The following is a 54,744-nucleotide window of genomic DNA, read 5'->3' on the forward strand; positions in this document are numbered from 1 at the left end:
ACCAGCCGGTGAGCACCGTCTACGTCGGCCCTGGGGACGGGGAGTACGCCGCGTTCCAACCCGGCGCGGCCAACGCGATGGGCTACGACGACCTCAAGGTCATCGAGGCCTGCCACTTCCTGCGCTCGATCGCCTCGGGGACGTCTCATGGCGCGACGCTGGAGGATGCCGTCCGTACCGCGGAGGTCCTGGACTCGATGGCCCGCTCCGCCCGCACCGGGACCTGGGTCACACTCTGACCTGTCCACGCGTACCGTCGGATTTCATGTCCGGCTCCGTCGACGCGCACCTGGACTGGTCGCCCGGCGGCGGGCGGTACGAGCTGGCGAAGGCCATCCGGGCCGCGATCAGGGACGGCCGCTGGCGCCCCGGCGACGTGGTGCCGTCCACCCGGGCGCTGGCGCGGGACCTCGGCCTCGCCCGCGGCACCGTCACCAAGGTCTACACCGACCTGGCGGCGGAGGGATACCTGCGGACCGGCCAGGGCGCGCCGACCCGGGTGGCCACCGCGGGCGCCGAAGCGCTGGCCGCGCCCCGCCCCGGCGGCCGCGCCGAGCCCGCGCATCGTTGGACCCTGATGCCCGGCCGCCCCGACCCGTCGCTGTTCCCCCGGGAGCAGTGGCTGGCCGCGACCCGGCGCGTCCTGCAACACACACCGACCGAGAGCTTCGGGTACGGCGATCCGCGCGGCTCGTTGGTACTGCGTACGACGTTGTCGGCGTACCTGGGCCGTAGTCGTGGCGTGCTGGCGGATCCGGCGCGGATGGTGATCTGCGCGGGGTTCAGCCACGCCCTGACCGTGCTCGGCCGCGCGCTGGGCGACATCGGGATCACCGAGACGGCCTTCGAGGACCCGTCGGTGGTCAGGTTCCGCTCGCTCGCGGCGGCGGCCGGGCAGCGGGTGGTGGGGGTGCCGGTGGACGGGCTCGGGCTGCGGGTCTCCTCGCTGGCCAGTCCCGCCGTGGTCGTGACGCCCGCGCACCAGTCCCCGCTCGGGGTCACCATGGCGCCGGCTCGGCGGACGGCGTTGGCCCGGAGTGGGGCTGTCGTTGTAGAGGACGACTATGACGGCGAGTTCCGCTTCGACCGCCAGCAGGTCGGCGCGCTGCAGGCGCTGAACCCGGAGAAGGTGATCTACGCCGGGTCGGCCAGCAAGACGCTCAGTCCGTCGCTGCGGCTGGGCTGGCTGGTGCTTCCTCGCTCGCTGGTCGACCCTGTGGTGGCCGCGCTGTCTCTCAGTGGCGCGCGGCCGCCCACGCTCGACCAGCTCACGCTCGCGGATCTGATCAGCTCGGGCGGGTATGACCGCCATGTCCGGAGGGCCAGGCTGGAGTATCGGGGGCGTCGCGACAGGCTTGTCGCCGCTCTCCCCTCCGGGCTGACGCCTCGGGGGATCTCGGCGGGGTTGCACCTCGTCATACCGTTGTCCGCCGCGGTCGAGGCCGCCGTCCCCGTCGCCGCTCGCCGCCATTCACTTGAGATCGCCACCGTTGGTTCGCAGCGGATCGGGGTCGGAGATGGGGTGGGTGGGGTGATCGTTGGCTATGGTGCGCCGCCGAAGCACGCGTTCGCTCCCGCGGTGGAGGTGTTGCTTGCGATGCTGAGGGGGCTTTGAGGTGGGGTTCGTTTTCGTGCGTGTCGTTGTTTGTTTCGTTCAACCATTCTGCCCAGCGTGCTGACCTGCTGGTTTACCCCCCAATTGTACCCTGACCTGCGCAAACATGGCAGACGGGCGCATTTTGTCCGCCATCCGCTGCCACCTGTCACACACCGATTCGTGCCGGTTTCCCACGTCGTTCCCACGCGAGCCGGCGAATGACCTTTCCAGTCAGGGGGATCGGGTTCGACGGCCGGGCTCTCATCCTCGACCAGCCGAGCACACGGACACGGAAGGGATCGGTTCATCGGCTGCTGAAGGAACAGGGCGCCCCAACAAATCCGCAGCACGGTTGCGGAGCAGACCGACGAGCCCGAGATCGTCGCCGTGGGTGGCGCCGTGGAGGAGTTCGGCGATGACGACCAGTTCCGCGAATCGGCCGGCAGTTGTGTCGAGCAGGTCGGCGAACTCGCTGCGGACACAGGCGGCGGCTGCGGGTACGTGCAGGCTGTAGCTGTGGAGGGTGGCGGCGTCGTAGCCGGTCGGGGCGAGGCCCCAGCCTTCCCAGTCGAGTATGTGCAGGGTGGGTGCGCAGAGGTTGGCGTAGTGGAGGTCGCCGTGGGCTGTCGTCCAGGAGGAGGCAGCGATGTCGACAGGTTGGCCGAGGAACCGGGGCATGACCCAGTCGAGGTAGTTCTGATCGGTGGTGAAACGGTCTGTAGCGACCGCAGCGACCTGATCGAGCGCGGTGCGTAGTGCTTTCCACCATGCTCGGGGAAGGTCAGCAGCGGTTGTAAGGGCTGGGGACGTTGCGATGGGGCGGACTGCTATTCGGTCGTAGAGTTCGGCGCGGTATTCCCATGGTTCGTCGCTCCAGTCGTGGCTGCGTTGGAGTCGTGGGCGTGGGACCGTTGGGGGGATCGTTCCCTCGGCGTCAATGTTGCCGTCCCAGAAGGTGGGGGCGATCTGCCCGGTGGGTGAGCACGCGAGGCGCAGCCAGGCTGGGCCGTGGGATGTGGATACGGGCTGGCTCAGTGTCCTGCCGCGCCAGCCCCATGCTTCGTACAGCGTGCGGTCGGCCTGTACACCCAGGATGTGGCGGGCATGGTGGTGGGCGGCACGCATCCGTTCGACGACCTGGTGGTCGCGCGGTTGGGCATGCATCTCAGAAGCCCCCCGGGTTCATCAGGGTCTCCCTCGCGGCCCGCGCGAGGATCGCCTGTGTTCGGGTGGGCAGGCCGAGGCGGTTCCAGTGGAAGATCACGTGGTTGGCAAGAACGTCGCGGATGCCGCGTTCCAAGGCTCCGTCGCGCGCGGCGTCTGCCAGTTGGTGGCCTGCCGTGGCGAACGCGCTGATCCAGGGCGCGAGGAAGCTCGCCGCCCCGTTCGGGCCGAACAGCGCGCCGGTGGGCGTTGTGTCGACGGTCATCAGTCGTTGGAGATCGGGGATCATGCCGCGTAGCCGTCCGGTGGGTACGTCGGGTCCGAGCGGGCGAAGTTGCTCGACGCGGTGCCAGACGTCGCCTTGTTCGAGTCCGTCCTGCCTGGCGTTGCGGAGCAGGGTTGTGCAGAGCAGGAGTGTCAGCTCCCGGCGGCCGACCAGGTTCGGGGCCGGGATGTCGTGGTGGCGTGGGTAGTCGAGGAGGATGCCTTTGCTGTCGGCGTGGAACAGGGTGTGGGCGATCTGCATGCCCTGTGGGCCACCGAAGGCCAGGGATTCGGGCTCGTAGATCGTCTCCCACCATCGGTTGGCGGCGCCGGTCGTGAGGAGGTTGTCCAGGATCGGAGCGAGCGCGAGCTTCATCGCGGTCACGGTGGTGTCGGGTCCAGGACGGCAGCGGAGTCGCCAGCAGGGATGCTTGCGGATGAACCACCAGTCGGCCAGCACCCTGGCCTGTTGTGCCTCGTGCAAGCGGGGTCCAAGGTCGACGGTGGCGACCTGCTCGGCGGCGTTCCAGTCGGCGAACTGGATACGGACCTGATACCAGTCCGCCTCGTGGCGGCGCATTGCGAGCGCAGCGCGTCCGGCGGCCCGGTAGGTCTCGACCGCGTCGGCGAGGTCGCTGGGTTCCATGGGAACCTGGGCGGCGGCTTGTGCGACTGGGGTGCCGCTCAGGACGGCCAGCACGATGCTCTCCGTGCTCTCCCGGCTGGAACTCGTCATCGTGGTGGCACCCTTCGTGTTGAGCTTCACCCGACCAGAAGGCAGGCGTCCCATCCGGAGGCCGTGGTTCCGCCGGAGTCGTCGGCCAGCAATGCGAGCGAGGGGCCGGTCGTTCCCTCGAGGAGCCCTGACTCCCGCGCCGGCTGTTGGTCCAGGAGGAGCGCGCGCAGGCGCGGAAGGTGCTCGGTGAAGGCGCCGGCCGGTGCGTCGTGGGCGACTCGGTGGACGGTGTGGAGTAGGCCGGCGGCGCCGTGGCAGAGGCCGGCGTCGCAGATCTGTGCGAGTTGATTGAGGTCGGCCAGGCACCGGCGTAGGGCGTGTTCTGCCATGTGCTGCCTCGTGGTGTCGCCGAGGGCGAGGGCGCCGAGTTGCTGGGCGCGGGCGAGGCCGGGGGTGCCGTAGCACCACGAGGGCCGGAGCGGTCCGGAGTGGGAGATCGTGCCGCTGCGGTGTTCGACGAGGTTGATCCAGTTTGGCCACCACGGTCCGGTTTCCTCCTCCTGGCGGAGCGTGTCGAGCCAGGAGACGATCCGCTCGATCGTCGCGGTGTGGTCGTCAACCGTGACGCCGTGCAGCTTCGCGACGGAGAGCAGGGCTAGGGGGCCGCTGATGCCGTGCGCCATGCCGAGGTTGCCGTGGCCGCCCGCGAACGTGTCGGAGCTACCGCCCGAGGGATCGAGATCGGTCCACCAGCCGGGGAGTTGTTCGTCGTCGTCCGCCAGCGGGAGGGTCAACCGCGCCAGATAGGACAAGATGCCGCTCAGTGCTTCGCTCTGTGGGTCTCGGCGTAGCAGGTAGGAGCCCAGTCCGGTCAGGCCGTAGAAGAGGTCGAACTCGCCGACCCGAGGGCGTTCTCCGCGATCGATGCGTTGGTGGGCCTGATCGAGGCGTCGTCTGATCAGTGCGGTTACCTGGGCGTCAAGGCTGCGCAACGCACCCTCGTATCGGCCGGTGCCGTGGGCTGCGGTGTGGATGGCGAACGCCACGGCGGGGGCGCCGAAGTACAGCGATGCGTTCTGGTCGGCGATGAGTGGGTAGCGGGTACATGCGGCAAGGGCGGCATGTACCTCTTCCCAGGAGCCCGCGCCGTTTCTGGCGCGTTCGACGCTGAGCAGCGCGGTGCCGGCGGCGCCCATGGCCAAGGACTGCGCTCGTGCGGCAAGTTCGGGTGCGCGGGCGGTCTGGAGGCTCATGGCGTGACCCTGCGCTCGCGGGCGGCGGCCCAGGCGAGGGCGGCGGAACGAACGAGTCGGTAGCACATCTGTTCGTTGTGCTCGTCCCTCCCGGCCGAGCGCAGGTAATGGGCGCGCATCAGGGACGGCAGCACGGTCGACGGCTGGATCTGGCTCTGCGCGGTGAGGGCGGCGTGGTAGGAGTTCAGCGCCTCGCGTCGTGCCGCCCATGCCGTGGTGACGCGGTCCCCGCCCGGGTGTTCTCGAAGCGCAGCGAAGTCGTTGCGCGGGTTGGCCAGGCGCATGGCTTCCCGGTAGAGCGGGCGATGCGGGTGCTGGGCGGAGACTGCGGTGAAGTTGTCGATCAGCCAGCGCATGCCGCTCTCGACCTCGCCGGTGAATGAGATCGCCAGATCGAGCAGACTCGCGGCGGTGACGGCCAGTGGATGCGGACGGCTGCCAGCGGGCAGCGCGAGCTGTGCGATGGCCGCGAGGGAATCTTCGGCGAATACCGCTTCGGCCGCATCCATGGCCGCCCCGGCGCCGTAGCGGCCGGTCTCGGGGTAGTAGGTATCCCACTGGATACGGCTCAACAGGCCGGCGCGCCGCAGACCGGCAGCCCACGCTCCGAGTCGGGTAGCGAGCTGACCGAACGTATCCCGACCCGACACCCGGAAGCAGAGCCCGAGGTGAGGCCGCTGCTCGTCGTGCCGCACGAACCACCACACAGGCGGCCGGTCGAACCTGGCCATCAGCGCCGGCAGGTGGACGGTGAGGATCTCCTCGTGCCGGTCTGGATGCCCATACAGCCTGACGAATGCCGGTGCCGCCTCACCAGGCAGACGGCCGTGGTCAGGGCCGACAACTACCAGAGGCGCTGTGCGTTCCGCTCGCTGTGGACCGGTGCGGGTGGAGGCGAGCGCCAGGGTGATCTCGTGAGCGCGCCCGCCGAACCATCCGTACCCGCTCGCCTCGGGTGCTTCACGGACAGTGATGTGGTCGCGGTGGTCGAGTTCGGTGCGGAGCAATAGTGCGTCGGCGCTCTGGTCCAGCTCCAGGCGCAGGCGCCGGTCGTCGTCTCCGACCTCGACGGCTGTGGGAACCCCGAGGCGTTCTCGCCATGCCGTCAGGCTGTCCATCCATCGCTGGAGTGCGGCGTCACCCGTTGCCAGGTCTGTGGTCTTGATTTTCCAAGTGGCGGGGGCGAGCACGATGCGGCCGTGACGGACGCGCGGCAGGAACGGGAGCGTTCGTGCGGCGCCCCAGGAGAACGGTCCGATGGTCGCTGCGCGGGCACGTGGCAGCTCGTAGAGCAGTCGAGCGAGCGGGTGGGTGAAGTTCGCCAGGCTCACCGCGCTGGTCGCTGTGGGCTCGACCCGCTGCTCTGTCGGTAGGAACACCAGATAGAACCCGCTCTGGTCCGCACCGACAGCCAGCTCGTTCAGCGGCAGCGTCGGCTCGCGGCGGTGTTCGCCCAGCGAGATGACGTGCGGAAACAGGGCGGGCACTCGGTTGACGTTCTCCGTTCGCACATGCAGCGGAGGAGAGGAGACTTGGGCTCGCAGTGCGTTGCTGTCCGCCGTGGGCAAGCTGGCATATGCCGCTGACATGCGCTCGCGGTCGGCGGCGGCCAGCAAGGGAAGGAACCGCCCCGCGGTGGCTCCCGCCGCTGGGGCGAGTCCGGCCACGACGAGGGTGAACTCGCCGCGCTCCAGCTCACCGGGAGTCGATGCCTGGAGATGGAAGCACAGGTCGACATGGGGGACCCATGGGTCGCCGTCTTGTGCTAGACCGGCCATGAGCGCGTCGGTGAGGACGATTTCGTGGGCGTTCTCGCAGGCGGCGCACTGGGCGAGGTCGAGTAGCCGCTCATCTCGATCAGTCAGAGCTGGACGGGGCCGACGAAGAAGCGAGCCTCGATAGCCGGCCGGGTAATCCAGCCCCAGGTCGGGTTCGACGAGCTCGACGACGCGGACGAGCGCGTTGGGACCGTACCGATCGAGGAACCGTGCGTGGTAGTCCTCCCACGCGGGCGAGCCGGTCGGTGACGGTGCCAGGCGGGCCAGCAGATCCGCTGCCTTCTCCGCTTCGTGTGCCACGCGGCGGGGCACGATCAACGAGCAGTCAAGCCGGAGATCCACCGCCACGAGCTGTTCCACGCCAGATTGCACCCTAATCCGGTGCGTAGCCGACCCTCGCGTCTTCCTTTCGCCATCGGTTGCACTGGTACTTCCGGCCAGCTCTGCCCGGATCTCCGACAGCTCGTACATCGTGGGCACCACTGCGGGGATCTCGTCGGCACCCACGGCGGCCAACTCGTCGATCACGTGCGCCAGGGCGTCAACGGCCGTCATCGGTGGGTGCAGGCTGGTGAGCAGCACTCGGCGAGCCACGAGTTCGGCAAGCAATGTTTCCGACGCCGCTGGCGGCATGTCGGGGTAGTCGGTGGTCAGCTTCTTCAGCAGGTCGTTGACCGCTATCGGGCCTGATGCGGCAGAAACCACAGTTCGCACTGCGGGGGTGTACCGGACGCTCAGCTCGCCGGGTCCTCGGCGACCGTCGTGGGGCTGTGGCTGGCAGGGCACAACCAGCCGTTCGCCACGCACGACGCAGGTCGGGTCCGCCATGACCAGGAGCCGACGCAGCAGCTCACGCTGCCCCTCCAGGCGTGCGATGACCTCGGCAAGCCACACCGCGTCGACGTGGGTCCTCCGGCGATGTCTGTCCGCCCATCGTGCAACTAGAGCGGGTCCGAAGGAGGTCGGCGCGACGCCGGCAAATAGCCCGAATGGTGTCGCGCGGTGTCGGAAGCGTAGAAAGTAGCGTGCAAGCGAGATCCCGATGCTGCGCAACTCTTTGGAGCGGATCGCGTTGGCGGCGCACACCGCCTGGATACGGCGGGCAAGAACTGGACTGGCAACTTCTACGGCGTCGGCGAACGCAGGCTGCGCCCATACCTGTCGTATCCATCCTCGCCATTGTTCCGAGTCCGTCTCGGCGTCCCCTGATAGCTGCGGTCGCGGAGGAATTTCCGTCCCGCTCGGGTAGGCCGGCGCCCGCACCAAGGCGGCATCGAGATGTCGGTATAGCCGCATTTGTGGCCATTTCCTGAGACTGTAGCGCTTGGGAATGCCCGCCGCCGAGACCAGTACTTCGCTACAGGGCCTCGACGGCGGGCCGAACCTAGAGTCGATTAGTCACCGATGCAGGTAACACAGGCGCTCTGGTTGGTTGAACCACACTGATCACTCGTCTTGTTCAGCAGTTCGGCGATAGCCGTTCCCTTTTCTACGAACGACACATCCAGATCGTAGTCCGAACTGCCCGGGCTCTGCTGTAAAGCAGCTTCCATCTCTATCTCCTCCAGTTATAATCGGTGGTGGACATACACTTGCGGCTGGCATTTCGCTCAGCCCGTTATCGAAGGCCATGTGATGGTGATTCGGCTCGCTCCGTCGAGAATCCACCCGACGGATAGCCGATCGTTCGGCGTGGAGGCCGGGTGCGCGCGGAACTCGGCCCGCTTTCCCCGGTAGTGGCGGTCCCAGTCCTGGACCTTCGCGCATAGTCGATCCGCTGTCTTCTGGGCATCCGGGCCGTGGCCCATCGCTCCGAACTCGAACAAGGTCCGCTCAGCGTTGGCGGGCCGGATGGCCAGGTAGGCGAACGAGGCACCGGCATCGTCGATGAGCGTCGAAACGCCCATTGGCGAGGAAGCGGCCACCAACCCGCGCTCGCGCGCCGGCCGGGTCGCCGCCAGCAGCGCGTAGCCCGGAAGGCTGGTCGCCAGCCACAGATCGAGGTCGTCGTAGGGCATGCCGATCCCCATAGCCATCCCCGACCACGCCTCTGCCCGAAGCCCACGCAATGCGGCTCGCAGCCGAGGGACATCTACCTGTCGCTCGTCGTCCAGCCGAAGGCCCACTTCTTCGCCTTCGCCCTCGTGCAGCTCCACAAGACGCTCGGGCTTTGCTCCGATGCCCTGCATCGGAACGAAACCACACACCTTGTAGTCCCGACCTACCAAGTGCTCACCCTCGCGCTGGAACCCGACTGAACGGTTCAGCCCACGCACCCTCAGCGGCACCACGATCCGCCCGTCCTCGGCGAGCTGGTCAACCCATGCGGTGGCCAGATCGACTGCCTCGACCGTCACGATGATGCGGTCGTACGGGGCGTGCTCGGGCTCGCCGTTCGCTCCATCAACCAGAGCGACGTTCACTCGCCCATATCCAGCGACTGCCAGCAGACGGCGAGCCCGGTCAACGACAGCGGGATCGATGTCGATGGACGTGACTTCCCCGTCCTCACCGACCAACTCCGTGATCAGCGCCGCGTTGTAACCACCCGACCCGATCTCCAGCACCCGCATCCCCGGGCGAATCTCGGCCTGCTCAAGCATGAACGCCTGGATACGCGCGGCGCTGACCGAACTCAGCGTGACACCACGCTCGTCCCGCCTGGTGACCACGTGCTGCTCCGCAGCGTACGCCTTGTGCAACGGCACCTCGGGGACGAAGACATGCCTGGGAACCGTGCGAAAAGCCCGCTCGACCTCCGGGGTCAGAATTGCACCGAGTTCACGCAGCTCGTCGATCATCTGTTCCCGCAGACCGTCGATCTCCGACATCGCGGGCATGGCGCTGTCGCCATCTTCTCGTAGCGTGCTCACCTGGTCACTCTTCCCGTGCTCGGTTCGATGGATGAGTTGCTGGCCGGAGTCAGAGTTGCGGCCGGGCCAGAAGGAGCGCGCAGCCTACCCACGACCGACCACCATCCCAGGCTGTGCCACCGCTTCGACGGCGTTTCGGGGTTTAGTCACCGGTTCAGACGAGCGTGAGCAGGCGGTATCGCTTGGAACCGGAAGGAGCGACCGGCACTTCTGGCAGCGCCGACTGCCCAGTCGATACGGCGGTGTTGCCTCGACCCGCTCCTCGCACGCCGCGTAGTACACCCCTGTCTTCCTGAGGAAGTCCTCCATCCGCACCGCATGGCTGTCGCCGCCCTCTACGCCGGCCAGCCAGGCAACCGCCCAGACTCGGTCGAGGACCGGCACGCTCCCGCTCAGCTCGCCCGCATTCCAGGCGTCGGCGTCGAACACCGGGTGCGAGATCCCGTCCGCGCACAGCCCGACCAGCGCCCATGGCACGACGAGCCTGGCGCCTGTTCGCGCGCCGAAGGGGACCCAGCCACCTGTGGCGGCGCGCACGTACCAGCACCGCCACGGTGCCACGCCGTACGGGACAACTACCGTCACCCGTGGACCAGGCTCAGGGAAGCTGGCGACACCAGGCCGCCAGCACCGCAGTCCGGCAGGCGCCTCACGCGGTAAGCCACAGCCACAGATAGCGGTCGCGGCCTCTGCACGGTCGACCGGGGCGGCCTGTACGGGCCGGGGGTTGTGCGGCATGGCCGCCGTCGGTATCAGGTCCGGACACGGCGGCGCTAAGGGATCCGGGTTCACAAGCGTTCCTGTCGTTTCATGGCGAGTAATGCCAGACGTCTCGACTTGCACAACGACTGATGCTCTCGCCTGTTTGGCTCAACCCCCGACACCTTTTGGGTCGGGGGTTGAGTTCCCGAGCCGACCAGGACGCAGCCACCGGTCGACGCAGGAAGTGAGCGGCACAGTCAGTTAGCGACGTTTGATCAGCAACCATGTCATCTCGCACGCGCCAAGCAACCACTGCCCGAACGCCAACAGCCGAACTCTGGTCGGGCTCATCGGCTTCCTCATCCGACTGATCGCCGCTTACGTTCGTGACGAGCGGCCCGCTCGGCCGGCCAGCGGAACATGAGCAAGATCACCGTGAGGCCAATGATCGAGCCCCCGAGCAGAATCGCCAATACGACTATCGGGTATCCCCACCACTCCACAACTGCGTTTCCCTTCAAGCTGTCGTCGCCGTTACCGTCCGGCGGCCGGCGACGTGGTTTGCCCGAAATTAGGCCCACGCATTGCCCCAGTGACCACTCAACCAAAGGCAGATTAATTTCAGACCAGGACTCATGGCGTGGATCGATCGAAATTCGCTCGTTGGCACATGCCCGACACCGGCGCACCCGAACGCTCTTTCGGCTAACCATTCGGCGAATGGCACGACACAAGAGAATCAGCACGCGGTCCGGTTCCCGCTGGACAACGTGGTGACGGCAGAACGCCAGCGACGTGTCCGTCTGCCCTATGAGCGCGGCCACGTACTCCTCAAGCGGAACCTCGTGGTGAACGCCGCACGGGCACCCGCACTCCAGAACCTTGTAGTAGTCCTCCACCGGCCTGGGTGACGGCGTCATGCCCGCACCCGGACATCGACAGCCCGGTCCCACAGGTCACCGGACTTATCAATGACGACTCTCGCGCTTGGCCCGATGCCGGGGCGCGTCAGCGCTCTGTCCCTGATCATCTATCCTCCCGTCGTCAGCCGAAGCGATACATGTGCAACGTTGCGATACAGGAAGTTCGTGTGCGCCAAGCTACACTTGCAACGTTGCCCATGGTTAGACCTGGATGGGTGACGGCAGCAACTACGTTGCGTGACCAGGGATAATGTGCGTGCACGTGCTGCCGACCTGCCCGCCAGCCAACATCGGAAGGTCTCTTGAGAGATGTCCGCGACGACGCCCACTGTCTGCAAGGTCCAGCTCGGCAAGCTGCTCGCGCGGCTCCGAGACCAAGCCGGTATGACCCAGGATGAAGCGGGCCGGCTGATCGGTCGCAAGGACCGGAACAAGATCGTCCTGGTGGAGAGGGCGCAGCGGAGCATCACGCCAGGCGAGCTACATCTGCTGCTCGCAGGCTACGGCGTGAGTAGAGATGACGAGATGTGGGAGCTGGTGAACCGACTCCGCGACGGCAGCTCCCAGCGAGGCCGGTGGACCGGGTACCGCGCGGTACACGACGAGGCCTTCCGTCGGTACATCGACTTCGAGGAGGACGCGGACCTCATACGGATCGCCGAGGTCGAGGTCATCCCCGGGCTGCTTCAGACGGAGGCATATCTCCGAGCACTGTTGGCAGGCTCAGGCGAGCAGACTGGACCATCCACGGACGAGCTGGTTCAGGCTCGTCTTGCCCGGCAGGCGATCCTCACCGCCGAGAATCCTCCCGAGTTGCGTTTCGTGCTGTCCGAGTCGTGCCTACGCCGGAAGTGGGGCGACAACACGGTGATGCGCGAGCAGCTTGAGCACCTGATCATGTGCTCGGAGATGCCCAACGTGATCATCCACGTGCTTCCGTTCGAGATGCGGGAGAGCGAGGCGCAGATCGAGATCACTTACCGCTTCACGGTGTTACGGATCCCCGCGCCAGGACTGGCCGGCCCGCTTGACGTGGTGTACACCGAGTTGGTGACCGACCTACGATTCGACGACGACAAGAACATGGTTGCCGCGCACGATGCGTTGTGGACCAGGCTGGCTGACTCGGCGCTCAACGCTACTGAGAGCCGGACGTTCCTCCGCAGCATCGTGGAGACCTACCGCTGAGCTGCGTCGTCTTGGCCCTGCTCACCGCCCAGAACGGAAAGATGATCTGATGACTCAGTTCGGCCCGCATGACTTCCGGTCTCCCAGTCGCAGCAGCTCCGACCCCAACCGGACCTGCGTCGACCTGGCATGCGGTAGCGGCATCGTGGAGCTGCGAGACAGCAAGGTCGAGTTCGGCTCGGCAGCGGATCATCGGCTTCGCTTCACCGACGACGAGTTCCACGTCTTCCAGCAGGGCTTGCGCCAGGGGCGAACCGACGGCCTGCCTCTCGTGATCACTGAGCGCGGGGATGGCTGGTATGACTTCCGCCGTTCCACATCGGAAGTCGACGCACCTGCCCTCAGGTTCAACCAGGCCGAGGTCGATGCCTTCTACCATGATGTCCACGCTGGGCTCTACGAGGAGCGGATTCTGGCTGGCCGCTCGTGATCGTCTAGTACATGCCCGACCCCCTTCGTGGGAGCTTGGCCGCCAGTCGTGCGGCTGTCGCGGTCAGGATGCGTGCGGCGGCTGAGTGGTCGTAGCCGCCGAAGTGTTCGGGCCGGCGAGCTGCCAGGTCGACGATCTGGTGCAGGGCTTCGCGTTCGTTCTTGGACAGCACCATCGACGTGGACAGCTTGCCGAGCATTCGGAACGCGGCCAGCTTGACGTTGCCGCTCAGGTGCTCGCGGGACTCGGAGGTCACGGTGAGCATGTGGTGCAGCAGGTTGCGTTCCGACCAGGACAGCGCCAGTCGGCATTCACCGGGACGCAGCCCTGCCGGGCCGCTGGCGCTGCTTGCCTGATCGCGTGCAAGCTGACGATCTTGCTGGCGTGGCGTCGTGTCGTCTGCGTTCTGGCGTACTCGCTGGTTCACTCGTTCCTTCGCTGGGAGAGGGCGGGTCGTCGTCGTGGGACTCGTCGTCGCTTGCGTCGGTCGTGCGTATCTCGGCGAGGTCGTCCGGTGTGAGTCGTTGGCCGATGAGGGTCTCTAGCGCTGTGCGGGGGATGCGGAGGGAACGGCCCACGCGGACGCCTCCGATGTCGCCGTGGTCGACCATCCGGTAGATGGTCATCTTGGACACCCGGAGGAAGGCGGCAACCTCGGTTGGGGTGAACATCAGCAGGTGGTGGCTCATGATCGGGCCTCGCCTCGGTGGGGTGCGGTGGGAGCTGGGGCGAGGTCGTGGCCGGGGCTGCCGGACTGGGCGGTGGCGATCTTGCGAGCGGTCATAAGGGCTGGTCCTCGTCTTACGCCTGGGTGTTTGAATGGGGAGTCCTGGCGTGTGGTGGTTGACCTACGTCATGGGGACACCTCCTCGGTGAGTGGTGGGATGGGCACGGGGTTGCCGGCGATGGCGTTGGTGAGCCGGCCAAGGGAGTTGACGAACAGCCCGACGCTCTCGAAGTCGCTCTCGGGTCGGGTGACCACTGCCTGGACGGGTTCGCGTCGGACCCGGATCACGGTCCAGAGCAGGCCGTCGCGGGCGACGAGTTGCACGAGGCGCGCTTCCACGCGGCGCGGGTGCAGGCGTAGCGAGCCTGGTTGGAGCGCGCGCAGGGAGTCGGTGTCCATGTCGTCGGGGGTTGTCCATACCTCAGTGCGCAGGGCCAGGCCGTAGAAGTTCTGGCCGGCGTTGATCCCGTGGTAGGTGTCGGAGGTAGTGGGGAGTCCGAGGGTCGTGAGGATCCCGCGGCCGAGCTCGGCCTTGTCGGCGAGGAGGGCCAGGGCCTCGCCGACCTCCCCTCCGGTGTACCGGCGGGCTTGGGTGAGTTCGTGGTTGAGCCGGTGCGCGCGGCGGGCGGTGACGTAGTGCTTGGTGGGGTGCGCGGCGACGTGGAATATCGTCGGATGAGATTCCGGTTTCGCGCCCCATCCGGCGCGGTGGGCTCGTTGTTCGATGCGTAGCAGGGTCATGCGGGTTCGAGCGGCAATTTGTTCGTGCAAGCAGATTTTGTTAGTTGCGTCTACTATTTCGTCTGGAAATTTCACAGGTGTAACCGTCCTCTCCCCGTGATGGTGCGTCGGGCGTGTTCATCGGGGGTGTGACCTGTTCCCGTGTGCTGGTTCGTCGCCCGCCGCCGCGGTTCGGTGGGGTCGCGGTCCGGGGTCGTACGACCTCGTGAGGGTCCCGGCGCCCCGAGGCGGATCGCGTCGTGGAGCCTCGGGGATGGCGACGAGACGCGGGCGCTCGCGCTAGCCCAGGTTCTGGCTGAAGCTCGGCAGGAGCTGCGGCTCGGAGTGACCATTGGTGGTGTTGGTGTCGGTGTCGTTGCTGGTGGTGGCGGTGCTGGTGGTAGCGCTGGCGTGGTAGGCGTCGAGCACGTGGCCAGGGATGCGCCCTTTGGGGTTGATCTTCACGCCGCGGCGGGCGGCCCATGCGCGGATCGCTTGGTTCTGCTCCCGGTCGGTCACGGCCGGGCTCCGCTGGCCGGTCGGGGTGTTGAGTACGCGACGGGCGGCAGCGCGCCGGCGCCCTGTCTGAGGTCGGGCGGCTTGGATGTACTTCCTCATGATCGCGTCGAGTTCGGCGCGGTTGCTTTCGCTGAGGTCGATCTCGTAGTGGCGATGGTCAAGGCTGAACCGAGTGGTGCTCGTCGCTTCCACTTCTCGGCCGTGCTGCCGCTCGCGGTCGTCAATGAGGGTAATTGTCACGCGCTTAGCCATTTTTGCCGCTTTCTTTATCGTGTGGGGCGTGACCGCTCGACGGGAGTCGGGCGGGAATCCAAAATGGGGTTTCGTTCCCGGACTTGAATAAGCACTGTCTGCGTGTTCACGGAGAGGACCATGCCGTCCTCGATGGGGTCCCCGGCGGGACGCCAGGCGACGAAGCGCTCACGCCGGTCGGCGGCGCCGAACTCGCCGATGCTGTATTTCACGGCGTGGGTTCGTCCATCCGAATATCGGACGGTGCCGTGTGAGTTCTGCACCTGCGTGGGCGTCTCTGATGGGCGTTGCCGCTGGTCATTGGCGGTGTCCGGCCTAGTGGGGATGCGACGGTTGAACAGCGATGTACGTCGGGGTGCGCGGTGACGGGCCATGGTTACCCGCATACCTCCTGAGCCGTTTCGGTCGCGTCAGAGAGTCCTCTGGCGCATCGCCCCGGCCGACGTTTGCGGTCGGGTCATCACACCCTGCGCGCGATGAGATGCACCGCATCGTTCTCGGCTATCTCACACGGTGTCCAAGCAACACGCATAGTCCCACGGTGCAATTTAACCAAATGGGTGACCCCGCCATTTGCTGAAACGCCAACGGATAGAGGATACCGATTGGGAATAGAAGTAGTTCGTTGTCGAATCATGTGCCGCTTGTTTTTACTGTTCCAACTGTTGCCGCAACGCGCCGACTGTGGCGTATGTGATCAGCGCGGGGTATCGCCGGGCGTTCGCTGGTTGGCCCGAGAGGCTAACGCAGGGTTGGATCCTCTGGCGGGTTGCCCAGATCAACCCAGCAGGTGAACACACGAAAGACCGCCCCCCGACCGTGCCTCGATGTGGAGGCAGGCGGTCGGGGGGCGGTATGAGGTGGGGGGTTGGCGCTGGTCGTGAAGGTCCAGGTCGGCAGGCAAGTTGAGGTAGTTGATGTGCGCGGTACGGGCTTGGTTGGCGGCGTTGGCGGGCCGGTGGGCCACGGGGTGGTTCTGGCGGTCCACTGGACGGTCGCCGGCTGTGGCTGCGGGCCGATTGCGGCCCTGGGGACGGTCCCGGTGTGCGCCAGCGGGGTGTGCTAGCTGAAGAAGGCGGCCCAGGGGTTGGTCGTGCCCGTGCCGGAGGGCCAGGGCTCGGCGGTGTAGTAGCTCGATGCTGGGCTGGGGGTGAAGGTGGGTGCGGTGTAGGTGCTGGGGTTGAGGTTGCCGTAGTTGGCCAGCCAGCCACCGCCGACCTGGTCCTTGGTGCCGGAGAAGTCGCTGTAGACATGCATGCCGTCGGGTGCGTCGCTTTGGGAGCCGACGCCGGAGAGGTTCAGGCTGGTGGCGCTGCCGGCCTTGAGGTAGACGTTGCGCCCGTAGACCACGCCGCCGATCGCGGCGGTGTCGTAGCACTTGAACCCGTAGCCGGGAGCGCTGTAGATGGTGCAGCCCTCGAAGTAGACGTAGTCGCCGCGCGTGTAGCAGCCGGTGTCGCCGAACTGGTTGCCGTAGGCGGGGGCATTGCCGAGCCGGTGGTCGACCTCGCAGCCGACCAGGTGGACGTAGCGGGAGCCTTCCTTGATGTCCCAGCCGTCGCCGTAGGTGCGCCACGCCTTGCAGTTGGTGAACTTGATGTACTGGGTGGCGTCGGGGCTGGCGGGGTCGGGCCAGTTCGAGCTGGCGTCGCCGACGTAGTAGCCCTCGCCGAACACGCCGTCGGTGGCCGCGATGCCGGTGTCGTGTACGGCGCAGTTGCTCAGGTACAGGTGGTGGGAGTTCGAGCGGAACTTCCAGCCCTCGTCCTTGGTGGTGTGGACCTCGACGAGCTTGAACGCGGTGTGGGTGGTGGTGTCGGCGACGATGCCTTTGGCGGCGTCGTGGACGGTGAAGTCTCGGAATCCCCAGTAGGAGCAGCGGTCGAGCCACAGGCCGTACTCGGTGTTGCCGGCGGCGGCGCCTCCTTCGGAGTGGATACGGCCGGTGCCGTTGGAGTACAGCTCGCAGAACGCGGTGTCGGTGCCGGAGTTGGTGATGCGTTGGGCGGGGTGCTCGCCGGTGAAGAACACCTTGTCCCCCGGCGCGGCGGCCGCGATGGCGCCGGCGAGGTTGTCCAGCGGGCCGACGACCAGGGTGGTCACTGCTGGGCCTTCATTGCTGGGCGGTGGCGACGGTGATGGTCCAGCCGTCGGCGGCCTCGTAGATCATGCCGATGTCCGCGCGCTTGCCGGTGGCGGGAGCGATGGAGGTTCCGACTCCGGTGGACTTCTTGAACCCGGCGCCGAAGCTGACGGTGCGGGCGGCGCCAGAGGCGATGGCACGGAACCAGACGCGCTGGCCTTCGGTGGCGTTGGTCGGCGGGTTCAGGGTGAGGTTGCCGGTCAGGGTGCACACGAAGTAGTTCCCACTGCTCGCGTTGGGCGCCACCGTGGCGGCGTAGGCGAGGGTGACCGGTGGGTTCGGCACGAGCGGCGCGGGGTGGGTGTGGCCGGCCGGGGCGGCTCCGATGGCGGCCGGGGTGATCGTGCGCGGGCCGTACCGGCCGCCGGAGGCCACCCACAGGATCGCTTGCCCGTCGCTGGGTGCGGTGGTGTCGTCGTAGTCCTGGGCGCCGCGGATGCGCGCGAGGCCGAGGGTGCCCACCTGCTCCCACGAGCTGGCCGAAGGCGTCGACATGGCGGCGTCAGGCGATGGCGCGCAGGAGCTTGCCGTCGCCGCCGATGGCGATGGTGCCCACGCGGTAGCCGGAGGCGGCCGGGACCGATCCGGCGGGGTAGGCGATCACGTCGGTGCCGCGCTCGCCGGGTGCGCCGTCGGCGCCGTTGGTGCCGGGCGCGCCGTCTGCGCCCTTGACCACACCCACGTCGGCCGGGCCGGTGTCGGACCAGGTGAGCACGAGGTGGCCGGCGGCGTCGACCGTCGCGGCGGTGACCCCTCGGCCCGGAGCGCCCTGCGGGCCGGTGTCACCGGTCGCGCCGCGGATGGCGCCGACATCGGTCCACCCGTCCACACCCGCGCCGCCGCCGTCAGCCTCGAACACGTAGAGGTGTCCGTTGGCCTGCACGTAGCGGGCTTCGCCGTAGGGGGCGGTGGCGGGCAGGTCGGCCACGGTGGGCACGGAGGACTCGAAGTCGATACCGCCGCCGCGTTCGCCCTTGGCGCGGCCGGCGTTGATCTGCTCCCCGGTGGACAGGGTGACGATCAGGTCGCCGCTGGTGTTGATCGCCGCCCCGGTGATCGAGGTACCTGGTGCGCCCTGCGCGCCGGCCGGCCCAGTGAGGTCGCCGATCTCCTGCCAGGCGGTCGCCTGCGGCGTGGTCATACGAGGCTCGTCCTCTCGTTGCGGTAGATCCGGCCGTTGGTGACATCGACGTGCACCGCCCCATCCGGGGCGGCGTCAGCGGGGGCGCCGGCCGCGTAGCGCACCTGGTCGCCCCACCGCCGCTCGACGGGCAGGGTCTCCAGGCGCCAGATGCCGTCCGGCTGGCGACGCAGCACCGTGGGCGCGTTGTCGGGGGCGCCGGTGGTGTCGACATCGGCGAGGTCGTTGAGGTAGGTCGGGCGCGACGCCCCGGTGATCGGCACCGCGACCGGGCCGGCCGAGCTGGTGATGCGGATGATGCGCACCGGGGTGGTCACCGGGTGACCTCCGGAGCTACCCGCACGGCGCTTTCCTCCACCACCGCCCACACCATGTCGGGGTTCACGGTGTCGGTGACCTCCAGGTCGTAGACCCCGACGCGCCAGCTCCACGCGGCGGACTCGCGCGGGGTGACCGTGAGCGCGATGGCGGCGGTGCGCACCACCAGCTCGGCGCCGTCGGCGAGGGTGACGGTGACCGGCGTGTCCTCGCGGATGTCGATGTTGCCGCGTTCGGAGCTCCACTCGTGGAGCACCTGGGCATCCTGGGCGGTCGGGCGTATCTGGGCTCGGGCGGTCTTGCCGGCCAGGCTGACCGGGGTGTTGCCCTCGCCGATCAGTGCCCAGGTCGGGCCGACCCAGCTCTTGCCCTGCGGGATCACCAGGTCTTCGCGCACCGCCATCAGGGTCGTCCTGTCCTCACTGCTGGCCTCCGGGGCCGGACTTGGGGGTCAACAGCACCGCGACCGGCACCCGCGCGTCCGTGCCGGTGTCGGTGCTGGGCAGGTGCGCGTTCGGGGTGACCCGCGACCGGGTGATGGCGGTGATCGCGGTGCTGACCAGGAAGGCGAGCACGGTGCCCAGCGCGGCGAGCACGGTGTCATCGAGCTTCAGCCAGCCCACGGTGACCAGCGCGGCCAGCACCGTGCGGATGGCGTCGGCAGTGACCACCGGTTCGGCGCCGCGAGCCGGGCGGGAGCTGTGCTCGGGCATCAGCATCGGGGCAGCGGGGGCAGTGGGTTGTCGCCGCGCTGCCGGTCGGCCTGGGCCAGCACGTCGAGATACGCCCGGTAGGCGGCGTTGACCGAGGCTTTGGTGCGCTCGGGAGCGAAGCTGGCCGCGAGGAGCTTGCGCTGACCCTCCCGTTCCAGGGCGGCGGCCTTGTGGAGTTCGTCCTGGGCCTCGACCACGGCGGTGTTGTAGGCGTTCTGGCAGGTGACGGCCGCCTGCTGCCGGTCGAGGAGGTGCTGCTGCCCGGAGATGTGCACGGCGGTGACGGTGACCGACGCGATCGCCAGGACGACCAGCGCGACACCCGCTATCGAGTCATGGCGGCGCTGCCGGGTGCGGGCGCCCCGGGTGGTCGGGGTGTCGTGGGGTTGGGTGGTGGTGTCAGGCACGGGTGTCTCCGGGAGAGGGATGCGGCCGGCGCGGCCGAGGACGTAGCCGACGATCAGGCCGGCGATCGACCACAGGCACGAGAGCAGGACGTGGCTGGTCACCGCTGTTCCTCCTCGTCCGGGGAGGCCGGCGGGGGTGGTCGTCGCAGGGCGGCCAGGAGCCGGGCCAGCAGCCCAGGCCCGGCCTCGTCGTCGCGTTGCTTGAGGGCGAGCGCGCCGCCGACGACGGTCATGAAGACGAACGACAGGGTCGTGTCGGAGTGGTAGCTGGGCAGGAACACGCTGGCGACGAAGTTGCCGGCCCACACCAGGCTGACCAGCACGACGATGGAGTAGGCCAGCGGCGCGGGGAGCTTCATGGTCACGCGAGGTGCAGCGCGGCGAGGGTGGCCGGGCCGGCGACGCCGTCCTCGGCGAGACCGGCGCGGCGCTGGAACTCCCGCACGACCGCCTCGGTGGCTGCACCGAACGCGCCGTCGACCGTGAGCGTGGAGTACGCGGGATAGTCGCGGTTGAGCCGTGCCTGCATCGCGGCCACGACCGGCCCGCTGCTGCCCCGCGCCAGCGCCCCGCCAGCCGGGGGTGATGGTTGGGCGCCGCCGGGGGCGGCGAGGTGGGTCAGCGCGAGGCGGGACTTCTCGACGGCGTCGGCCGGGGTGCCCATGAACTCGAAGTGCATCCAGTCCTTGCGGGCGCCCTTGTAGTCGCCGCCCCAGGCGAAGCCGTAGTGCTTCCACACCGCCGCCACCTGGGTGGGGATGGTGTGCCGGCCGGTGCTTGTGTACGGGTTGTCGTTCCAGTTCAGATCGACCGCGACCGCCCAGGAGTGGTTGCTCGGGGTTCGGGTCCCGGCGATGGGTCGGCAGTTGTAGCCGCCGCACTGGCCCGGCTTGAGCAGGTAGTTGCCGCCGTCGGGTCGTTCGGTCCAGTCCAGCAGGGTGTCCACCAGCACCGAGAGGCCCTTGCGCACCGAGACGCGGGTGCCGGAGCGGTCGGCGGTGACCGTCGCCAGGTCCGAGCCGCCCGAGCAGCGTGGCCAACCGCTGCCCCATCCTCGATCGGCGGCGGTGTGGGCGTAGTCGTAGAGGTTGATCGCCACTACTGCCGCCCCTCTCTCTGCTCCGGCACGACCATCGCGGCCTGGTCGCGTTCGGTGGGTTCAGCTGACCAGTCGGCCGGCCAGGCGGGGTCGTGGTCGGGGTCGTAGGCGCCCACGCGCGGGAAGTGGGGGTCCTCGATCGGGTCGCGCTCGGGGTCGTAGTGGTTGAAGGGCGGATGGTGGTGGTGCACGCTGCCTCCCTCGGGTTGGGCATCTGCGCGGGCGTGGCTGCTCGCCCCGAACCCCGTCCGGGCGGGTAGCTCGGGGGAATCCGTGGGGTCGCCGGCACCTACGAGATGGGGTGGGTGTGTAGAACCGCGCGGGTGCTACACCCAGATCAGCCAGTTGATCGCGATGTAGGGCTGTCGCACGTCGAAGGGCACATTGCCGCCGACGGTGGAGGTCCAGAACCCGTGGTAGTGCAGGCCGTCGTGCAAGGTGACGAATCCGTGGGTGTGGGCGCCGCCGCCGGCCTGGCCGTACGGGATCTGGGTGCCGCCGGCCGCCGTGCCGGTGAAGTTGTGGCCCGGGTGGTCACCCGAGACACCGGTGGTGCCGCCGTGCACGTGGTCGCCGTCTTGGCTGGTGGTTCCGGTGTGCTGGTGGGCGGGCATCTGCGCCTCGGTGATCACCCGGGTGGGCAGGCCGCCGAGCGCGCCGAGCGGGTAGGTCTCGGTGTCGAGGGTGCCGGCGGTGATGGGCACGCGGCCTCGGAAGTCGGGCAGGCCGAAGGTGGTGGTCCCGTCTCCGGTGGTGAACAGCCCGGTGATCACCAGGCCGGTGTCCTGTGCCCAGGTCCAGAGCCCGGCGTAGGTGTCGCGGGAGACGAGCTGGCCGTCGAGCAGCAGGGTCTTGTCCTTGGGCGTGGACCGGATGGTGGGCTCGACATCGCCGGTCGGGCGTCGGGTGATCCGAGCGAGCACGGTCGACCGGAGGTCGTCCAGCTCGGTCTGCAACCTGCCGACCGCGTCGGTGGGGTCTTCCACGGGCCGGTCGTCTGCCACCGGGCGGCCTCCCTACACGAACTCGAGCGTCACCGACTCCTGGCCGGTGGAGGACACGGAGACCCGTTGGTGGCGGATGCGGAAGGCGCCGGTGATCCCGAGCTGGGCTTGCAGGTCGTAGGCGATGGTGTCACCGATGCTGTAGTTCGCCAGGTCGGCGTCGGGTGTGACCCGCACGTCGGGGCCGGGCACGATGAGCGCTTCGGAGCGTGCGTCCAGGAGCGCCTGGGTGTGCGCGTCCAGGGTGGTCTGCTCGGACACGTCCGACCAGGTGCCGGTGACCGCGCAGCGCCCGTAGCGGGCACGCAGCTCGGGGTTCTCCCGGGCGGAGAACAGGGTGCCCGACGCGCCGGAGCTGGTGCCGGTGCCGAACGCCTCGGAGGCGAGGTCACCGGCCGCCACCGAGCACAGGGTGTCGCCGCTGGTGATGTTGCGGGCGTCGACCACGATGGCGTCCTCACCGCTGGACCGGTCGACGCCCTTGAGCGGGTACCACAACTGGAGCTTGCGGGTCGCCGGGTCGACCTCGGCGTCGAACCCGTTGATCCGCTGCCCCAGCTCGGCCACGCGCTGGGCGACGTTGTGCAGCTCGTCGCGCAGGTAGGTGCCATCACGCTTCACGCCTGAGGCGCCGACGGTGCTGGTGTCGATGCCGAAGTTGCCGTAGTCGAGCACCTGCCACTGGTCGATCATGGTCGTGACGAAGCTGAACTGATCGACCTGGTCGAACCGCAGGTCCTTGGTGATGACCATCAGCGACAGGTAGGCCAGCAGGCCGCGCGCAGACAACGTCAGCGACTCCCCGCTGGTGCGCCAGCCCACCAGCGGCCCGGCGAACACGATCTTGCCGTTGCGGTAGAGCCACAGCTCGGTCGCGGCGTCGGACAGCCGCCGCAGCCGTTGCACGACGGGGTCGGTCACCGAGGAGATCAGGCACGACGCCTCAAGGTCCTGGGGCTGGCTCAGGGTGTTGCCGTACCTGATCTGCTTCCACTCGATGGGGTCGACCTCGATGAACGCGGGCGGCCCGGCGACCTGCGGGACGCGGGCCACCACCACAAGGTCGTAGACCGGGCCGGAGCGCAGCGGCAGCACCCGGGTGAACGGGATGTCCACCACCCGCACGTCATCGACGCCGCTGGCGGCGTCGGCCAGGGTGGTCGAGCGGACGACCGCGGCGGCGCTGTCGGTGGCCGTGGCGGTGTCGGCGAGGCCGGTCGCGCGCAGGATGGCGGTCTGCTCGTCGCCGCTGCCCTGCTCGGCGAGGTCGGCGAAGGTGGTGCGATCCAGCGCGACGCTCTCCGAGCCGGCGGCGGCGTCGCTGGCCGCCTGCTTGGCCCACTGGCCGGCATCGACGGTGTCCGAGCCGGTCGCGATGTCTGTGACGGCGAGGTCGGTTCCCGGGCTCACCGAGTCCGAGCCGGTACCGGTGTCGCCAAGGGCGACGACCGGTTCAAGCCCGACCAGGTCGCTGCCGCTGGCCGTGTCCGACGCGGTGACCGAGGTGGTGGTCTGGTTCGCCACGGCCATCGACAGGGTGCTGGCGACAGCCGACGAGGACGCGGTGGCGGTGCGGGTGCCGGTGGAGCCGGTCCCCGCTCGCGCCTCGGTGCACACGGAGTGGTTCGTGCTCGCCGCGCTGATGTCGGCCCACTCGGTCATCCCGGACGGTGTGGAGTGGCTACCGGACGGGGAGTTCGAGGTGAACACGCAGACCAGCAGCGTGTTCGGCAGAGTCGGGGAGATCGACGGTGCGACGTGGGAGGTGGTGGCCGGCGAGAACGTCGAGTAGGACGGGGTGATGTGGATCGGTGCCGCCGGGTCGAACCCATCCAGCGCCAGCAGCGTGATCACCCCGGAAGGGCCGTCCGACTTGCTGAACGTGTAGGCGGCCGGCTCAAAGTCGGCTGACTTGCGCCACACCTTGACCCGCGGCCGGCCGCTGGTGTTCAGCCCAGCCCCCACCAGCTCCCACGTCGACGACGGAGCGGTCATGTCCGCGAACGAGCCCGAGGAGTTCATGCTCATCACCGCGAAAAGCAACTGCCCATCCCGCAGCCCGCTCGGGGCGTCAACGACCAGGGACGCGGTGGTGGACTGCGCGGAGGACGCCGCGAGGACGCTCGGCATCTATCCCTCCCCCAGAGGTTGGGGGCTCAGGTGATGGTGATGTCGAAGGTGATCTGCCACGAGCTGGCGGCGGTCTTGGTGCCCATCGCGGCGACCTTGCGGTTGAGCATCCGGCCCGCGCCCAGGGTGGCGGTGTTGAACACACCGGCCTCCTGCCACGCCCAGTTCGCGTCCCCGGTGGCGAAGGTGGAGCGGAACGAGATCGCGTTCGCGGTGACGGTGAGCCCGTCGGTGTGCGCGGGAAAGGAGGCGGCCATGCCCTTGCGCAGCTTGTTCGCCCCGGTCAGGTCGTTCTGGGTGGCCGACTCCGCCGCCGTGCCGTCCCCGACCCCGATCGCGGCGTTGGCGGGACTGAGGTAGGGCACGGTGGTGTTACCGAGCGCGCACTCCCACAGCAGGCTCACCCCGCCGTACATCAGCATGTTGCCCTCGATGTCGAGCACGTCGTAGGGCTCGGCTGTCAGATTCCAGTCGCCCCAGAATTTCGCAAGGTGAATCGAGGCGCGCCAAACCGCGAGATCCTTGGCAGATGACACAGTCGTGATCCTTCTTGGTAAACGACGATAAGAGTCCTCGCGGAAACCTTGTTGACAGCTTCCCGGGTCGCGCTAATCTGAACAAGCTGGCAAGCGTTGACCAACTGACTAGACAACGAGGAACTACCGGTGAGCACGGGCGACTCGATCGACGACATCGACTCCATATGGCCCCTACTTGCAGATTCGTACTCTGAGATCGAGGCCGCATGGCGGGAGTTGGCACAGTCAAGCCAGAGTGATCTGGCCGCCGATGTAGCACGGACCGTCCACGATGCTAAAGAAGTGTCGCCCAAGAGCGACATTCTCATCATTGGCGAGATGTCCGGACTGATGGCCGGAATGACGATCGGCGGACACCTGAACTTGCTGTCGCGGGCATACTGGCCGCCACGAACCGGTCACGACTTTACTCCCGTGGACCAACCAGCTATCTATCCGCCAGCCCGTGCGGCACTGGAGGCCGCATCCATTATCAGTTGGGCATGCAATCACAAAAGCGAGCCCGAATTGCGCGAGCTGCGCGCCGCGGAACTATGGTTATGGTCAGCGATTAACGGAATTACTAGTAGTCCCGACCATGCCGTCGACACAATTGTGGCGGCGGGTTACACGATCGAGTACTCGCGGAGGGGTCGAAGAAGGCCCCTGCTGATCGTAAACGGAAAGCCGCAACAGCTTTCAGTTGGGCGAATGATTCGAGAGATGCTAGGTGAAATTAGCCAGTCGATGTATGCGGACTGGAGTTCCATGAGCCACTCTGACCCATTCCATATATACGACTCGGTTGAGAAGGTTGGGTCCGGGGAAGGATTTGTGGAGGTGGCGTTGAAAGTTGAACCCGTTTACCATGTTCTCACTGGCGGCATGGTCGCTCAGGCTGTGAGCGTCGCCGGCGAGCGATACGGGACCTTCTGGGATCGCGACTTCACGTCGGTGGCGACTCAATGTGACAGCCTATTTCGAGAGATGGTTCGAATAATCGCAACAATCCCCTCTCCTTTCAAGTCAATGGTCGAAGCGGTGTTAGCGGGATCACACGAAGATGAGTGGGCTGGGCGTATTGACACGTAACTATCCGGACCAGGTGTCGTGGTAGTCGAGGGTGGCGGTGATCGAGGCGCCGGGCGGTTCGGTGAGCAGGTGGAGCAGGTTCTCTCCTGGGCCGATGACAAATGTCTGGCGGGGGTGGACCCATGCACCGTACTTGGATTGGCCGTCGATGGTGACGACGGAGCGGGGGGCTCCGGTGGCGCGGGCTTGCATGTCGCCAAGCAGGGTCGACCCTTTGGGTAGTACGGCGGCGACGAGGAAGCTCACGTCGTGGGTGGTGTTGGCCAACTCGATGCGGGTGACCGGCTCCCCGCTGCTCGGCCCTGTGACGCGGATGGTCGGGTAGGCGTAGCCGTTGCCCTCGTTGAGCACGGAGACGACGCTCGGTCTTGTCGCCGCCGGGGACGCGGGCACGGTCACGCGGCGTTGGCTTGCCGAGTAGTGGCGAGGGTCGGAGGAGAGCAGCGCGAACTTCTGGTGGTTGACCAGGGTTTCGCGCCAGGACAGCTCACGGGACAGGCTGATCGGCCGGCAGCGCAGCATGCGCAGCGGCCGGCCGGGGTGGCGCCAGATCAGTTCCCAGTCCGAGTCGCGTTGCGGCACCAGTGCCCGGTAGAGGGTGTCCATGGCTTGTTCGACCTCGGCCTGGGTGCCGCCGACCTTGAGTTCGAACATGAGCTGGCGGGCCGATTGCAGGTCTACCCCGCGTAGCGCGCCGTCGCCGCGTGGGAGGTCGTCGTCGCTGGTGCGCATCGCCCAGCCTTCGAGGCCGTCGTGGTTCTCGACCCGGTAGGGGGTGTCGTCGCCGATGAGCAGCCCGTCCCAGCCGCCGAGGCGGTACTGGTAGTTGTACGGCCCGATCCGGGCTTGGGCCGAGGACATGGCGATCATCGGTTCGGGGGTGGTGTGGCCGGCGCGCAGCGGGCCGAACACGGTCAGCGAGCCGGTGCCACCGACCTTCAACATGGTGGGGGCCAGCCGCGAGGTCATCCGCGCCGGCCCGGACGAGCCGCCCCGGAAGGTGGCCAGGATGGCGATCCAGTTGCGCATCGAGGACAGCAACGCCGAGAGGAAGAAGCTTCCGACGGAGTTGGTGATGGCGTGGTGGATCGACAGCCGGGAGCGGCGCTCGTCGGGGTCGCTGTCCCAGAGTCCCCAGCTCTGCGGGGACACCGACTCGATGAGCCGGATCAGCCCGCCCACGAAGCCGGATTGGATGGTGGAGGCGAACTGGTTGGCGATCGCGGCGACCACGATCTCGTCGGCTTGGGCGATGATGCCCGAGTCCCCGGTGCGCGGCCGGTCGTCCCCGCTGGTCACCACGGTCACCCGGTCCAGGGCGCCGCTCTGGGCGGCGCCGGAGTACTCCAGCGCGCGCACTTGCAGCGACCGGTTGACGCTGGTGGTCACCGACACCGAGGAGGTGGCCGGGGCGCCCTCGCGGTACCACATCGCCAGTTTCAGCTCGCCCTGCGCGCGTTCGCGCACCGGTACGAAGCCGTCCGGGCCGGTCAGGGTGGCGCTGCCGGAGGTGACCACGGCCCAGCAGACGATCAGGTTCTTCTCGATCGTCGGGTTGGTGAAGGTCGCCGTGCAGGTGCGGGACTGGCCGGAGCCGACCGCGTTGCCGGCCGACTGGCGCAGCGTGGGCGCGCTCATCTCACCCGAAGACCATGACGAGCTGGTTGACGTCGAACTCGACCGGGGTGTTGCCGCTGCGCACGGTCACCGGGGCGTCCAGCGCGGCGGAGTACTCCGGGGTGCCGCCGGTCGCGGCGCTGAACCAGCCGTACCAGCCGATCTGCCCCCAGGTGCCGGTCGGGTTGGGGAAGGTGAACTTCGCGCCGTTGGTCTTGGTGGTGATCCCGTCCACGGTGGTCGCGGGTGGGAAGTTGGTGGCGTTGTTGGTCACCGCCACCCGCGCATACGAGCCTGCGGTGGGTTGGGTGAAGCTGGAGCCGTCCTCGTTGGGGGCGGTGACCGACAGCCCGAGGTACCAGGTGGCCGGTGCCCATGAGGTGGCGCCGCCGCCGAACTGGGAGTCGGCGATCGCGCGTTCACGGCTGGGATGTGCGGGCACCCGGGATCTCCGTTCGTGTCTAGTGGGCCAGGCGCAGGGCGAGCTGGGTGGCGCGGGCGGTCTCGACGGGGTTCCCGGAGCGGTCCTGCACGGTGATCGAGGGCGCGCTGCCTTGGGCCTGCACGGCGCCGATCAGCTCGTTGATCTTCTGTTCCAGGGTGGCGTTGTCGCCGCGGGCCATCAGCGCCCGCCACTGGGTCTCGGTCAGCACCGGTTCCGGGCGGCCGGTGTCGTTGTGCACGCTCGACCAGCCGGGCGGCAGCATCCCGCCGCGGTCGTACCAGTGGTGGCCCTGCCAGAACCCCCAGGCGCCGGCTGGTGAGCCGTAGCGGCCGGAGATGTAGCGCATGCCGGCGACGGCCTGCATGTACGGGTCGGAGGTCTTGCCGACCCCAGTGCCGGCCCATGTGCTGTCGAGGAACTGGAACAGCCCGTACGCGGTCGAGGTGGGGTTCTGCGCGTTGGGGTTCCAGCCCGACTCGTGGCTGACGAGCTGCCCGAGCGCGCTCCACTGGCCCCCGGTGTGCCAGCCGTAGGGGGCGGCAGCGGCGGCAACGGCCGCGACCACCTCCCCGGACGCCCCGCCGAAGGCGGCTGCCAGGCTGGCCAGCCACGCCTTGGCCTTCTCGATGACCGCGTTGATCACCCGGGGCGGGATCTGGAGCAGCGCGTCGCGCCAGGACCCGGTGCCCGGGGTGGCATTGGCGTCGCCGAGGACCCCGGCGAACAGCTCCTTCACCGCCTGTTCGGCGCCGTTGCTGATCAGGGACCGGATGAACCCGCTGACAGCGTCGATGCCGCCCACGATGCCGCCGGCCTGGTAGCCCGGTATCCCGCCGGGGGTGGCGCCGGGCCGGCGGCCGGACGCTTCGCGGTTGAGCGCGAGCACGGTGCCCGGACCGATCAGCCGCACCGCCTCGGGAGTGAGCACACCCTCCCCGGGGGAGAGCAGCGCGGGGACCACGTCGTGGCCGGGTGCGTAGCCGGGCAGTACCCCACCGCCGGCCATGGTCACGGCGGGGAGCTGGGCGAGCCCGAACAGGCCGGCGATGGAGTTCCAGACCGCGCGGATGCCGTTGTTGTAGACGACGTTGACGACCCACTGCACCGGCTCGCGCGCCGCTTCCTTGATCGCCTGCCAGGCGCGGCCGATCCAGTCGGCGGTGTTCTGGAACGCCTGCCCGACCGCCTGGACCCCGGCACCGATAGCGTCGAACACCGGCTTGATCGCCGAGTTCCACGCTGCCTGAGCCGCGGAAACGATCCCGTTCCACACCGGGACGATCACGGTCTGCCACAGCCACATGAACACCTGGCCGACCGCCTGGACACCGACGCCGATCGCGGTGAACAACGGCGAGAGGAAGGTGGTCCAGGCCAGGGTCGCGGCGGCCACGATTCCGTTCCAGGCTGGCACGACGATGGTCTGCCAGAGCCAGACGAAGAACTGGCCGAGCGCTTGGACGCCGAGGCCGATGGCGGTGAACAAGGGCATCAGGAAGGTGGTCCAGGCGAAGGTCGCGGCCAGGACGATGCCGTTCCACGCCGGCACGATGATCGTCTGCCACAGCCACACGAAGAAGGCGCCGAGGGCCTGCACCCCGGCTCCGATGGCGGTGAAGATCGGCAGCAGCGCGACGGTCCATAGCCAGGTCGCCAGTGCGCCGATCCCGGTGAACGCCGGCCGCACGACGGTCGTCCACCACCAGGTGACGATGGTTGACAGGAGTTGGAAGCCCAGCACCAGCGGGGTGATCAAGAGGGTGAGCACGACCGCGGCGAGCACCCGGGCGGCCAGGCCGACGAAGTTGAACACCGGGGACAGCACGGTCGACCACAGCCACATCGCGGCGGCACCGACCGCCTGCGCCCCGGTGACCAGCTCGGACCAGACCGCGCCCAGGACGGACCAGGCCACGCGGGCGGCGGCCACGATGCCCTCCCAGCAGGCGATGACCACGGCGCGGAAGCCCTCGAAGTGGTTCCAGGCGTAGATGATCCCGACCACCAGCGCCGCGATCCCGATCACGATCCAGGTGATCGGGGAGGCCAGCAGCGCGGAGTTGAGCAACCACTGGGCGGCAGCCCACACCTTGGTGACGCCGCTGACCGCTAGGGCGCCCAGCTCCCACAGCTTCATGGCCCCGACGATCGCCAAGATCACCCCGACCGCGACCGCTCCGCTGCCGGCCAGCCAGCCCAGGAAGGTCTTGACCGGCTCCCACGCCGCGCCGAACAGGCCGGCCCCGGCGGCGGTCAGGCGGTCCAGCGTCGGGAGCACTGCGCCGCCGATGAAGTCGACCAGCCCGACTTGGAGGGTACGAACGAAGGAGGTCAGCCGCGCCTGGGCGGTCTCGCCGAGGACGGTGTTCATCCGTTCGGCCGCGCCCCCGACCTGCCCGAGGGCGGCGACGGCCGTGCGGGGGTCGAGCGTGAACAGCGCGGCGCCGAGGTCTTCGGCCTGGGTGCCGAACAGCGCGACGGCGGCCTGGCTGCGCGCGACCGGGTCGGGCATCGCGCGCAGCCGGTCGAGCACCAGCCCGAGCGCGGCGGAGGCCTCCGGGCCGCCCTTGGCGATCTGCTGGGCCATCGAGGTGGCGTTCAGTCCGATGGCCTGGAACCCCTCGACGGTCAGCTTCGACCCGTCGACTGCTCGGATGGAGAACTCCTTGATCGCGTCGGCCACCACATCGGCGTCGCGCGCCCCGGCCTGGAGCCCTTGGGAGAGCAGACCGGTCGCGGTGGCCCCGTCGAGCCCGAGCTTGCGGAACTGGGTGCCGTACTCGTTGAGGGTGTCGAGGAAGTCGCCGGACTTGTCCACCCCGGCCTGGAACCCGGCGGTGATCACGTCCAGCGCGCTACGGGCGTCGGGTGCCAGCCCGGTGCGCATCATCTGGCCCACGGCGGCGGTCGCCCCGGCCAGGTCAACGCCGAAGGTGGCGGCGAGGTTGAGCACAGTGCCGGTGATCTGGCTCAGGTCGGCGTCGTTGAGGTTCTTGCCGATGTTGTTGTGCACGGCGGCGACGGCCTCGTTGACCTGGTCCAGCGAGGTGCCGTAGGCGTTGGAGTACAACTCGCCCGCGATGCGGCCGTAGCGTTCGGATTCCTGCCCGGTCAACCCGAGCTGGGCGGTGAGCTTGGCCTGCCCGGAGGAGATGTCCATGGCCTGGCCGATCGCCGAGCCGATCGCCAAGCCCAGCGATGCGCCCACGGCCGCGACGGCGGCGACCTTGCCGCTGAACCCGGTCCGGGTGCCCTCGCCGAGGTCTTCGCCGGCCTTCTTGCCCGCCGCGCCGGTGGTCCGCGACACCTGGCCCACGAGCTCGGAACCGAAGTTCTTCATCGCCGGGAGCACGTCGAGCCAGACCGCGCCGACGGTGACACCCGATCCGGCCATCACGGTCTCCTCACCACGGGTGTCAGGCGGATTTCAGGCTGTCCAGGTAGGCCACGACCTCCTCCGACGAGCGCTCGCCGCGATCACCGAGCCGCGTGGCGTGTTCTCCGCCGGGGCGCGGGTAGGGGCGGGCCGAGCGGACTCGTTTGCCGCCCGCCGCGGCCCGGTAGGTGGCCGTGGTGCCGGCGTTGACCGCATCGATCAGCTCGGCGGCCAGGTAGTGGGCTTCGGTCCAGCCGTGGCCGCGCACCGCGCGGAAGGCGGCGCCGCCAGGGGGTAGCCCTTGGACGAGGACGCGCAGCTTGCGCAGGGTGATCTCGCCGCGCCAGTAGGCGGCCACCACGTCGAAGCCGTAGACGGCCTGAAGGTCGGCCTCTATCGCCTCTGGCGCCGGCCCGAGGAGGTCGGCCGCCGTGTAGGGCGCCCGTCGCTCATCTCATCGCGCAACTTCTGCGACACCTGCTGCACGATCAACATCACGTAGCCGGCCTGGCCGCCCAGCTCGTGGAAGCGCTCGTACTGCTCCCCGAGCATCGCCTCCACCTGGGACACGTCGTCCGGGTCGGCCTCGGCGATGCGCTGCTTCCACTCGTCATCAGCGAGCAGCGGGTGCGGGAAGGAGAACTTCTCGCCCTTCCACGTGAACACGATGTCGTCCCCGCCGACCGCCTCGCGGCGCTGGGCAACGATCGCGTCAAGGTCATACTCCTCAGACATAGTGCGCCTTCCGGGTCGGTTCGAGAAGCAGACGGAGGCTCGTGTGAACTGGAATTCCTCGAAAGGCATGTCATGACCACGGTCGTACCGATACGATTGGGCCATGTCCGATGCCGTGTGGCCCTTGCGGTCGGATCAGCTACCGTTCCTGAGTCTGGACGGTGGGTTCGGGACCATGTTCCTGCGCAACTCCCGGCCGGACGTCAACGGTCGGTACTTTGCGACCTCATGGTTTTGCGTCGTCCTGCCGATCGTGCCGCTCGGTCGCTACTACGTGCGACAGATCAAGTCCGACGGCGTGAAGACCACGTATGAGATCTTCGGCAAGTCGCGGCTCCGCTTCGCCGAGGTCGTCCGCGCCTACCTTTACTTCTGGGTTGTCATACCAACTGTTTTCCTTGGTCCAATCATTTTTGCCGTAGAGCGGGATAACAGTAATGACAGCTTCAAGGCTGGATTTGTGGGAATGTTCATTTCGGTTGGCCTACTCTTCCTAGCCTTGGGACTTTTGTTCCTTTACGGGAAATATTGGCGACCGGTACGAGAAGCCCACTTTATATAGGCCGGCTTCTCTAGGGCTCCCATCCGGCTAGACCGACGAAGCCGACACCGTGTGAGTGAGGCCCCTTACTGCGGGTCCGAGGGGATCGAGAGCGCCATCTGAGGTGAGGGTGGGGACCGGCGTGCGGCTCACCCGAAGAAGCGCGCACGCCGGTCCCCGGTCGGTGGGGTTACGGGGCTGGCGGGGTCCAGCCCTCCTTGAACAGCCGCTTGATCGACACGCCATCCGCGCCGGGGTAGGCGGTCACGGTCATCTCGTAGGCGACCAGCTCGTCGCTCTTGTAGACCACGCTGCCGCGCTCGGTGACCTCGGCGAGCGGGCAGATCGCGCGGCGGTGGTAGTTGCCGTCGATCACGTCGAACCCGAACGCGCGGAGCTGGCGGCGCGGCTTGCCTTCCTCGTTGAACGACACGATCTGGTTCGGCGCGGTGCCGGTCACGGTCACGTCCTCGGGCTCAACCCGGTAGTACAGCGACACCGTGGTCCAGTTCGACTCCCAGCAGGTGAACTTGAACGTCTTGGTGCTCTTGGTGACCTCCACCCGGATCGGGGTCGAGGACTGCCACGGGGTGAACTCCTCGGTGTCCTCGTCGGGCTCCTCCTCCAGGCCGTCATCGCTGATGTAGCCGCAGTCGGCCCAGCCGGTCGGCCAGGACGCGAGGTCGGTCGGCGTGGTGGTACCGGTCGGAGCGGTCATCACCATGCCGGTAACCCCGAGGCGGGCGAGGGTGGCGTTGAGAGCCATGGGTTCTTCTCCTGTGGCGCGGGCGGAACGGGACCCGCCGCAGCGACGGGTGGCGCGGCGGGCTCGGGGTCAGGTGGCCGGTCGGATGGTCAGGACGAACTGGCATCCGAAGTGGTGCACGCGCGGGTTGTAGTCCGGCCGCCACGACGGCCCGACCTGCTCGGTCACGCTGGTAACCAGCCCCCCGGCCAGCGCGACCCCTCTGGCCGCCGACATCGCCGCGGCGATCTCGCGGGCGAGTTGGCTGGCCTGCGCTCGGGTGCGGTGGTAGGCGTCCACGTCGACCAGCGGGGCGTCGAGGATCAGCGGCTTGGACACCGCCCCGCCGACGCGGCAGACCCGCACCACGGGCAGCTTGTCCTCGAACCCCACCCGCAGCTCCGTGACCACGTTTGTGCCGGGTAGCGCGTCGTCGAGGTAGGCGACCACGATCTCCTCGGCGTCGGGCATCACCCGGGCCGGAACCGTCACGGCGCCGGGTCGGCGCGGGGCGGGACAACGTTTGGCGCGGGCGGTGGCTCGGTCGGACCGGCCGGTCCGCGCAACCCTGGGTGCCCGGTGTCGGCGGCCAGCCGTGCGCGGCCCTCGGCGATCAGCGTCCTGGCTTCCTCCGCGCTGGCTTCGACCGTTTTGCCGATCTGGCGGGGATCGCGGTGGAACGCCACGACGACCTTGACCGTGTCCTGGGCGTTGGCTGTGTCGGCGGCGCTGTCTTTGCTGCTGGTTCTGGGGGTGTTGGCTGCTGCGGGCATCGGAGTCAGCTCCCTTGCTCTGCGGCCCTGCCCAGCACGCGGCGCCGGGCGGTCTTGGAGTTGCCGAACTCGGCGTCCACGGCGGTGGAGGTGACGCGCCCGTAGGGCCGTCCCTTGGGGCGGGTGCCGGACTCGACACCGACCGTGGCGTCGATGTGTTCGGCGTTGTTGATCGATCGGGCGCGGGCGGCGATCTTCTCGGCCTGCCCGGTCAGCGCGCCCCGCACACCCGCCGAGCGCATCGCGTCGCCGATTCCCTGGAAGTGCAGCGTGATCCGGGTTGTCACAGTCGGGCTCCCTTCCCCTGGTCAGCCGGTGACGCGTTCGAGGTGGACCTCTATGTGGTGTACCCCGCGCCCGAACGGGTCGGGGTGTCGCGCCACCTCCCCGACGACTTCGCACACCTGACCGTTGTCGAGTTCGACCCGGTCGGTGGGTAGCAGGTCCAGGTCCACCCGGGGCGGGGTCTGGAGGGTCCAGCCTGAGGCCACGCGGTCGCGTTGCCCCGGCTCGTGCACCTCGGCCCGCCCGGCGGGTTGGACGCTGACCCCGGCGATCGGGGTGCGGGTGGCGCGCGCCCAGTCCGGTGTCCGGTTGCGGTACTTGTCGGTCACCAGCGGGGCGCGCAGTACGACGACGGACTGGTGGAACATCAGCTCCACACGACGTAGGTCGCGCCGTCGTGGCCGTGGACTGCCATGGCGTCGTCCAGGCTGGCCCACACGACGGTCGAGGTGTAGCGGCCGAGCCAGCGCAGAACCACCGTGCCATCTCCGAACTGGGCGCCCTCGGCGACGACCCCGGTCCCTGAGACCCCGGTGTGGTCGGTGTCGCGGTGCAGCTCGAACCTGCGGGTGGCCATCAGGCGGGGTCCACGATGCGGTAGCGGTTGAGCACGACTTCCTCCAGACGGGAGAGCCCGTCACCGGTGTATGTGACGGTCTGGGCGCCCACGGTGACCGAGGCGACCCCGGTGGGTGTGGCGAATCTGCTGGCCATCGAGCACACCACCGGACCCAGCGCGGCCGGTGGCTCGGCGTAGCCGCTGTCGTAGCGCACGCGCACCGCACGCGGACCAGCCGGCCACCGGCCGTCGGTGCGGACGAGGGTGCCGTTGGTTGACCAGCGGTAGCCGGTGATGGGGGCGCCCGTGACGGCGTCGGTGACGGCACGCACGGCGGTGACGTGCAGGCTGGGCAGCACCACCACCCGCGCCCCGTCGCTGTCGACGACGGATTCCACGTCGGTCTGCGCGGTGATGGCCCAGCCGCAGTAGTCGCGCACCACGCCCGACGCGGCGTCGAGCGCGGCGCGGGCGGCCAGCTCGTCGTCCCACGCCGCTCCGGTGAGGCGCCGCAGGGTGACCACATCGGCCAGCGGCTGCACTGGCCTACTTGTTCGCGGTGTCTCGGGCCTTGTTCGCGGTGGTCCGCGAGCGGGCTCCGGCAGCCGCCCTGGTGGGCTCGACTGGGGTGGCGTCGGGGTACAGCTCGACGTCCTGTTCGGTCAGGTTGAGCACGGTGTCGTGGCCGTTGACTCGGACCTTGTATCGGCGTAGCTCGCCCATGGGGGTCTCCTCGCGTACGCGCTCATCAACGGGTGTGGTGGAGGTGGGGCCGCCGCAGCCGGCATGCGGCTCGCCGCACATCGGGCAGCGGGGCCACCCACCTCCACCCCGAAACATCAGGCGGCGGCGCCGAGGTTGACCTCGACGAACGCGTTGGGCTGCAGGATCCCGAACGCCGCCCTCATCTCCGCCAGGATCGCGATGAGGTTGCGCACGAAGAAGTCCGCGTGCGAGTCGGTGACGGTGATGCTGGCCTGTTCGCGGTCCCACAGGATGGCCTTGCGCCAGTCACCGATCACGCCGGTTCCTTGCGGGATGCCCTCGCACAGGATCACCGGCAGGCCCCATAGGGTGCCGGTGACGTTGCTGCCGGCCGGGCCGCCGAAGTAGAACCGGCCGTCGTTGTCGGAGATCTCGTCCAGGGTCTCGGCATCGAGCGGGTTGAGGACGTAGGCGTTGGCGACCGCGCGACCGGCGAGGCGGACCTTGGTCTTCGCGCGGCGCAGCGCCAGCAGCTTGCCGAAGCCCGGCGGCTTGCCGGCCGGGTCGGCGACCGCCGCCTGGGACTGGGTGCCCGAGGTGTTGAGGATGCCGGTGAAGTTCTCCCCGGTCCCGTCCCCGCTCACCATTTGGTCTTCCAGCTCCTCGTCGAGCCCGTAGAACAGGAAGGCGTCGATGAGCGTCTTGATCTGCGCGGCGTCGCTCAGCGCGCGCTTGGTCGCAGGGATCCAGTGCGCGATGGTCCGCACCACGGCCGTGGCGCGGGTAGTGGCGAACCCGGACTCTGGCTTGGTGCCCGAGGTGCCGGTGGTGGCGGTGGCCTCCGGAACCGGGGCGGCGTTGTTGGTGATCGAGAGCAGCTTCGGGTACTCGATAGTGTCCGAGGTGGTCTGCCCGTTGGTCACCACGTCGCGCAGGGTCAGCGGGCGAGTCAACGCGTCCAGGCCGACCTGGAGCCCAAGCCGGTCCGACTCGATCAGGGCGCCCGCACTGTCGTCGGCGGTGCCGGTGACCAACGCCTTCTGCCTCGGCGCTGGCCGGGTGAGGCTCTTGAACCCGACCGGGGCGGACTGGACCCGCATCTTCTCGCCGAACTGCCCGTTCGGCGCCGAGGCCAGCAGGCCCGAGTAGGCGTCGCTGTCGACGAATTGCTCGCCCAGCGACTTGGCGCCTGCGCTGGGGTCGATCAGCCCGGAGGGGGTGCGTCGGGTGGTCTTCTCCTCGGGGTCGACCACGCCGATGCCCTCGCCCATCTCCTGGATGGCGCGGCGCATCTGCTGGTCGGCCTTGGCCTGCTCGAGCGCGGTCTTGCTGTCGCGTGCCTTGCCCATCAGGGCGGTGACCTGGGCGCGTTCCTCCTCGGTGAAGTCCCGGCTCTCGGCCTCGGCCTTCGCGGCGATGTCCTGGGCGCCCTTGAGGTGCGCTTTCAGCTCGTCTATGAGCCGCGTGATGCGGTCCACGGTGGGTTCTCCTCATTCGTGAGCGAATCGACCTCGGCCGCGAAAGCGGTCAGGTCGGCGCGCAGACGAAGGGAGGCGGGGGCGGGCGGCGCTGGCTGCCCGGTCTTGGCCGTGCGGGGCTCCTCGACCGGGGCGGGCGGTGCTGGCTTGGCCTCGTGCTCGTCGTTGCTGCTGGCAGGTGACGGTTCGGGCGGCTCCCGACCGGAGTCGGGGGCGCGTTCAGGAAGGCGGCGGTCGTGCTTCGCGTCGCCTTGGTCGTCGGTGTCGGTGTCGAGAACGGCCAAGACGCCCTGCACGTCGGCGACTCCGCCGGTGATCTTGTCCAGCGCTCCGCGCAGGGCTTGCTCGTTCTTGGCCGAGAGCACCCGGCCGGCCTTGCGCCCGAGAGCGGCTTCGACGGCCAGGCGCACGGCGTCGGACTCCGCGCGGGAGGCCCCGCGCAGCTCCAAGCGCACGTCGTGGCCGCTCGCGGATTTCACGCTCAGCAGCTCGGTGTCCTGGTTGACCCCGACCAGGGTAGGGCCGACCTCGTAGAGCTTGAGCTTGCGCAGCTCGTAGTACGGAGCCTGGTCCTTCGCCTCGATGAACCCGCCCTCGTCCACGTCGTAGGCGAAGGAGAACTGCGTCACCCGCCGGCCCTTGAGCAGCCGGTACACCTGCGCCGCTGTCGGCTGGTCGATGTCGAGTCGCCCGCGCACCCACAGGCCCTCGTCGCGTTCCTCGGCCTGCTCCACCACCCCGATATGCGCGTCGGGGTCGAACGACATGTGCGACCAGATCACTGGGATCGGGTCTCCGCGGGACTTCCACTCGGCGAGGGTGTCGGCGAACGCGCCCGGCACGATCCGGTCGCCGTAGCTGTCCAGGTCGTAGGTGGCGACGAGGGCGTCGAACACGCCGTCGTCGGTGCCGTCCTGGGTGCCGGCGGCCTTGACCGACAGTGGGCAGGTCTTCACGCGCATGGGTGCGTGCCTCTCCTCAGCCCGTGCAGGGGGCGCGGGCGGTGAATGGCTGGCAGGACAAGGGGTGAGCCCAGGGGTACGCGGATAGGTGTTGCCACTAGGACGCCGTGCCTGCTGATGATCGGCAGGATGAGATGGACCGGACACGATGCGGCGTGTCTAAGCCAGGCCGAATCAGATTTCGCCGATACGCTCACTCAGTCGAGCGCGTTCGGCTTCGTCCGCGTTGCTCGATGCACGACTTCTTTCTTCAGGTGTGCTCTGACACATGTCTTCGGGCGCCCGGAGCATCTGAGGAGAGGAGACCGAGGTGCCGGATCAACCGTCCGAACCAGGTGGCAAGTGGCCGGTGGTTGTCAGGGCCTGCGATGCGTCGCTGACGTGCCTGGTCACGTGGCAGGTGCTTGACGCACTGAGGCCCGTGACAACCGTTGCCACGGGCCTCGTGCTCGCTGTTCGGACAGTTGCGTCTTCGTCTTGCCGGGCGGGGCGCAGCTAGTCCGTGGCGGCCCGCCGGGGGTCTTACAGACCTTCGGCGGGCTTGCCGGTTTTACCAGGTGCGATGCTGCTTCTGTGTGTAGTGCGTTTTGTGGTGCATCGCAATACACGCAGACTACATCCGGCTGTGTCGTTTCGTAACACACACGGACGCGTGTCATGTCATTTTGTGGCACTGGACGGCGCACGTCCTGCCAGATCATCGCAGGGTGCGTCTGCAATGCCGCAGCTCACGGCCTTCTGGATGCGCAGCTTCGCGTCGTGGGCCTGGCGTGTGTTGGTGCAGCCCGCACGCCACGAGAGTGGCGGCTCTAGTCGGCGAACTCGATGTCGATGTCGCAGGTACAGCCGGCGCGCTCGTCCTCGTCTAGGTTGGAGTCCCCGGGCCACATGCCACCGTTGGAGAACCGTTCGTCCAATGGCACGGTCTCGCCGTTCATCCGGGCGTGGCTGGGTCGCGGGTTGGTTGAGCGCACCCGCCACGTCTTGGTGGCTTGGCGGCCGGACTGGCGGGCGACCTCGCTGGTGGCGAACCCGGCGATGCCGGTGGCGTGCGAGCGAGCGAGCTGCGCGGCGCGGGCGGTGGCGTAGGTCAGGAACAACTCGGTGATGGCCTTGACCGGGTCGTCGTCGGCGAGCAGGTCGATCAGCCGGCGTTTGGTAGCGCCGTTGACCGCGCCGGCTGTGCGTTCGGCGTTGGCCGCCAGCCACCCGCTCGCGCGGTCCTGGTCGTAGTCGTCTTCGTCGAGGTCGAGCTGGTCGACGGTGGCCTGCGCGGTGGAGTGCGCGATCTGGAGGTTGACCGCGTACAGGTCGGCCGACAGCTCCCCGTCCCACCGCTGGTCGTCGAACACCTCGCTCAGCGCCGGGTCGGCCTTACGGCGGCCGGCGCGGTGGGCGGCGTTGGCGTCGGTGACGGCCGCGCCAAGCGCGGACACCACGGCCTTGCCTTGGCGTTCGAAGAACGCGGCCAGCATCTTCTCCGCGCGGGTGACGTGCTCGGGCAGCGGCGCGGCTTTGAACCGCGGCCCGCGCCGCTTGGGCGGTGGCGCGGAGTCGACCGGTGACGCCTGTCCGCCGGTCAGGACGTTGAGCGGGGTCACGAGCTCGTCACCGCCGTCGACCTGGGGAAGGTTCTGGCGGGCTCTCGCCTCGTTGCGGGTCATCCACGGGGCGCCGACTGACGCGGAGAGCTGCGCGGCCTGTTCCTCGAACGAGCCGGCGAGCTTCGCGGCCAGGTTGAACTCCAGGTAGGTGCCCGCTGTGTCCGGGAAGTCGGGGGTCAGCTGAAGGTCCAGGTCTTCTTGGATCATCACCAGCCACGGCCCGAGGCAGTCCTGGTAGAGCTGTTTGTGCTGTTCCTTGATGTTGGAGAACGTGGCGTGCTCCAGGATGCCCACCATCGGTAGCGGCACGTGGAACGACGCGGCGACTTCTTCGCGGGTGAGCTTGCGGGCTTCGAGGTACTGCGCCTGTTCGGGGGTGACGGCGGCGGAGGTCCAGGTCATGCCGTCGTCGAGGATGGGGGTGCCGCCGACGTTCGGACCGGCGCCGGAGTATTGGGCCTGCCACTCCGCGCGGAACCGGGCGCGGGCGGCGTCGCTCCATCGGGGCGCTTCGGCGGGGCGGGACAGGTAGCCGGACATGCGGGCGCCGTTGCGCCAGAGTTGTTCGCGGTAGGCGTTGGCCTGCCACTCCTCCCACAGGATCCGGCGCAGGGTCTCGATCGGTGAGCAGCCGGTGCGCGGGTCGGTGGGGTTGTAGCCGTGGAAGCACACCACCTGATCTCTGGGCAGCGTGAGCTTTCCCTTGGAACCACGCACGGTGTAGCCGGAGGGCATGAACGGGTTGTTGCCTTCCGGGGTGACTCGTCGGGGGTCCAGCCGTACCAGCGCGCCGGGGGCGTCGTCGCGGGAGCGGACCTTCGCCCAGTAGGCCACGTCGTAGATGCCCAGGTCGTTGATCAGGGTGTCGAACGTGCGGTAGCGGGTGTGGAGCGGCGTCGGTCGGGCGAGCAGGCGCGCTACGGGGCTGTCGGTCAGTCGTTCCCGGTCGGTGTCGGAGACCCTCCGGTAGTGGTGGATGCCCAGTTGGGCGATGTTGCGCGCCAGGAACGACACCACGGTGCGGACCTGGGGCTGGGTGCGCCATATCTGCGCGTAGTCCTGAGCGCTGCCATCGGGCAGCGTCAGCGCGTACGGGGCTCGGGCGACCGGGCGGTCGGTGGCCGCGAGCCGGCCTTCGGAGACGACGAAGGCCACCGCCTCAGGTCTCCAGCCGTTGTACGAGGAGCACCTGGTCGCGGTCCACGATGGCCTCGCCGTCCATCGCGGTCGGCGTGGTGTGTCCGGGTTCGAGCATCCGGGCGTCGCGCAGCACCAGCAGCCGCCCGCGTCGGCTCCACAGCACCCCTGTGATGGCCTGCCCGCTGTGCAGGTTGACCACCACTCGCTCACGTACCGCGCAGCGGGCGGCGGCCACCTGCTGCACACCCAGCCACACCACGGCGGCCACCGCCACCAAGGCCATGAGCAGGACGGCGACCGGGACGGTGGTGTCGAGGGTGAGCACTCACACCACCTCCAGTCCTTTGTCCTCGTACGCCGAGCGGCGCGGCGGTTGGCGGTGCGTGACCCGATCCACCGCCATGATCGCCGCGACCACGGCGTCGATCTTGTCGGCGGCGTTGCGCTTGTCCGGTTTGACGTTGCCGGCTGGGTCGAGCGCGACGGCGAAGTTGTCCACGTTCCACCGCGCCAGCGGGTTGCCGCCGTGGCGCAGCATCGGCCGCTCGGCGGTGCCTTCCAGCACCAGGCGTTGGAACTCCTTCGTCGGCCCGGACATCGACGCGAAGCCTTGGCGCATGGACACCATCTCCGCGCCGTCGTTGGTCAGGTCATTGACCAGCGGGGTGGCGTTCCACGGGTCGAACGCGATCTCCGTGACCTGGAACGTCTCGCGGTCGCGGTTGATCTGCTCGCGGATGAAGTCGTAGTCGGCCACGTTGCCCGGCGTGGTCGTCAACCAGCCCTGCCGCACCCACACCGACGCCGCTCCGGCGGTGCGCCGGTCCAGCGCCTCGACGTTGGCCTCGGGTGTCCAGGTGCGCCAGAGCAGGTCCATGCCGCCGCGCTCGTCGTCGGGGAACGCCCAGCACAGCGCCAGCAGATCACTCGTGGAGGCCAGGTCCAGCCCGCCGTACGCGGGGCGGCCGGCGAGTCGTTCGGGCATCACCATGCTGGCACTGCGGTCCCACGCGGCGAGGTCGAGGTACTTGGTCTCCTGTTTGGTGCGTATTCCGAGGTGCAGCCGCAGGTAGGCCGCCAGGTCGGCCGGGGACTGCTGTGCCTCCCGCGCGGCCTTGCGCAGGTAGCGCCGGGTCGGCGAGATCCCGAACCCGGGGTTGGCCTTGCGCTGGGTGGCCTCGTCGAACGGGTCGTCGTCGCGGTCGGCGCACCAGACCACCCCGTAGGTGGTGGGGTCGGTCAGCGCGCCCCGCGCAAGTTGCTCGATGCGGGTGCGCTTGCGGTCGTAGATGGTGTGCCGCCGCCCGGAGTCGGCGGTGGTGATGATCAGCACCAGCGGTTGCCGGCGTGACCCGGTGCCCGACTCCAGGGTCTCGACCAGGTCCGGGGTCTTGTGCACGTGCAGCTCGTCGACGATCGCGCTGTGCAGGTTGGCGCCGTGCTGGGCGTCGGCCGCCGAGGAGATCACCCCGATGTAGCTGCCGGACCGGGGGTGAATGACCCGCTTGAGCACGGTCTTGACGTGCGGTTGCAGCGCCGGGGAGTCCTCGGCGAGCTTCTTGATCGGGCCGAACACGAAACCGGCCTGCCCCTCCGAGGTGGCGGCGGTGACCACCTGGGCGCCCGGCTCGTGGTCGGCGCAGCACAGGTACAGCGCGATCCCACCGGCCAGCGTGGACTTGCCGTTCTTGCGCGGCACGTCGACGTAGAGGCTGGTGATGATCCGCACGTAGCCGGCGGCGTCGTCGTCGAAATGCACCCACCCGAACACCGGGGCCAGCACGTAGCCGACCTGCCACGGGTCCGGGATCAGCGGCCGGCCTGCCCATTCGCCCTGTGTGTGGCGCAGCAGCCGAAACGCCTTGAGCACGTGATCCACCCGCTGGGCGTCGAACCGGGCGCCCGGCTCGTTGCGCGGCTCGGGGGTCTTGATCGCTGGTGGGCAGTCGGGCAGGCCGATGTCGCGGTCGAGGAGGTACCAGGCGACCTCCGGGGAGAGCTGGAGCCGGTCCAGCTCGTCGGCGCTCGGCGAGCTATCCGGACCCGGCGAACGGGTTGTCATCGCCGGCGCCCGTTGCTTCGGCGGCCCGGATCGAGCTGCGCGCGCTGGGGGTGAGCCCGAACTCCTGGGCGAAGCGCAGCATGGTGAGCGCGGCGTCGCGCTGGATCTGGAGGGCAGGGTTGCGCACCAGGTTGCCGTGCAGTCCCTTGACCAGCACCCCGGAGCGGGCCAGGACCTCGCAGGCGCGGCGGTGGCTGACCACGGCCTCGCAGTAGCCGCGTAGGCAGTCCGCGTCGGCCGGGAACGCCAGATTCATCGCCTCCAGCTCGGCGACTACCCGCCGCCACACCGCCAGCACGGCCGGGGCGGCGTCCTCGGGCGGGGTCAGGTCGGCTGGGCGCGGTTGGGGTTCGTCGGGGTTGATCCGGTCCAGGTGCCGCTCTCCGTGCAGCAGCTTGAGCGCGGTGGGGCGCGGGGCTGGGCCTCGCTTACCCACCGGCCTCGCCTCGGCCCGCGAGGTGGTGGCGGTGCTCGGCCATCACCGACGCCACGTCGGGGTCGCCCATGCACCAGCAACCGGCCAGCGCGGTGGTGGTGGTCGTGGTGTCGGGTTGGCACACCCCGCGCAGGGAGATGCAGCCGTGCGCGGCGGTGATCACGCATGCGGCCCCCACCGGGTCCAGGGTGTCCTGGATGGTGTGCGCGACCTGGTAGCCGAGGCGTTCCTGCACTTGCAGCCGCGCGGCGAAGTCCCCGAGGACCCGGGCGAGCTTGGACAGCCCCACGATCGGCCGTCCCGGGCCGGGCCGGTAGGCGACTGTGGCGGTGCCGGTGATCGGCAGCAGGTGATGCGCGCAGGTCGACCGCACCCGGATACCGGCGAGGATCACCAGCCCCGCCTCGGGTGGAGCGGTGAAGGTGCGCGCCAGGTGCCGGGCCGGGTCCACTCCGTAGCCGGCGAGCGCGGCCCGCCATGCCGTCGCCACCCGCATCGGGGTGTTCGCGGTGTGCTCGCCCTCGTCCACGCCGAGCGCCAGTAGCAGGTCGGCGACCGCGCCGGCCGCCTTGTCCACGTCCACCCCTCACCGCCCCCTCATGTTGCCCCAGGCCAGAACATGGAGCCGGTGGCTGGCGCTGATCCCGCACCCGGCCGCGGCCGCCGCCACGTCGGGCCAGCGGGCGGCCAGCTCGGCGGCGGTGGCGCCTTGCGGCATCACCCAGGTGCGGCCCGGTGACCAACCGAGCTGGTCGGCGAGCTGCGCCGCGCGCTGCACGTCGGTCGCGTCCTCGACCACGAACTTCAGGTGCACACTCGGCCGCTCGCATCTGGCGAGGTCGCGGTAGAGCGGATGCAGCGTGGGGTCCTGGTGTCCACGGTGCGGTCCGGCGTTGCCCAGCTTCGGCGACACCACGATCAGCTCCGTGTGCTCCAGGGTGACCGGCGCGGGCGCGAGGGTGCCGTTGGTCTCGATGTGCAGCCGCGACCGCGCGAGGCGGCGCAAGAGGTACGCCCAGCCGGAGCGGTCCTGCTGGAGCAGTGGCTCACCGCCGGTCAGCACGACCACGCCGGCCCACCCGGCGCCGGCGCCGAGGACCGCCGCCACCTCCCGGGCGGGGGTCAGGCGCCGCTCGGTGCTCAGGTCGAAGCGGTTCGCGTCCCAGGTGTAGGGGGTGTCGCACCACGAACACGAGAGGTTGCAGCCCGTGAACCGCGCGAACATCGCCGCGCGGCCGGCCGCCGGACCCTCACCCTGGATCGTCGGGCCGAACACCTCCGCGACGGGCAGCAGGTCGTCACCGCCCAGCTCGTCGACCGTGCCCGGCGTGGCGCTGACCTGCCCGGTGCTCACAGGCTGGCCTCCCAGGACGCGGCGGTCTTCGGGGTCTCGCACACCGTGACCTTGAACCGGTCAACCAGCTTCGGAAGCTCCACCACCTGGACGAAGTTGGCGCCCAGCCACATCGCCAGGTTCTCCGCTGTCGGGTTGAACACCGTCAGATCGTTGAGGTGGCGGTGGTCGACCTGTGCGTCAAGCCAGCGACCGAACGGGTCCAGCTTCGCGTAGTCGAAGACGAAGCCCACCGTGTCCACCTTCTGGGCGGCCAGCTCGATCACGACCCGGTAGTTGTGCCCGTGCAGCCGCGCGCATGGATGGTCCTCGGGCAGCCCGTCGAGTCGGTGGCTGGCCGAGAAGTGCCACTGCTTACTGATCGTGAAGCTCACCAGGGTCCTCTCGGGATGCTCGCAGGGTGGCGCCGTACTCGCCGTCTTCGGACACCGTGACCTCCGTGGGGTACAGCCCGGCGTCGAGCAGGTGCCGCCACAGGCTCATGGCGATGTCCTCGCACGAACTCGCACCCCAGTCGCGGGTGTCCGCGCCCCACCAGCGGCGCAGCAGATCGCCCAGGTCGTGGAACTCGACATCGCGGTCGGTGTGGCTGACCGTCACCTCGGCGCGCACCCAGAACAGGTGCCGATGCCGGTCGGCCAGGTACGCACGGCGGTCGGTCGCGGCGGGCCAGTGATGGAAACCGGGCAGGTCGACCGTGGCCCACACCGTGGCGCGAGGGCGCTCGACCGTGACGGCGCCGGTCACCTCGCCGGGCACAGCGGGCCTTCCTTCTCCCGCCGGGGCGGATGCGGCGGGGCGCCCAGCTCGGTCACCCGCTGCTGCATGATCCGCCACACCAGGTTCGTGTGCGTCATGGTGTCGGCGTAGACCTTCGAGGCGGCGAAGCGGTCGTTGTCCGGGTTGTGCCCGACCACGTACTGGAAGCCCGGACCGAGATCACCGAGCCGGCGCAGCGCGCTGGACTCGGTCTTCACCGTCGGGTAGCGCAGCGCGTTGATCCACGTGCTGGAGTCGCACGAGTCCGGCGGGCACGGCAGACACCACTCGCTGGCCGACAGGCCCAGCACATGCACCCACAGATCGGGGTACTGGCGGCGGCGTTCCCACATGGTGTGCAGCAGCCGCACCCGCGCCGGCATCGACGCCTGCACCACGTTGCCGAAGCACACCCGGTCGTGCGTGGCGGCCAGCTCGTCGAAGTAGCCCCAGCCGTCGTTGAGCGGGTGATACACCGGGATCGGGCGCAGCCCCAGCTCGTGCAGCCGAGCCCGGGTGCGGCGCTTGTTGTCCCGCCCGCCCTGGTCCAGCTCGATGTAGCCCCACAGCCGCTCGCCGTAGGTGCCCGCCAGGTGCACGTAGCGGTCGAACAACTCGTCGAACCCGGGGATCTCCTCTGGAGCCAGCGCCAGCGCCTCGTCCATCGTGCAGCCGGTCCGCCGCATGTGGGCGTTGGTCAACGCGAAGATGCCCGAGTCCAGCAACAGCACCAGGCCCTCGTCCAGCATGCGGCACAGGACCCGCTCGCCGGCATCTCCCTCGATGTCGTTGACCGCGATCAGCGTGTGGCGCGGGTAGTGGCGATGCGAGGTGCCCGCCGCGAAGTACACCGGAGCCTCAGATCGGTCGAACCGGCCGCCCTCGGTGGCGATCAGGTGTCCCGATGAGGCCTTACGGCCCTCGCGTCGATGGGACCCATGAAGCGACTCTACGTCGAGCAGCGATGGAGCATCAGTCAGTGGAGCCATGCCATGAGCAACCTCGAAAATCTAAAAAATCCCAATGAGAAGAAGAGGAGCGGGTGGAAACCTGAGAAGCGACCTGGCGGATCTGGCGAAAATCCCGACATCCATGGCATTGCTGACGAGTTTCGCACCCTGAAGGAGATCTCGGAAACGATAGGGTTGCGAACCGAGGACGAGGTAGCGGTCGCAAGCTTTAACGATACCCTGTGCGACCTTCGGAGCCAACTCCAGCGTGCCATTTTATCAGAGGCCGAACAGGAAGTGATCAACTGCAAGCTGAACGAGGAGATCACCAAACTCTGCACGAGAGTGGCAGAGTTAGAACAGCCACGAGCGAAACGACGGCTCGTTGGAGCATCGAAGACAGCGGCTCAAGCCGGCGCCGGCACAGCAATTGCCGCGTGGGTTCTCGGGGATGAGGTGCCGAAGGCGGTCTTGCGGACCCTGTTGGCCGCAACTACGGGATTTGGCGTCGTGTTGCTGGTCGAAGCCGGTTATCACTTGGTGAAGCGACTCGTGGTGGGTGAATCAACGACCGGCAAGCACGAGCGCAGCAACCTTCCAGCTCACCGGCACCGCCTGTCGCCCTGACGTATATATCGAGCAGCACCAGGGCAGAGATGCGGTGCTTATGCTGCCTCCCCGGGTCGGGGTTCCTGTCCGGTGAGATCAGCCCACTTGGTCAACAGCCACCCCGCCAAGTAGAGGTGTGGTTGCACCATCAGCACCGGCTGGTTCTGGGCCTGCTCCGCGAATGGGGCCAGCAGCGTCGGGTACGGCCAGAACAGGTGCTCCGGCCGCAGTTCGGCGGCCCACAACGCGTGTTCGGTGTGCACGTCGGCGACCACCAGCGTGTGCTTGTCCAACATCCATACCTCGCCGTGCGCGGCAGCGATGCGCGGCTCCCCGAGCGTGGCGGCGGCCAGAGCCAGCGCCTCGCCCTTCCCGGGCTGCTCACCTGAGCCGTCCCCGTCCTCGTCGCCGAGGGCCGCGACCAGCTCCTCGAGCGTCGATTCGTCGTAGCCGGTGCCGGTCAGGTCTGGCAGGTCGCCCAGCAACTCGGCCAGCAGGCGGTTGTCATAGTTACCGAGGTCCCCGACGCGGTTGTCCGCCACCACGATCCGCGCGGCCTGGTCGTCATCCACGTCGACCCAGCACACCGCGATGTCATCCCACGCCAGATCACGCGCCGCGATCAACGTGTGGTTTCCCGCCAGCACCTCATACCGCCGGCCGGTGTGGGTGCCTCGGTTGACGACGATCGGCTTGTACTGGCCATTGACGCGCAAGCTGTCCAGCAGCGCGGGCAGCCAGCCCTGCCGAGGGTTGCGGTGATAGGTGCGCAGCCGCGCCACCGCGACCCGCTCGACCGCCAGGTCATGCACCGTCATGGCCGGCACTCGGCGAGCAGCGCGGCCTCCACGACCGGGTCTCGACGCACCTGCCACGCCCGTCGACACAGCTCAAGCCCCCGGCTGCTGGTCGGCGAGCCCAGGCACTGGTCAGCCAACACGACACCGGCCAGGTCGTACGCCCGCGCCGCCGTCGCATCCCGCTGCGCCCGCGCTGAGCGCCCACCGGCCACGAACCCGGCCGCGACCAGCAGGCACACCACAACCGCGCCGCACACGCCCATCACGAACAGACGCACCTACACGTCCGAAACGCCCGGCGAGCCGCCCGTCCCGTCGCCGAGGGCCGGGGACTCCGATGTCTTCACCGACTCCAGCAGCGCCTTGATCCGGCCCGTACGCTGATCCACCTCAGCCGCATCGGTCTCGTCATCGGCCAGCACGTACTCGCGCAGCTCGTCGATCTCTGCGTCCAATCGAGCCAGAGCCTCAGAATTCTTTGGCACTCTCATCCTCCACAAGGGGGCGGTCCAACGCCCACGGCGTCATCAAGCGGAACCGGTGGGCCATCTGGTGTAGTTCGATCAGTTGTTGGGGTGCGAAGCGCTGGGTAGCCTGCATGTTTGCGGCGGTGACGGTCGGATCAGTCAGGGGTGGGTGAACGGGCGTGAGCGGGGAGCTTGCGAGCCGGCAGCCGGTGAGTGAGACGTTGTCGCAGTTGCGGCTGCGGGCGCTGCTGGTGGAGGTGCAGGACCGGATCGGCCAGATCGTCGAGACCCGCGACCAGCTCGATGAGCTTCTTGAGGCGGTGGTGGCGATCTCGTCCGGGTTGGACCTGGACGCGACGCTGCACCGGATTGTGGAGGCGGCCATGTCGCTGGTGGATGCCCGCTACGGCGCCCTTGGGGTGCTCGGCGACGACGGTGGCCAGGACGGCCGGTTGGTCGACTTCATCTACTCGGGTATCGATGACGCCACCCGCGAGCTGATCGGGGATCTGCCCACCGGGCACGGTGTGCTCGGGGTGGTCATCGAGGAGAACAAGCCGCTGCGGTTGGACAGTCTGTCCGACCATCCCTCGTCGGTGGGGTTCCCGGCGAGTCATCCGCCGATGCGGTCCTTCCTTGGTGTGCCGGTGCGTGCCCGGGGCAAGGTGTATGGGCGGCTGTACCTGACCGAGAAACGCGACGGCCAGCCGTTCAGCGAGGACGACGAGGTCGTGCTCCTCGCGCTGGCCGGGGCGGCCGGTATTGCTATCGACAACGCCCGCCTCTACGAGGAGGCACACCGGCGCCAGCGCTGGTTGGAAGCCTCCGGGGAGATCACCGCCGGGCTGCTGGCCGGCACCGACGCCGACGAGGCGCTGCGCATGATCGCTTCACGGGCGCGGGAACTCAGCGACGCCGATTACACCCTCATCGCGCTGGGTGACCCCGAGGCCGACCCCGAGGAGACCTCGGAGCTGACGGTGCGGGTGTGCGCCGGGTTGGATCCCGACCTGGTCACCGGCCGTCCTATCCCGATCGGTGCCTCGACCTCGGGGGAGGTGTTCCGCGACCAGGTCCCGCGTTCGGTGCCCAGCCTGTCCTTCGACGTCGCCGACGGGATCGACATCGAGTTCGGCCCCGCGCTGGCGCTGCCGCTGGGCAAGGCCGACACCATCGCCGGGGTGCTGCTCACCGTTCGTGCGCCCGGTTCACCGGTGTTCGACGAAGCCCAGCTCCAGATCGTGGCCTCGTTCGCCGACCAGGCCGCCCTTGCGCTGCGCCACGCCGAAGCCCAGACCGCCGCCCGCGAGCTGGAGGTGCTCTCCGACCGCGACCGCATCGCCCGCGACCTGCACGACCAGGTCATCCAACGGCTCTTCGCGGTCGGGCTGGCCATGCAGTCCACCCACCGACGGGCCAAGAACCCCGTGGTTGCCAGCCGGCTCGCTGAGCACATCGACCAGCTCCACACGGTTATCCAGGACATCCGCACCGCGATCTTCGATCTGCAGAACACCAGCACCGAGACCCGCCGGCTGCGTGCCACCCTGCACGAGACCATCACCGAGCTCACCGCGGACAGCCCGATTCGCACCAGCGTGCGCATGACCGGCCATCTCGATGAGCTACCGGCCGAGCTGGCCGACGATGTCGAGGCCGTGGTCCGCGAGGCGGTCAGCAACGCCGTGCGTCACTCCCAGGCCAGCGACCTGACCGTCACGATCTCCATCGACAACAACGAACTGGCCGCCGAGATCACCGACAACGGCATCGGCATCCCCGACTCCACCACCCGGCGCAGCGGGCTGCGCAACCTCGACCAACGGGCGGCCAGCAACGGCGGCACCTGCGCCATCGAACAACCGGACGCCGGTGGCACCCGCCTGCGCTGGACCGCACCAGTCACAGACAAGCCGGTACGACCCGCCTGACCGGGAACCCGCCGATGTGCGGGACCTTGTGCCCTGCCGCGCAGGTCTCATTCACGGTGCAGACTGTGCGGCTCAACCACAGCCATGGCCGATCCCGGGCCGCCGTGCACGTCTGGAGAGGCCGCATGCCCACCACCGACATCGACATCCTCACCGAGCACGACTGTATGGCGCTGCTGCGCACCGCCAGCGTGGGACGGCTGTTGTTTACCGAGGACGCCCTCCCGGCGATCCGGCCGGTCAACTTCACCGTCACCGACCACCGCATCCTCGTCCCGGCGACCGAGGGCTCCTGGGCCGGCAGGCTCGACGGTGTGCTCGTCGCCTTCACCGCCGACCACATCAACCCCGACAACACCGGATGGAGCGTTCTCGCCCACGGCACCGCCCGCCTGGTCGTCGACCCTGACCGCGCGCTGCGCATCACCATCGAACGCGTGACCGGTCGGCGCGTCGCCCTGACCCGCACACTGCCTCATCCAGCCTGAACACGACGGGCGACCCGGCCGCGTGACTGGCCGGTACCTTCCACCCGCCCGCACCGACGAAGACCGGGACGCCTGCGCCAGCACGTCCAGGCGATGCACCCCACGTCGGCTGCCACCCGAACTTTCATCGGCCTGATACAGGCAAGCCCTTGCGCGGTCGACAAGAGCAGGGGTACCCACATCTACAGGGCTGATTGGCCCTACGACCCGACCCCGGACCCCGGTCGACGTCACCACACGCGACACCCGAGACGCACCCGGGTATCCAGACGGAGGTCTGGCGATGCACGACGCCCGCCCATACGCCCGAACCGCCTCCCCCATACGGCAGGCCGTGCCAGGCCCACTCGAACCGGCCGAACAGCTCTCCGAGCGCGAACGTATCGCCACCGACCTGGCCAACTCCATCGCCCACCAGCTCTTCCAGACAAGCCTGGAACTGCACAGCGCGCTCGCCCGCATCGAACACCACCAGGACCCGGCGGCCCAGATCCGCAACGCCGTCGACCTGCTCGACCACACCCTCCGCGACCTACGCCTCGCCGTTTTCAGTGATCGGAAAGACCCTCGACCAGGCGCCTAGCCAGGAAGCTCTCCCGGCCGACCATCTGGGCGTACCCGGCTCGGGAAACCTGGTACGTACAACCCGCCGCCACCCGCGCGGTGTCCAGGGCGTGACCTCCAACGATCCAGACGCCCTCGGGCGGCGTTCCCTTGAGTCGGAGGAAAGCAGGTCGAGCGCAGCCGGCGGGAGGGTTAGATCGCGGCTGTCCGTTCAGTGTAGGTCGCCGACGGGCTGGTCAATCAGACTTAGTCGGCTTGGGGACCGACCAGTGAGCCACCTTGGCGTAGGGCCACGTACGCTCGCCGTTGATCTCTTCACAGTGAAGGGCGAGCGCGACACTGCCATGTTGGTAGTGTTCGGGATCGTCCGGAACGTCGACATCAACGACTATCGAACCGTCGAGGAACATGGTTTGCGGACAGAGTGGATCTCCGTGGCTGTGCGTGACGAGTTCTCTCCTACCGCTCGACACATAGGCTGACTCTGCTGACCAGCCGGCGCTCACGTATATGCCTGGCACGCCTTTGAGCATCGTGATCGTTACACGCACGATCCCGTTGACGGGTGGCTCCGCCTTGATGCTGAACTCTGGTGCGTCAGCCTGGTCATAGGATGCCCGTGCGAGGGCGAGCTGAGCTTGCGCTGACTTGGCTTGCCAGATGCTGGCTTCGGCGGATTTGAACGCTGACGAGGCCGACTCTCGTGCACTGTTCGCTTGATCTTGGGCTGCCGTACGGGCGGCCTTCGTCTCCTGGAGCAGCGTCCGAGTGCTGCGGGCTTGCGAGCGCACGTAGATGCCCGTGGCAAGTGTCACGGCCGCTCCAACCCATGAAGCGATAGCGGCCCATCCGGCGGCGTCCACACTCGTGAGGTTACGGCGACCCACTCGCAGCGCAAGTGCCTGCTTGGCTATGCCTGGTGTGAATTGTGAGCCGTATTAAGTGCGCCTATGAGAGGTGCGGCTCGGTGCTCGCCGTGATTGCGGCGTCGGCTGCTCGTCGTGCGGCGAGCGCGCGGGCTGATTCGGCGAGGGTCTTGGCCTGGTGGCATGGGGTGCAGAGGGATTGGAGGTTGGTCCAGTCGTAGCGGTCGCCGCCCTCGCCGAGGCTGGTGATGTGGTCGACTTCGTGGGCGAGTGCTCCGCACTGTTCGCAGAGTGGTTGATCGGCGAGCTTGGCGGCGCGGAGTCGGCGCCAGCGTCGGGTGGAGCCGTTGATCCACGCTTTGGATGGTCGGGCGGCCCAACCGCTCGGGCTGGGCTGGCAGGTCGGGCAGCGGCCCGACACGGGACGGCGGCAGCGTGGGCAGACGCGAGGCGGGCGGGTTGGCATGGGCGGGGTCCAGCCGGGTGGGATGACACCCGGGTGTCGGCCGTGGGGCCGGTTGAGGTGAGCACGGGGGGTTGTGGGGCTGCGCTCGGGTGGCTACCGGGGGCGAGCTGCCTGAATGGGCGAGAACGACAGGGCCAGCGGGGACGAGAGACCGGGCATGATGCTGATCTCTTGTGGCGCTAACCGTCCCTTTGTTGGTCTGTCGGTCCGCGAGCTTGAGGCGCTGGCGGACGCGATCGAGTTCGGGGACCCGATCGAGCAGGGTCCCCGGACGCTGGCGCTGATCGATGCCGAGCTGTGGCTGCGGGTGCTCGGCGACCACGACTAAGCCCCGCCTGCCGAGACCCCTCACCTACGGGTGGGGGGTCTCCGTGTGTCCGGGGCGGTGCGGGGCTACCAGTACCAGCGACGCCCGCCTGCACCGGCTCCGGCGGAGCCGAGCAGCAGGAGCACCAGTCCGATGGCCAGCAGGACCACACCGAGCGTGACCAGCACAGAGACACCCAGGACGTAGCCGAGCACGAGCAACAGAACCCCGGCGACGGTCATGGTTGAGCCTTCCGGCTGATCTTGAAACAGGGCGTGTAAACGGCTGCCCAAGTCGATCTTGGGAGTAGACGCTGGTTTACGCAGGGGCAAGGAGCCCCGCACCTGGAAGGGGCCACCCGATGAGCGTCGTGATCAACCCGAACTCGGCGTACTGCCGTTGCTGCACCGCCAACGAGTGCGAGTGCCAGGGCACCGACCTGGTGCTCGACGGGGACGCCGTGGCGTGCCGCTGCTGCGTTAACAACCGCTGCGAGTGCGGCGGCGCCGACCTCGCCCAGGACAGCCACCCGAACACCAACAACCCGAAGGATCACCCGATGACCACGAGCACCACGGTCGAAACCGCCGCCGACAAGCTCGGCGCCGCCTTGGCCGCCAACCCCGGTCGCACCACCGTCGCCCTGGCCCAGGCAGCCGGAATCGGCAGGTCCACCGCCGGCAAGCTCTTGAACGCCTTGGACAAGAACGACCAGGTCGTCCGGCGCACCGAGGAAGGCAAGACCGTCTGGTACCTCTTCGCCGACGCGCCTAGCGAGGACGAGGCGGTGCCAGAGCCCACCCAGGACCTCGTCGAGGAGACCACCGAAGAAATCACCGACGACACCACCGACGAGGTGCAGGTCAATGACTTCACCTACGAGGGCATGGAGCTGGCGTACGGCACGTTCAAGGCGCTCGGTGCTGGGCACGGCTCGAAGGTCGCCGTGGCGTTCACCGGCGGCGTGCGTGTCGGCGAGCTGGAGCGGGCTAGCAACGGCCTGTACATGCTGCGCGAGGCCAACGGCACGGTGACCACGGTGGGAGGCGCGGCTGGGAAGGTGCACGCGCTGCTGCTGTCCGAGGCGCCCAAGCCGGAGCCGAAGCGCACGGCGCTGCCCGAGGGCTACGTGAGCCCGACCGCGCTGGCGAAGGTCATCAACGAGCGCGGCCTGTACAAGGGCAACCGGGAGGACGGTCTGACCACGCAGGCGATGTACTCCTACATCCGCAACGCCCCGGTCGGCCACCCGTTCCCGCTGGTCGACCCCGAGCAGGTCGGGGGCCGGCAGTGGGTGTGCGAGGTCGAGGCCGGTGTGCAGTGGTGGGTGGAGAAGGACCACCGTGTCGCCGAGCGCCCCGCGCGGACGCGGCTCACCGCCGCCGAGCGCCGTGCGGCGAAGCGCAAGGAGCTGACCACGAAGCTCGCCGAGGCGCTGGTGGCCATGGACCGCGAAGGGGCGGAACGGTCGTTCTATGAGCAGGCCGACTTCCTGATGAACCACCTGTACGGAGAGGTTCCCGCGTGAGGTTGCGGGAACTGCTGGAGGGGCACGGCCGGCGCTCACCCGAGTGCCGGCCGGTCACCGCCACCGTGCCGGTCTCCGAAGCCCTCGGCGTGCACGACCCGACCGAGGGCCGGTGCCTGCGTTGCGGGGTCCGGCTCGACGAGACCGAGGTGCTGCGGGTGCAGCTCCACGATCTCGGCGGCGCGCGCCGGGCGGCGGAGGGGATCCGTCGGGACCTGATGGACCAGACCGTGCCGTTGGTCCTGGCCGCCGCCGAGCGCGGCCTCAAGCCGACCGAGCTGACGCGGTTGACCCAGCTCAGCCGCCGCACGATCTACAACATCATCACCGCGAAGGGGACCCGATCATGAACCGAGTCGACGGCCTCGTGCTGCTGGCCGCAGTGCTGGCTGTGGTCGTCCTGGGGCTGATGTGGCTGGCCGCCGGAGTCGACCCGTTCGCGGTGATCCGTTCCTGGTGGGCCGCCCTTGGCGACGTGCTCATGCACTGACCCAGAACAGGCAGCAATCCACTCCTACCGAAGGAGCACCACCATGTTCGTGTTCAGTCGCGCCGGCCGCG

Annotated in this window: 69 protein-coding genes (2 of these 69 running past the window's edge); 15 read left to right on the top strand and 54 right to left on the bottom strand. The window is 68.6% G+C overall.

What is annotated here, in order from left to right:
- Together N912_RS0122515 and N912_RS0122520 are read left to right on the top strand one after the other, a co-directional pair.
- Positions 1-239 carry the end of a Gfo/Idh/MocA family protein gene (locus N912_RS0122515; RefSeq protein WP_245645379.1) on the top strand. 1,009 nt of this gene lie to the left of the window's left edge, so the window shows 239 of its 1,248 coding nt (coding positions 1,010-1,248); its start codon lies beyond the left edge, outside the window; it ends in the stop codon at positions 237-239.
- Between the two features lie 26 nt (positions 240-265).
- Positions 266-1,615 (top strand): aminotransferase-like domain-containing protein, encoded by a 1,350-nt coding sequence (locus tag N912_RS0122520; protein WP_028924168.1) that lies wholly within the window; start codon positions 266-268, stop codon positions 1,613-1,615.
- A gap of 243 nt (positions 1,616-1,858) precedes the next feature.
- Here the strand turns inward: N912_RS0122520 and N912_RS53920 are convergent, their stop codons facing one another.
- The 7 genes from N912_RS53920 to N912_RS63635 form a co-directional block, all read right to left on the bottom strand.
- Complete coding sequence (locus N912_RS53920) at positions 1,859-2,761, bottom strand: hypothetical protein (RefSeq protein ID WP_211261337.1); 903 nt, start codon at positions 2,759-2,761, stop codon at positions 1,859-1,861.
- A gap of 1 nt (position 2,762) precedes the next feature.
- Positions 2,763-3,791, bottom strand: a complete 1,029-nt coding sequence (locus N912_RS0122530) for a thiopeptide-type bacteriocin biosynthesis protein (protein WP_211261338.1) — start codon at positions 3,789-3,791, stop codon at positions 2,763-2,765.
- Positions 3,788-4,954, bottom strand: coding sequence for a lanthionine synthetase C family protein (locus N912_RS0122535; protein ID WP_028924170.1), 1,167 nt, complete (start codon positions 4,952-4,954; stop codon positions 3,788-3,790). The genes N912_RS0122530 and N912_RS0122535 overlap by 4 nt, the downstream gene beginning before the upstream one ends.
- The gene (locus N912_RS53925) at positions 4,951-8,028 is read right to left on the bottom strand and encodes a lantibiotic dehydratase (protein WP_037065856.1); all 3,078 of its coding nucleotides are present in this window, start codon (positions 8,026-8,028) and stop codon (positions 4,951-4,953) included. Before N912_RS53925 ends, N912_RS0122535 begins: the two co-directional genes overlap by 4 nt.
- Positions 8,029-8,126: 98 nt before the next feature.
- Entirely contained in the window at positions 8,127-8,285 is a 159-nt protein-coding gene (locus N912_RS67060; protein WP_084211105.1) for an FxLD family lanthipeptide, read from the bottom strand.
- Between the two features lie 57 nt (positions 8,286-8,342).
- On the bottom strand, positions 8,343-9,605 hold the full coding sequence (gene fxlM / locus N912_RS0122545; RefSeq protein WP_245645380.1) for a methyltransferase, FxLD system: 1,263 nt from the start codon (positions 9,603-9,605) through the stop codon (positions 8,343-8,345).
- A gap of 84 nt (positions 9,606-9,689) precedes the next feature.
- A complete protein-coding gene (locus N912_RS63635; RefSeq protein ID WP_169747932.1) occupies positions 9,690-10,142 on the bottom strand; it encodes a hypothetical protein in 453 nt (150 codons plus the stop codon).
- Positions 10,143-11,539: 1,397 nt separating this feature from the next.
- Here N912_RS63635 and N912_RS0122550 point away from each other — a divergent pair.
- Positions 11,540-12,418 (top strand): helix-turn-helix domain-containing protein, encoded by an 879-nt coding sequence (locus tag N912_RS0122550; RefSeq protein ID WP_028924172.1) that lies wholly within the window; start codon positions 11,540-11,542, stop codon positions 12,416-12,418.
- A gap of 49 nt (positions 12,419-12,467) precedes the next feature.
- Entirely contained in the window at positions 12,468-12,848 is a 381-nt protein-coding gene (locus N912_RS0122555) for a DUF397 domain-containing protein (protein WP_028924173.1), read from the top strand.
- A 4-nt stretch (positions 12,849-12,852) separates the two neighbouring features.
- Here N912_RS0122555 and N912_RS64570 read toward each other — a convergent pair whose 3' ends face one another.
- From N912_RS64570 to N912_RS0122655, 17 genes are all read right to left on the bottom strand, one after another.
- The gene (locus tag N912_RS64570) at positions 12,853-13,275 is read right to left on the bottom strand and encodes a hypothetical protein (RefSeq protein WP_169747912.1); all 423 of its coding nucleotides are present in this window, start codon (positions 13,273-13,275) and stop codon (positions 12,853-12,855) included.
- Positions 13,160-13,537, bottom strand: coding sequence for an excisionase family DNA-binding protein (locus tag N912_RS62225; protein ID WP_037065857.1), 378 nt, complete (start codon positions 13,535-13,537; stop codon positions 13,160-13,162). The genes N912_RS64570 and N912_RS62225 overlap by 116 nt, the downstream gene beginning before the upstream one ends.
- A gap of 164 nt (positions 13,538-13,701) precedes the next feature.
- Positions 13,702-14,391 carry a hypothetical protein gene (locus N912_RS0122565; protein WP_156993875.1) on the bottom strand — a complete coding sequence of 230 codons (690 nt, stop codon included), beginning with the start codon at positions 14,389-14,391 and terminating at the stop codon, positions 13,702-13,704.
- Between the two features lie 204 nt (positions 14,392-14,595).
- Positions 14,596-15,066 (bottom strand): histone-like nucleoid-structuring protein Lsr2, encoded by a 471-nt coding sequence (locus N912_RS53935; RefSeq protein ID WP_051580622.1) that lies wholly within the window; start codon positions 15,064-15,066, stop codon positions 14,596-14,598.
- Between the two features lie 1,062 nt (positions 15,067-16,128).
- Positions 16,129-17,169 carry a right-handed parallel beta-helix repeat-containing protein gene (locus N912_RS0122580; protein ID WP_028924178.1) on the bottom strand — a complete coding sequence of 347 codons (1,041 nt, stop codon included), beginning with the start codon at positions 17,167-17,169 and terminating at the stop codon, positions 16,129-16,131.
- Positions 17,170-17,179: 10 nt separating this feature from the next.
- A complete protein-coding gene (locus N912_RS0122585; RefSeq protein WP_156993877.1) occupies positions 17,180-17,704 on the bottom strand; it encodes a hypothetical protein in 525 nt (174 codons plus the stop codon).
- 7 nt (positions 17,705-17,711) lie between these two features.
- A complete protein-coding gene (locus N912_RS0122590; RefSeq protein ID WP_028924180.1) occupies positions 17,712-18,350 on the bottom strand; it encodes a hypothetical protein in 639 nt (212 codons plus the stop codon).
- Entirely contained in the window at positions 18,347-18,667 is a 321-nt protein-coding gene (locus N912_RS0122595; protein WP_028924181.1) for a hypothetical protein, read from the bottom strand. Before N912_RS0122595 ends, N912_RS0122590 begins: the two co-directional genes overlap by 4 nt.
- Positions 18,664-19,071 carry a hypothetical protein gene (locus N912_RS0122600; RefSeq protein ID WP_028924182.1) on the bottom strand — a complete coding sequence of 136 codons (408 nt, stop codon included), beginning with the start codon at positions 19,069-19,071 and terminating at the stop codon, positions 18,664-18,666. The genes N912_RS0122595 and N912_RS0122600 overlap by 4 nt, the downstream gene beginning before the upstream one ends.
- 16 nt (positions 19,072-19,087) lie before the next feature.
- On the bottom strand, positions 19,088-19,387 hold the full coding sequence (locus tag N912_RS0122605; protein WP_028924183.1) for a hypothetical protein: 300 nt from the start codon (positions 19,385-19,387) through the stop codon (positions 19,088-19,090).
- Positions 19,381-19,890, bottom strand: coding sequence for a hypothetical protein (locus tag N912_RS0122610; RefSeq protein ID WP_028924184.1), 510 nt, complete (start codon positions 19,888-19,890; stop codon positions 19,381-19,383). Before N912_RS0122610 ends, N912_RS0122605 begins: the two co-directional genes overlap by 7 nt.
- Complete coding sequence (locus N912_RS0122615) at positions 19,887-20,153, bottom strand: hypothetical protein (protein WP_028924185.1); 267 nt, start codon at positions 20,151-20,153, stop codon at positions 19,887-19,889. The genes N912_RS0122610 and N912_RS0122615 overlap by 4 nt, the downstream gene beginning before the upstream one ends.
- Positions 20,150-20,887: a peptidoglycan-binding protein gene (locus tag N912_RS64575; protein ID WP_051580623.1), complete on the bottom strand. Its 738-nt coding sequence runs from the start codon at positions 20,885-20,887 to the stop codon at positions 20,150-20,152. Before N912_RS64575 ends, N912_RS0122615 begins: the two co-directional genes overlap by 4 nt.
- Positions 20,887-21,078: a hypothetical protein gene (locus N912_RS0122625; protein WP_028924186.1), complete on the bottom strand. Its 192-nt coding sequence runs from the start codon at positions 21,076-21,078 to the stop codon at positions 20,887-20,889. Before N912_RS0122625 ends, N912_RS64575 begins: the two co-directional genes overlap by 1 nt.
- 135 nt (positions 21,079-21,213) lie before the next feature.
- The gene (locus N912_RS60605; protein ID WP_028924187.1) at positions 21,214-21,891 is read right to left on the bottom strand and encodes a phage tail protein; all 678 of its coding nucleotides are present in this window, start codon (positions 21,889-21,891) and stop codon (positions 21,214-21,216) included.
- A 12-nt stretch (positions 21,892-21,903) separates the two neighbouring features.
- On the bottom strand, positions 21,904-24,021 hold the full coding sequence (locus tag N912_RS0122635; RefSeq protein ID WP_156993879.1) for a hypothetical protein: 2,118 nt from the start codon (positions 24,019-24,021) through the stop codon (positions 21,904-21,906).
- Between the two features lie 26 nt (positions 24,022-24,047).
- The gene (locus tag N912_RS0122655; protein ID WP_028924191.1) at positions 24,048-24,464 is read right to left on the bottom strand and encodes a hypothetical protein; all 417 of its coding nucleotides are present in this window, start codon (positions 24,462-24,464) and stop codon (positions 24,048-24,050) included.
- A 222-nt stretch (positions 24,465-24,686) separates the two neighbouring features.
- Between N912_RS0122655 and N912_RS63640 the strand changes: the two genes are divergently transcribed.
- On the top strand, positions 24,687-25,631 hold the full coding sequence (locus N912_RS63640) for a hypothetical protein (protein WP_156993881.1): 945 nt from the start codon (positions 24,687-24,689) through the stop codon (positions 25,629-25,631).
- Here N912_RS63640 and N912_RS0122660 read toward each other — a convergent pair whose 3' ends face one another.
- The 5 genes from N912_RS0122660 to N912_RS0122680 are packed head-to-tail and all read right to left on the bottom strand — an operon-like array spanning position 25,632 to position 31,804.
- Entirely contained in the window at positions 25,632-27,269 is a 1,638-nt protein-coding gene (locus N912_RS0122660) for a phage tail family protein (RefSeq protein WP_028924192.1), read from the bottom strand.
- Position 27,270: 1 nt separating this feature from the next.
- On the bottom strand, positions 27,271-27,690 hold the full coding sequence (locus N912_RS0122665) for a phage tail fiber protein (RefSeq protein ID WP_028924193.1): 420 nt from the start codon (positions 27,688-27,690) through the stop codon (positions 27,271-27,273).
- Between the two features lie 19 nt (positions 27,691-27,709).
- Positions 27,710-31,087, bottom strand: coding sequence for an aggregation-promoting factor C-terminal-like domain-containing protein (locus N912_RS53955; protein WP_051580625.1), 3,378 nt, complete (start codon positions 31,085-31,087; stop codon positions 27,710-27,712).
- Positions 31,088-31,109: 22 nt separating this feature from the next.
- On the bottom strand, positions 31,110-31,430 hold the full coding sequence (locus tag N912_RS60610; RefSeq protein ID WP_051580626.1) for a hypothetical protein: 321 nt from the start codon (positions 31,428-31,430) through the stop codon (positions 31,110-31,112).
- Positions 31,431-31,462: 32 nt separating this feature from the next.
- Positions 31,463-31,804: a hypothetical protein gene (locus N912_RS0122680; protein WP_037065861.1), complete on the bottom strand. Its 342-nt coding sequence runs from the start codon at positions 31,802-31,804 to the stop codon at positions 31,463-31,465.
- Positions 31,805-31,907: 103 nt separating this feature from the next.
- Between N912_RS0122680 and N912_RS60615 the strand changes: the two genes are divergently transcribed.
- Entirely contained in the window at positions 31,908-32,366 is a 459-nt protein-coding gene (locus N912_RS60615; protein ID WP_051580627.1) for a hypothetical protein, read from the top strand.
- 169 nt (positions 32,367-32,535) lie between these two features.
- Here the strand turns inward: N912_RS60615 and N912_RS53970 are convergent, their stop codons facing one another.
- The 19 genes from N912_RS53970 to N912_RS0122780 all read right to left on the bottom strand — a co-directional run bounded on the left by N912_RS53970 (position 32,536) and on the right by N912_RS0122780 (position 46,058).
- On the bottom strand, positions 32,536-33,111 hold the full coding sequence (locus N912_RS53970; RefSeq protein WP_064745344.1) for a phage tail tube protein: 576 nt from the start codon (positions 33,109-33,111) through the stop codon (positions 32,536-32,538).
- 69 nt (positions 33,112-33,180) lie between these two features.
- The gene (locus tag N912_RS0122695; protein ID WP_028924195.1) at positions 33,181-33,582 is read right to left on the bottom strand and encodes a phage tail termination protein; all 402 of its coding nucleotides are present in this window, start codon (positions 33,580-33,582) and stop codon (positions 33,181-33,183) included.
- Positions 33,579-33,863: a hypothetical protein gene (locus N912_RS63645; protein ID WP_156993883.1), complete on the bottom strand. Its 285-nt coding sequence runs from the start codon at positions 33,861-33,863 to the stop codon at positions 33,579-33,581. The genes N912_RS0122695 and N912_RS63645 overlap by 4 nt, the downstream gene beginning before the upstream one ends.
- A gap of 5 nt (positions 33,864-33,868) precedes the next feature.
- Positions 33,869-34,150, bottom strand: a complete 282-nt coding sequence (locus N912_RS53975) for a hypothetical protein (protein ID WP_037065863.1) — start codon at positions 34,148-34,150, stop codon at positions 33,869-33,871.
- A gap of 21 nt (positions 34,151-34,171) precedes the next feature.
- Positions 34,172-34,516, bottom strand: a complete 345-nt coding sequence (locus tag N912_RS0122710; RefSeq protein ID WP_156993885.1) for a hypothetical protein — start codon at positions 34,514-34,516, stop codon at positions 34,172-34,174.
- Positions 34,516-34,725, bottom strand: a complete 210-nt coding sequence (locus tag N912_RS0122715) for a hypothetical protein (protein WP_028924198.1) — start codon at positions 34,723-34,725, stop codon at positions 34,516-34,518. The genes N912_RS0122710 and N912_RS0122715 overlap by 1 nt, the downstream gene beginning before the upstream one ends.
- Positions 34,725-35,249 (bottom strand): hypothetical protein, encoded by a 525-nt coding sequence (locus tag N912_RS60620; protein ID WP_028924199.1) that lies wholly within the window; start codon positions 35,247-35,249, stop codon positions 34,725-34,727. Before N912_RS60620 ends, N912_RS0122715 begins: the two co-directional genes overlap by 1 nt.
- 4 nt (positions 35,250-35,253) lie before the next feature.
- Positions 35,254-35,430 (bottom strand): hypothetical protein, encoded by a 177-nt coding sequence (locus N912_RS63650; protein ID WP_156993887.1) that lies wholly within the window; start codon positions 35,428-35,430, stop codon positions 35,254-35,256.
- Positions 35,431-35,546: 116 nt separating this feature from the next.
- Positions 35,547-36,890 (bottom strand): phage major capsid protein, encoded by a 1,344-nt coding sequence (locus N912_RS0122730; protein WP_051580629.1) that lies wholly within the window; start codon positions 36,888-36,890, stop codon positions 35,547-35,549.
- A complete protein-coding gene (locus tag N912_RS53985) occupies positions 36,866-37,852 on the bottom strand; it encodes an HK97 family phage prohead protease (RefSeq protein WP_051580630.1) in 987 nt (328 codons plus the stop codon). The genes N912_RS0122730 and N912_RS53985 overlap by 25 nt, the downstream gene beginning before the upstream one ends.
- Positions 37,853-38,661: 809 nt before the next feature.
- Positions 38,662-40,611 (bottom strand): phage portal protein, encoded by a 1,950-nt coding sequence (locus N912_RS61580; protein ID WP_028924201.1) that lies wholly within the window; start codon positions 40,609-40,611, stop codon positions 38,662-38,664.
- A 4-nt stretch (positions 40,612-40,615) separates the two neighbouring features.
- The gene (locus N912_RS0122745; protein ID WP_211261339.1) at positions 40,616-40,921 is read right to left on the bottom strand and encodes a hypothetical protein; all 306 of its coding nucleotides are present in this window, start codon (positions 40,919-40,921) and stop codon (positions 40,616-40,618) included.
- The gene (locus tag N912_RS0122750) at positions 40,922-42,658 is read right to left on the bottom strand and encodes a terminase large subunit (RefSeq protein WP_028924203.1); all 1,737 of its coding nucleotides are present in this window, start codon (positions 42,656-42,658) and stop codon (positions 40,922-40,924) included.
- Entirely contained in the window at positions 42,630-43,094 is a 465-nt protein-coding gene (locus N912_RS65815) for a phage terminase small subunit P27 family (RefSeq protein ID WP_051580631.1), read from the bottom strand. Before N912_RS65815 ends, N912_RS0122750 begins: the two co-directional genes overlap by 29 nt.
- Complete coding sequence (folE, locus tag N912_RS0122760) at positions 43,087-43,677, bottom strand: GTP cyclohydrolase I (protein WP_028924204.1); 591 nt, start codon at positions 43,675-43,677, stop codon at positions 43,087-43,089. Before folE ends, N912_RS65815 begins: the two co-directional genes overlap by 8 nt.
- A gap of 3 nt (positions 43,678-43,680) precedes the next feature.
- On the bottom strand, positions 43,681-44,448 hold the full coding sequence (locus tag N912_RS0122765) for a 7-carboxy-7-deazaguanine synthase QueE (protein ID WP_211261340.1): 768 nt from the start codon (positions 44,446-44,448) through the stop codon (positions 43,681-43,683).
- Positions 44,445-44,822 (bottom strand): 6-pyruvoyl trahydropterin synthase family protein, encoded by a 378-nt coding sequence (locus tag N912_RS0122770; protein WP_028924206.1) that lies wholly within the window; start codon positions 44,820-44,822, stop codon positions 44,445-44,447. Before N912_RS0122770 ends, N912_RS0122765 begins: the two co-directional genes overlap by 4 nt.
- The gene (locus N912_RS0122775) at positions 44,803-45,207 is read right to left on the bottom strand and encodes a hypothetical protein (protein WP_028924207.1); all 405 of its coding nucleotides are present in this window, start codon (positions 45,205-45,207) and stop codon (positions 44,803-44,805) included. The genes N912_RS0122770 and N912_RS0122775 overlap by 20 nt, the downstream gene beginning before the upstream one ends.
- Positions 45,192-46,058, bottom strand: coding sequence for a hypothetical protein (locus tag N912_RS0122780; protein WP_028924208.1), 867 nt, complete (start codon positions 46,056-46,058; stop codon positions 45,192-45,194). The genes N912_RS0122775 and N912_RS0122780 overlap by 16 nt, the downstream gene beginning before the upstream one ends.
- A gap of 141 nt (positions 46,059-46,199) precedes the next feature.
- Between N912_RS0122780 and N912_RS63655 the strand changes: the two genes are divergently transcribed.
- The gene (locus tag N912_RS63655) at positions 46,200-46,784 is read left to right on the top strand and encodes a hypothetical protein (protein ID WP_156993889.1); all 585 of its coding nucleotides are present in this window, start codon (positions 46,200-46,202) and stop codon (positions 46,782-46,784) included.
- Positions 46,785-46,822: 38 nt separating this feature from the next.
- On the opposite strand, the gene N912_RS60630 is transcribed toward N912_RS63655, so the two are convergent.
- Genes N912_RS60630 through N912_RS63660 form a run of 3 tightly spaced genes read right to left on the bottom strand, consistent with a single transcriptional unit; the run spans position 46,823 to position 48,021 of the window.
- Positions 46,823-47,584 (bottom strand): ParB/RepB/Spo0J family partition protein, encoded by a 762-nt coding sequence (locus N912_RS60630; RefSeq protein ID WP_245645385.1) that lies wholly within the window; start codon positions 47,582-47,584, stop codon positions 46,823-46,825.
- Positions 47,581-47,844, bottom strand: coding sequence for a hypothetical protein (locus N912_RS0122790; RefSeq protein ID WP_028924209.1), 264 nt, complete (start codon positions 47,842-47,844; stop codon positions 47,581-47,583). The genes N912_RS60630 and N912_RS0122790 overlap by 4 nt, the downstream gene beginning before the upstream one ends.
- Positions 47,845-48,021, bottom strand: coding sequence for a hypothetical protein (locus tag N912_RS63660; RefSeq protein ID WP_156993891.1), 177 nt, complete (start codon positions 48,019-48,021; stop codon positions 47,845-47,847).
- Between the two features lie 221 nt (positions 48,022-48,242).
- Here N912_RS63660 and N912_RS0122805 point away from each other — a divergent pair, with 221 nt between their 5' ends.
- The 3 genes from N912_RS0122805 to N912_RS0122815 all read left to right on the top strand — a co-directional run bounded on the left by N912_RS0122805 (position 48,243) and on the right by N912_RS0122815 (position 51,035).
- Positions 48,243-49,964, top strand: a complete 1,722-nt coding sequence (locus tag N912_RS0122805; RefSeq protein ID WP_028924210.1) for a sensor histidine kinase — start codon at positions 48,243-48,245, stop codon at positions 49,962-49,964.
- A gap of 125 nt (positions 49,965-50,089) precedes the next feature.
- Positions 50,090-50,452 (top strand): pyridoxamine 5'-phosphate oxidase family protein, encoded by a 363-nt coding sequence (locus N912_RS54000; protein ID WP_051580633.1) that lies wholly within the window; start codon positions 50,090-50,092, stop codon positions 50,450-50,452.
- Between the two features lie 334 nt (positions 50,453-50,786).
- On the top strand, positions 50,787-51,035 hold the full coding sequence (locus N912_RS0122815; RefSeq protein ID WP_169747933.1) for a histidine kinase: 249 nt from the start codon (positions 50,787-50,789) through the stop codon (positions 51,033-51,035).
- A gap of 217 nt (positions 51,036-51,252) precedes the next feature.
- Here the strand turns inward: N912_RS0122815 and N912_RS63665 are convergent, their stop codons facing one another.
- On the bottom strand, positions 51,253-51,879 hold the full coding sequence (locus N912_RS63665) for a hypothetical protein (RefSeq protein ID WP_156993893.1): 627 nt from the start codon (positions 51,877-51,879) through the stop codon (positions 51,253-51,255).
- A gap of 85 nt (positions 51,880-51,964) precedes the next feature.
- The gene (locus N912_RS67065; RefSeq protein ID WP_084211107.1) at positions 51,965-52,348 is read right to left on the bottom strand and encodes an HNH endonuclease; all 384 of its coding nucleotides are present in this window, start codon (positions 52,346-52,348) and stop codon (positions 51,965-51,967) included.
- 115 nt (positions 52,349-52,463) lie between these two features.
- Here N912_RS67065 and N912_RS0122825 point away from each other — a divergent pair, with 115 nt between their 5' ends.
- Positions 52,464-52,676: a hypothetical protein gene (locus tag N912_RS0122825; RefSeq protein ID WP_028924212.1), complete on the top strand. Its 213-nt coding sequence runs from the start codon at positions 52,464-52,466 to the stop codon at positions 52,674-52,676.
- A 65-nt stretch (positions 52,677-52,741) separates the two neighbouring features.
- Here N912_RS0122825 and N912_RS64580 read toward each other — a convergent pair whose 3' ends face one another.
- Positions 52,742-52,897 (bottom strand): hypothetical protein, encoded by a 156-nt coding sequence (locus tag N912_RS64580; protein WP_169747934.1) that lies wholly within the window; start codon positions 52,895-52,897, stop codon positions 52,742-52,744.
- A gap of 119 nt (positions 52,898-53,016) precedes the next feature.
- Here N912_RS64580 and N912_RS0122835 point away from each other — a divergent pair, with 119 nt between their 5' ends.
- The 4 genes in view from N912_RS0122835 to N912_RS0122850 are tightly spaced (at most 43 nt apart) and all read left to right on the top strand, a layout consistent with a single transcriptional unit that may run on beyond the window.
- A complete protein-coding gene (locus tag N912_RS0122835; protein WP_028924213.1) occupies positions 53,017-54,183 on the top strand; it encodes a hypothetical protein in 1,167 nt (388 codons plus the stop codon).
- Positions 54,180-54,533: a hypothetical protein gene (locus N912_RS0122840; protein ID WP_028924214.1), complete on the top strand. Its 354-nt coding sequence runs from the start codon at positions 54,180-54,182 to the stop codon at positions 54,531-54,533. The genes N912_RS0122835 and N912_RS0122840 overlap by 4 nt, the downstream gene beginning before the upstream one ends.
- Entirely contained in the window at positions 54,530-54,673 is a 144-nt protein-coding gene (locus N912_RS63670; protein ID WP_156993895.1) for a hypothetical protein, read from the top strand. The genes N912_RS0122840 and N912_RS63670 overlap by 4 nt, the downstream gene beginning before the upstream one ends.
- 43 nt (positions 54,674-54,716) lie before the next feature.
- Positions 54,717-54,744 carry the beginning of a hypothetical protein gene (locus N912_RS0122850; protein WP_028924215.1) on the top strand. Its footprint extends 311 nt past the window's final position, so only the first 28 of its 339 coding nucleotides appear in the window; the start codon lies at positions 54,717-54,719; its stop codon lies beyond the right edge, outside the window.

Source organism: Actinospineispora acaciae DSM 45401 (genome assembly GCF_000620785.1).
In the GTDB taxonomy this organism is placed as follows: Bacteria; Actinomycetota; Actinomycetes; order Mycobacteriales; family Pseudonocardiaceae; genus Pseudonocardia; species Pseudonocardia acaciae.

Excerpts from the sequence above, each read along its gene's own strand:
- N912_RS60615 (WP_051580627.1), top strand. The coding sequence starts at position 31,908 with ATGTCCGATGCCGTGTGGCCCTTGCGGTCGGATCAGCTACCGTTCCTG.
- N912_RS0122635 (WP_156993879.1), bottom strand. The coding sequence starts at position 24,021 with ATGCCGAGCGTCCTCGCGGCGTCCTCCGCGCAGTCCACCACCGCGTCC.
- N912_RS0122710 (WP_156993885.1), bottom strand. The coding sequence starts at position 34,516 with ATGTTCCACCAGTCCGTCGTCGTACTGCGCGCCCCGCTGGTGACCGAC.
- N912_RS0122835 (WP_028924213.1), top strand. The coding sequence starts at position 53,017 with ATGAGCGTCGTGATCAACCCGAACTCGGCGTACTGCCGTTGCTGCACC.
- N912_RS0122715 (WP_028924198.1), bottom strand. The coding sequence starts at position 34,725 with ATGGCCACCCGCAGGTTCGAGCTGCACCGCGACACCGACCACACCGGG.
- N912_RS53925 (WP_037065856.1), bottom strand. The coding sequence starts at position 8,028 with ATGCGGCTATACCGACATCTCGATGCCGCCTTGGTGCGGGCGCCGGCC.
- N912_RS0122555 (WP_028924173.1), top strand. The coding sequence starts at position 12,468 with ATGACTCAGTTCGGCCCGCATGACTTCCGGTCTCCCAGTCGCAGCAGC.
- N912_RS0122600 (WP_028924182.1), bottom strand. The coding sequence starts at position 19,071 with ATGGCGGTGCGCGAAGACCTGGTGATCCCGCAGGGCAAGAGCTGGGTC.
- N912_RS63650 (WP_156993887.1), bottom strand. The coding sequence starts at position 35,430 with ATGGGCGAGCTACGCCGATACAAGGTCCGAGTCAACGGCCACGACACC.
- N912_RS60630 (WP_245645385.1), bottom strand. The coding sequence starts at position 47,584 with ATGACGGTGCATGACCTGGCGGTCGAGCGGGTCGCGGTGGCGCGGCTG.
- N912_RS67060 (WP_084211105.1), bottom strand. The coding sequence starts at position 8,285 with ATGGAAGCTGCTTTACAGCAGAGCCCGGGCAGTTCGGACTACGATCTG.
- N912_RS54000 (WP_051580633.1), top strand. The coding sequence starts at position 50,090 with ATGCCCACCACCGACATCGACATCCTCACCGAGCACGACTGTATGGCG.
- N912_RS64580 (WP_169747934.1), bottom strand. The coding sequence starts at position 52,897 with ATGACCGTCGCCGGGGTTCTGTTGCTCGTGCTCGGCTACGTCCTGGGT.
- N912_RS53970 (WP_064745344.1), bottom strand. The coding sequence starts at position 33,111 with ATGGCTCTCAACGCCACCCTCGCCCGCCTCGGGGTTACCGGCATGGTG.
- N912_RS0122585 (WP_156993877.1), bottom strand. The coding sequence starts at position 17,704 with ATGTCGACGCCTTCGGCCAGCTCGTGGGAGCAGGTGGGCACCCTCGGC.
- N912_RS63645 (WP_156993883.1), bottom strand. The coding sequence starts at position 33,863 with ATGCCCGCAGCAGCCAACACCCCCAGAACCAGCAGCAAAGACAGCGCC.
- N912_RS0122520 (WP_028924168.1), top strand. The coding sequence starts at position 266 with ATGTCCGGCTCCGTCGACGCGCACCTGGACTGGTCGCCCGGCGGCGGG.
- N912_RS53955 (WP_051580625.1), bottom strand. The coding sequence starts at position 31,087 with ATGGCCGGATCGGGTGTCACCGTCGGCGCGGTCTGGCTCGACGTGCTC.
- N912_RS0122750 (WP_028924203.1), bottom strand. The coding sequence starts at position 42,658 with ATGACAACCCGTTCGCCGGGTCCGGATAGCTCGCCGAGCGCCGACGAG.
- N912_RS53985 (WP_051580630.1), bottom strand. The coding sequence starts at position 37,852 with ATGCGCGTGAAGACCTGCCCACTGTCGGTCAAGGCCGCCGGCACCCAG.
- N912_RS0122825 (WP_028924212.1), top strand. The coding sequence starts at position 52,464 with ATGGGCGAGAACGACAGGGCCAGCGGGGACGAGAGACCGGGCATGATG.
- N912_RS0122535 (WP_028924170.1), bottom strand. The coding sequence starts at position 4,954 with ATGAGCCTCCAGACCGCCCGCGCACCCGAACTTGCCGCACGAGCGCAG.
- N912_RS0122605 (WP_028924183.1), bottom strand. The coding sequence starts at position 19,387 with ATGCTGATGCCCGAGCACAGCTCCCGCCCGGCTCGCGGCGCCGAACCG.
- N912_RS67065 (WP_084211107.1), bottom strand. The coding sequence starts at position 52,348 with ATGCCAACCCGCCCGCCTCGCGTCTGCCCACGCTGCCGCCGTCCCGTG.
- N912_RS0122550 (WP_028924172.1), top strand. The coding sequence starts at position 11,540 with ATGTCCGCGACGACGCCCACTGTCTGCAAGGTCCAGCTCGGCAAGCTG.
- N912_RS0122590 (WP_028924180.1), bottom strand. The coding sequence starts at position 18,350 with ATGACCACGCCGCAGGCGACCGCCTGGCAGGAGATCGGCGACCTCACT.
- N912_RS0122680 (WP_037065861.1), bottom strand. The coding sequence starts at position 31,804 with ATGTCTGAGGAGTATGACCTTGACGCGATCGTTGCCCAGCGCCGCGAG.
- N912_RS63655 (WP_156993889.1), top strand. The coding sequence starts at position 46,200 with ATGAGCAACCTCGAAAATCTAAAAAATCCCAATGAGAAGAAGAGGAGC.
- N912_RS53920 (WP_211261337.1), bottom strand. The coding sequence starts at position 2,761 with ATGCATGCCCAACCGCGCGACCACCAGGTCGTCGAACGGATGCGTGCC.
- N912_RS63670 (WP_156993895.1), top strand. The coding sequence starts at position 54,530 with ATGAACCGAGTCGACGGCCTCGTGCTGCTGGCCGCAGTGCTGGCTGTG.
- N912_RS0122660 (WP_028924192.1), bottom strand. The coding sequence starts at position 27,269 with ATGAGCGCGCCCACGCTGCGCCAGTCGGCCGGCAACGCGGTCGGCTCC.
- N912_RS62225 (WP_037065857.1), bottom strand. The coding sequence starts at position 13,537 with ATGAGCCACCACCTGCTGATGTTCACCCCAACCGAGGTTGCCGCCTTC.
- N912_RS53935 (WP_051580622.1), bottom strand. The coding sequence starts at position 15,066 with ATGGCTAAGCGCGTGACAATTACCCTCATTGACGACCGCGAGCGGCAG.